General features: G+C 57.3%; 40 protein-coding genes and 1 rRNA gene. 6 read left to right on the top strand and 35 right to left on the bottom strand.

Going from position 1 to position 55656, the window contains the following annotated elements:
* The 5 genes from ABEV74_RS14960 to ABEV74_RS14940 all read right to left on the bottom strand — a co-directional run.
* Positions 1 to 209 (bottom strand): 16S ribosomal RNA (locus ABEV74_RS14960); the annotation flags it as partial.
* Positions 210 to 628: 419 nt separating this feature from the next.
* Entirely contained in the window at positions 629 to 2629 is a 2001-nt protein-coding gene (gene ligA, locus ABEV74_RS14955; protein WP_430147058.1) for an NAD-dependent DNA ligase LigA, read from the bottom strand.
* Positions 2630 to 2739: 110 nt separating this feature from the next.
* Positions 2740 to 5070 (bottom strand): DNA helicase PcrA, encoded by a 2331-nt coding sequence (pcrA, locus tag ABEV74_RS14950; protein ID WP_430147051.1) that lies wholly within the window; start codon positions 5068 to 5070, stop codon positions 2740 to 2742.
* 268 nt (positions 5071 to 5338) lie between these two features.
* The gene (gene pcrB / locus ABEV74_RS14945; RefSeq protein WP_430147049.1) at positions 5339 to 6082 is read right to left on the bottom strand and encodes a heptaprenylglyceryl phosphate synthase; all 744 of its coding nucleotides are present in this window, start codon (positions 6080 to 6082) and stop codon (positions 5339 to 5341) included.
* Positions 6083 to 6097: 15 nt separating this feature from the next.
* Positions 6098 to 8662: a U32 family peptidase gene (locus ABEV74_RS14940; RefSeq protein WP_430147047.1), complete on the bottom strand. Its 2565-nt coding sequence runs from the start codon at positions 8660 to 8662 to the stop codon at positions 6098 to 6100.
* Between the two features lie 190 nt (positions 8663 to 8852).
* Between ABEV74_RS14940 and ABEV74_RS14935 the strand changes: the two genes are divergently transcribed.
* A complete protein-coding gene (locus tag ABEV74_RS14935; protein WP_062490425.1) occupies positions 8853 to 9821 on the top strand; it encodes a sugar phosphate isomerase/epimerase family protein in 969 nt (322 codons plus the stop codon).
* Positions 9822 to 9939: 118 nt separating this feature from the next.
* On the opposite strand, the gene ABEV74_RS14930 is transcribed toward ABEV74_RS14935, so the two are convergent.
* Positions 9940 to 10155 (bottom strand): hypothetical protein, encoded by a 216-nt coding sequence (locus ABEV74_RS14930; protein ID WP_062490423.1) that lies wholly within the window; start codon positions 10153 to 10155, stop codon positions 9940 to 9942.
* A 282-nt stretch (positions 10156 to 10437) separates the two neighbouring features.
* Between ABEV74_RS14930 and ABEV74_RS14925 the strand changes: the two genes are divergently transcribed.
* Positions 10438 to 12051, top strand: a complete 1614-nt coding sequence (locus tag ABEV74_RS14925; RefSeq protein ID WP_062490421.1) for a nitrite/sulfite reductase — start codon at positions 10438 to 10440, stop codon at positions 12049 to 12051.
* Between the two features lie 254 nt (positions 12052 to 12305).
* On the top strand, positions 12306 to 13814 hold the full coding sequence (locus ABEV74_RS14920; RefSeq protein ID WP_430147043.1) for a DUF3658 domain-containing protein: 1509 nt from the start codon (positions 12306 to 12308) through the stop codon (positions 13812 to 13814).
* 79 nt (positions 13815 to 13893) lie between these two features.
* Here ABEV74_RS14920 and uvrA read toward each other — a convergent pair whose 3' ends face one another.
* From uvrA to ftsE, 8 genes are all read right to left on the bottom strand, one after another.
* Positions 13894 to 16779 carry an excinuclease ABC subunit UvrA gene (gene uvrA, locus ABEV74_RS14915; RefSeq protein ID WP_430147040.1) on the bottom strand — a complete coding sequence of 962 codons (2886 nt, stop codon included), beginning with the start codon at positions 16777 to 16779 and terminating at the stop codon, positions 13894 to 13896.
* A 193-nt stretch (positions 16780 to 16972) separates the two neighbouring features.
* Positions 16973 to 18955: an excinuclease ABC subunit UvrB gene (uvrB, locus tag ABEV74_RS14910; protein WP_145977314.1), complete on the bottom strand. Its 1983-nt coding sequence runs from the start codon at positions 18953 to 18955 to the stop codon at positions 16973 to 16975.
* 231 nt (positions 18956 to 19186) lie between these two features.
* Positions 19187 to 21379, bottom strand: a complete 2193-nt coding sequence (locus ABEV74_RS14905; RefSeq protein WP_430147037.1) for an alpha-galactosidase — start codon at positions 21377 to 21379, stop codon at positions 19187 to 19189.
* A gap of 270 nt (positions 21380 to 21649) precedes the next feature.
* Positions 21650 to 22933 carry a PDZ domain-containing protein gene (locus tag ABEV74_RS14900; protein ID WP_430147034.1) on the bottom strand — a complete coding sequence of 428 codons (1284 nt, stop codon included), beginning with the start codon at positions 22931 to 22933 and terminating at the stop codon, positions 21650 to 21652.
* A gap of 181 nt (positions 22934 to 23114) precedes the next feature.
* Positions 23115 to 24578 (bottom strand): S41 family peptidase, encoded by a 1464-nt coding sequence (locus tag ABEV74_RS14895; protein ID WP_213530544.1) that lies wholly within the window; start codon positions 24576 to 24578, stop codon positions 23115 to 23117.
* Positions 24579 to 24695: 117 nt separating this feature from the next.
* Positions 24696 to 25952 (bottom strand): murein hydrolase activator EnvC family protein, encoded by a 1257-nt coding sequence (locus ABEV74_RS14890; RefSeq protein WP_430147031.1) that lies wholly within the window; start codon positions 25950 to 25952, stop codon positions 24696 to 24698.
* Between the two features lie 11 nt (positions 25953 to 25963).
* Positions 25964 to 26881: a permease-like cell division protein FtsX gene (gene ftsX, locus ABEV74_RS14885; protein ID WP_430147028.1), complete on the bottom strand. Its 918-nt coding sequence runs from the start codon at positions 26879 to 26881 to the stop codon at positions 25964 to 25966.
* Positions 26871 to 27557: a cell division ATP-binding protein FtsE gene (gene ftsE / locus ABEV74_RS14880; RefSeq protein ID WP_213530542.1), complete on the bottom strand. Its 687-nt coding sequence runs from the start codon at positions 27555 to 27557 to the stop codon at positions 26871 to 26873. Before ftsE ends, ftsX begins: the two co-directional genes overlap by 11 nt.
* A gap of 319 nt (positions 27558 to 27876) precedes the next feature.
* Between ftsE and ABEV74_RS14875 the strand changes: the two genes are divergently transcribed.
* A complete protein-coding gene (locus tag ABEV74_RS14875; RefSeq protein WP_430147025.1) occupies positions 27877 to 28392 on the top strand; it encodes a hypothetical protein in 516 nt (171 codons plus the stop codon).
* A 234-nt stretch (positions 28393 to 28626) separates the two neighbouring features.
* Here ABEV74_RS14875 and argH read toward each other — a convergent pair whose 3' ends face one another.
* The 15 genes from argH to ABEV74_RS14800 all read right to left on the bottom strand — a co-directional run bounded on the left by argH (position 28627) and on the right by ABEV74_RS14800 (position 48101).
* Positions 28627 to 30042, bottom strand: a complete 1416-nt coding sequence (argH, locus tag ABEV74_RS14870) for an argininosuccinate lyase (protein WP_430147022.1) — start codon at positions 30040 to 30042, stop codon at positions 28627 to 28629.
* Positions 30043 to 30193: 151 nt separating this feature from the next.
* Positions 30194 to 31432, bottom strand: coding sequence for an argininosuccinate synthase (locus ABEV74_RS14865; RefSeq protein ID WP_062490401.1), 1239 nt, complete (start codon positions 31430 to 31432; stop codon positions 30194 to 30196).
* Positions 31433 to 31451: 19 nt separating this feature from the next.
* Entirely contained in the window at positions 31452 to 32408 is a 957-nt protein-coding gene (gene argF, locus ABEV74_RS14860; protein WP_062490394.1) for an ornithine carbamoyltransferase, read from the bottom strand.
* A gap of 60 nt (positions 32409 to 32468) precedes the next feature.
* Complete coding sequence (gene argD, locus ABEV74_RS14855) at positions 32469 to 33647, bottom strand: acetylornithine transaminase (RefSeq protein WP_213530538.1); 1179 nt, start codon at positions 33645 to 33647, stop codon at positions 32469 to 32471.
* Between the two features lie 20 nt (positions 33648 to 33667).
* Entirely contained in the window at positions 33668 to 34462 is a 795-nt protein-coding gene (gene argB / locus ABEV74_RS14850) for an acetylglutamate kinase (RefSeq protein ID WP_430147018.1), read from the bottom strand.
* Between the two features lie 33 nt (positions 34463 to 34495).
* A complete protein-coding gene (gene argJ / locus ABEV74_RS14845) occupies positions 34496 to 35731 on the bottom strand; it encodes a bifunctional glutamate N-acetyltransferase/amino-acid acetyltransferase ArgJ (protein ID WP_062490383.1) in 1236 nt (411 codons plus the stop codon).
* Positions 35732 to 35821: 90 nt separating this feature from the next.
* Positions 35822 to 36871, bottom strand: coding sequence for an N-acetyl-gamma-glutamyl-phosphate reductase (gene argC / locus ABEV74_RS14840; protein WP_430147015.1), 1050 nt, complete (start codon positions 36869 to 36871; stop codon positions 35822 to 35824).
* A 228-nt stretch (positions 36872 to 37099) separates the two neighbouring features.
* Positions 37100 to 38207 (bottom strand): peptide chain release factor 2 gene (gene prfB, locus ABEV74_RS14835; protein WP_145977134.1). Its coding sequence is split into 2 segments (ribosomal slippage): positions 37100 to 38134 and positions 38136 to 38207, totalling 1107 coding nucleotides; the frame shifts between segments, so codons are not numbered across the junction.
* Positions 38208 to 38254: 47 nt separating this feature from the next.
* Complete coding sequence (gene secA / locus ABEV74_RS14830; RefSeq protein WP_213530532.1) at positions 38255 to 40759, bottom strand: preprotein translocase subunit SecA; 2505 nt, start codon at positions 40757 to 40759, stop codon at positions 38255 to 38257.
* A 202-nt stretch (positions 40760 to 40961) separates the two neighbouring features.
* Positions 40962 to 41516, bottom strand: a complete 555-nt coding sequence (hpf, locus tag ABEV74_RS14825) for a ribosome hibernation-promoting factor, HPF/YfiA family (protein ID WP_062490372.1) — start codon at positions 41514 to 41516, stop codon at positions 40962 to 40964.
* Between the two features lie 712 nt (positions 41517 to 42228).
* Positions 42229 to 43386, bottom strand: coding sequence for an MFS transporter (locus tag ABEV74_RS14820; RefSeq protein WP_430147011.1), 1158 nt, complete (start codon positions 43384 to 43386; stop codon positions 42229 to 42231).
* A gap of 51 nt (positions 43387 to 43437) precedes the next feature.
* The gene (locus ABEV74_RS14815; protein WP_430147009.1) at positions 43438 to 44634 is read right to left on the bottom strand and encodes a GNAT family N-acetyltransferase; all 1197 of its coding nucleotides are present in this window, start codon (positions 44632 to 44634) and stop codon (positions 43438 to 43440) included.
* A gap of 67 nt (positions 44635 to 44701) precedes the next feature.
* On the bottom strand, positions 44702 to 45655 hold the full coding sequence (locus ABEV74_RS14810) for a carbohydrate ABC transporter permease (protein WP_430147007.1): 954 nt from the start codon (positions 45653 to 45655) through the stop codon (positions 44702 to 44704).
* Between the two features lie 15 nt (positions 45656 to 45670).
* Positions 45671 to 46597, bottom strand: a complete 927-nt coding sequence (locus ABEV74_RS14805) for a carbohydrate ABC transporter permease (protein WP_430147004.1) — start codon at positions 46595 to 46597, stop codon at positions 45671 to 45673.
* A 130-nt stretch (positions 46598 to 46727) separates the two neighbouring features.
* Positions 46728 to 48101 (bottom strand): extracellular solute-binding protein, encoded by a 1374-nt coding sequence (locus ABEV74_RS14800; protein WP_430147001.1) that lies wholly within the window; start codon positions 48099 to 48101, stop codon positions 46728 to 46730.
* A gap of 233 nt (positions 48102 to 48334) precedes the next feature.
* On the opposite strand from ABEV74_RS14800, the gene ABEV74_RS14795 reads away from it, so the two are divergent.
* Positions 48335 to 49063 (top strand): GntR family transcriptional regulator, encoded by a 729-nt coding sequence (locus ABEV74_RS14795; protein ID WP_430146998.1) that lies wholly within the window; start codon positions 48335 to 48337, stop codon positions 49061 to 49063.
* A gap of 20 nt (positions 49064 to 49083) precedes the next feature.
* Here the strand turns inward: ABEV74_RS14795 and ABEV74_RS14790 are convergent, their stop codons facing one another.
* Genes ABEV74_RS14790 through ABEV74_RS14770 form a run of 5 tightly spaced genes read right to left on the bottom strand, consistent with a single transcriptional unit; the run spans position 49084 to position 54216 of the window.
* A complete protein-coding gene (locus ABEV74_RS14790; protein ID WP_430146995.1) occupies positions 49084 to 50055 on the bottom strand; it encodes an ROK family protein in 972 nt (323 codons plus the stop codon).
* Positions 50056 to 50086: 31 nt separating this feature from the next.
* On the bottom strand, positions 50087 to 51058 hold the full coding sequence (locus ABEV74_RS14785) for a Gfo/Idh/MocA family protein (RefSeq protein WP_430146992.1): 972 nt from the start codon (positions 51056 to 51058) through the stop codon (positions 50087 to 50089).
* A complete protein-coding gene (locus tag ABEV74_RS14780) occupies positions 51055 to 52062 on the bottom strand; it encodes a Gfo/Idh/MocA family protein (RefSeq protein WP_430146989.1) in 1008 nt (335 codons plus the stop codon). The genes ABEV74_RS14785 and ABEV74_RS14780 overlap by 4 nt, the downstream gene beginning before the upstream one ends.
* A gap of 17 nt (positions 52063 to 52079) precedes the next feature.
* Complete coding sequence (locus ABEV74_RS14775; protein ID WP_430146987.1) at positions 52080 to 52811, bottom strand: 6-phosphogluconolactonase; 732 nt, start codon at positions 52809 to 52811, stop codon at positions 52080 to 52082.
* 19 nt (positions 52812 to 52830) lie between these two features.
* Positions 52831 to 54216 carry a family 4 glycosyl hydrolase gene (locus ABEV74_RS14770; RefSeq protein ID WP_430146984.1) on the bottom strand — a complete coding sequence of 462 codons (1386 nt, stop codon included), beginning with the start codon at positions 54214 to 54216 and terminating at the stop codon, positions 52831 to 52833.
* A gap of 205 nt (positions 54217 to 54421) precedes the next feature.
* On the opposite strand from ABEV74_RS14770, the gene ABEV74_RS14765 reads away from it, so the two are divergent.
* Entirely contained in the window at positions 54422 to 55306 is an 885-nt protein-coding gene (locus ABEV74_RS14765; RefSeq protein WP_430146981.1) for a helix-turn-helix domain-containing protein, read from the top strand.
* A gap of 2 nt (positions 55307 to 55308) precedes the next feature.
* On the opposite strand, the gene ABEV74_RS14760 is transcribed toward ABEV74_RS14765, so the two are convergent.
* Complete coding sequence (locus ABEV74_RS14760) at positions 55309 to 55497, bottom strand: response regulator transcription factor (protein ID WP_430147054.1); 189 nt, start codon at positions 55495 to 55497, stop codon at positions 55309 to 55311.
* Positions 55498 to 55656 lie beyond the last annotated feature (159 nt).

Raw genomic sequence — 55656 nt, 5'->3', positions numbered from 1 at the left:
CCGGCCCCCTCATGCGAGAAGTCCGCCTATCCGGTATTAGCTCACGTTTCCGTCAGTTATCCCGGTCTTGCAGGCAGGTTGCCTACGTGTTACTCACCCGTCCGCCGCTAAGCTTCAGAGAAGCAAGCTTCTCCTCAGCTCCGCTCGACTTGCATGTATTAGGCACGCCGCCAGCGTTCGTCCTGAGCCAGGATCAAACTCTCCATAAAGGTAAAGTTGATTGTGCTCATTGTTGCTTAAAAATTCGTTATCCGAATTGACGTGTTCCATTTGTTCAGTTTTCAAAGAACTTGCTTGCTTATCGTGTCAGGCGTTCCCGCCGTGACAAGATTTAATTATATCAGCGTCTGCCCAACATGTCAACAAGTTTTTTTGTCCGTTTGGACAGAAGCTTGTCGTCCGCCGTCATTTGTGCAGCGGAAAAGCGACATGACTTAATTTATCATATCTCAACATAAAATACAACGTTATTTTTTGGCACGCCGCAGACGTTGCTGATATAGACGTTGCTGATATAGAAGAAGCGTCCCGGCTATACGACGTCATAAGACGATTCGCCGGAACGCTTCAAATTTCGATCATTCGCTATAAGACCCGACGCGCGCCCCAAGACGCGCGCATCCGTTTCTTACGACCGGACGCTGCCGCCCAGCATCCGCCTGAATTCCTCTTCGTCCTCAATGACCGGTATGCCCAACTCTCTGGCTTTGGCCAGCTTGCTGCCGGCCGCTTCTCCCGCGATGACATAATCGGTTTTTTTGGACACGCTGCCTGTCACTTTGGCCCCGCTCGCCTCCAATAGCCGGGTCGCTTCATCGCGCGTCAGCGTCGGCAGCGTCCCGGTCAAGACGACGGTTTTGCCGTTAAACACGCTGTTGCTTTGCACTTCCGGAGCCTGTTCCGCCTCAGCCTTGACGCCCAGCTCGCGCATTCGGGCGATGCTTTGCTTGACAACCGGATCGGCGAAAAAGCCGACGATACTTTCGGCGACAACCGCGCCAATGTCGGGCAATCCGACAAGCTCTTCCGCCGTGGCGTTCATGACCGCATCAAGATCGCCATAATGATCGGCCAGCATTTTCGTCGTCGCTTTGCCGGTATTCGGGATGCCGAGCGCGAACAAGAATGCGGCCAGATCGCGATCTTTCGATTTTTCGATCGCCTCCAGCAAATTCCGCGCCTTCTTGTCGCCGAAACGTTCCAGCTTAATCAGATCGTCATAATCCAGCTCATACAAGTCGGCCGGATCTTTGACGCCGCAATGATCATAAAGCTGCTCCGCCGTCATGACGCTGAACGTTTCGATATCCATCGCGTCGCGCGAAGCGAAATGAACGATGCGGCCGATCGTCTGCGGACGGCATCCGAGCCGGTTGTTGCAAAACAAATGGGCTCCCCGCTGCTCCAGTTCCGTTCCGCAAGCCGGACAATGCGTCGGGTAGACGATTTCCGCCCCCTCCTCATCGTCCGCCTTGCCGAGAATTTCCGGAATGACATCGTTCGAGCGCCGGATAAATACGCGCGTGCCGAGCGCATACTTTAAATTTTTCCGTTCGATATCGCCGATATTGTTCAATGTACAGTTCTGAACCGTAACGCCGGCCAGCTCGACCGGCTCGACCCGGGCCACAGGCGTTATTTTCCCGGTGCGCCCCACTTCCCACGATACGGACTCCAGCACGGTCGTCGATTCTTCCGCTTCAAATTTGTAAGCGATAGCCCAGCGCGGAAATTTGTCCGTATATCCGAGAACTTGTCGGGTGCGCATATCCGTCAGCTTCACAACGGCACCGTCGATCAAATAATCGAACTCCCCGCGCATCGACGCAATGCGATGGAGCTCCTGCCGCACATCCTCGATATTGTCGAAATACGAAATATGAGGATTGACTTTCAAACGGTTTTGCCGCAAAAATTCGATCATTTCCTGATGCGTGTCGAACGAAACGCCTTCGGCGTAGCCTACATTATAGAAGAACGCGCTGAGCTTCCGTTCCGCGGTTACTTTCGGATTCAGGTTGCGGAGCGCGCCGGCGGCCGCGTTGCGCGCGTTCTTGAGCGGCTCCGCGGCCGTACGGTTGTACGCTTCCAGCACCGACAAATACATTAAGCCTTCGCCTTGAATTTCGACCACGCCCTGGGTGAACGGAATCGAAAGCGGAATCGAGCGGATGGTGCGAACCTGGGCCAATATTCCTTCTCCCACCGTACCGTTGCCGCGAGTCGCCGCCTGTACGAGTTTGCCGTTTTCATAGGTAAGGTTGATCGTCAAACCGTCAAACTTCAATTCGACGACATATTCCGGCGCCGGAAGCGGATTATCGGGATTTTTCTCGTTGTAATCCTGAATGCCCCGCAGCACCCGCTGGTTCCAAGCCAGCAAATCTTCGTCGTCCTGCGCTTTGTCAAGACTCCACAGACGGCTGCGGTGGCGGTAAGGCTCGAAGCCCGGCAGCAATTCGCCGCCGACGCGCAAAGTCGGCGAATCCGGCAGCACGACGCCGGTCGCCTCCTCCAGTGACTTCAGCTCGTCATAGAGGGCATCGTATTCTTTGTCGCTAATGACGGGCTGATCCAACGTATAATAATGGTAGTTGTGACGGTCGATCTCGGCCGCCAGTTCGCGCATCCGCTCCAGCTGCTTCGGCTCGCAAACCCGTTCCTTTTCCGGGCGAACGTCCACGGACGATCCCTTCCTTTCATCCATCCGATATCTTTCCATTAATATTTCGAGCCGCTTCAAACCTTCGTAATGGGGGCAAAAACGGCGAGCAGCCGCTTGATGCCTGTAGGCGCCGGGAAGGCGATTTGCAACTCCATGTCATTGCCAGTCCCTTTAACGGAAACGACGACGCCTTCCCCCCATTTGGGATGGGCGACCTTGTCTCCCGCGGCGAACTCGCGGTCCGCCCCGCCCGCCGCCATCGCGGCGTCTGCCGGCGAGCTTACGCGCACGCCCGGGCTTGAGGGACGAGATGACGGCGTTCCGGACGCGCCGGATAATGCGGACCGTCCGCCGAAGGCGTCCCGGAATCCAAGTCCCGTTCGTCCCGTATCGCCGAAGCCGTAACCCGTATAACCCCGACCGGCACCAAAGCCCTTGCGTCCGATACCCGACGAAACGACTTCTTTCAATCCGTCCGGCACTTCCTCCAAAAACCGCGACGGCGCGTTGGCACCTGTACGGCCAAACAGTGTCCGCATGCGGGCGCAGGTCAGATACAGCCGCTCTTCCGCCCGGGTAATGCCGACGTAGGCGAGCCGCCGCTCCTCCTCCAATTCCTCCGGGTCCATCAGCGCCCGGCTGTGCGGAAAGACGCCTTCCTCCATACCGATAATGAACACAATCGGAAACTCGAGCCCTTTGGCGCTGTGCATCGTCATCAGCACGACCGCATCCCCTGGCGCAGCGTCTTCCGCCCTGTCCATCGTATCGATATCGGCAATCAGCGCAAGATCGGTCAGAAACGCTACAAGCGATTTGTCCTCGTTGCGCTTCTCGAAGTCTTGCGTTACCGACAGAAACTCGTCGATATTTTCCAGCCTGGATTTGGATTCCAGCGTGTTTTCGCGCTGCAATTCGACGCGGTATTGCGTCATTTCCAGCATCTGCTCCGTCAGTTCGGTCACCGAGAGATAGTCTGTCATTCGCGCCAGACGATCGATCATGTCGCGGAATTCAAGGAGCGAGGCGCGAGCCCGGCCGCTGATATCCAGACCGTCCAGATCGGACAGCACCTTAAATATGGACACACCGCGGCGCGCCGCTTCTTCTTCCAGTTTGCCCACGGTTGTATCGCCAATCCCCCGCTTGGGCACATTAATGATCCGCGTCAGGCTGATATCGTCGTCCGGGTTGGACACCAGCCGCAAATAAGCGAGCAAATCTTTAATTTCCTTGCGGTCGTAGAACCTGATGCCGCCTACGATTTGATACGGAATATCCGACTTGATCAGAATTTCCTCGATGACCCGCGACTGCGCGTTGGTCCGGTACAGAATCGCATGATCGGAATACCGCTTGCCCTGCTCTTTGTTTTTGCGGATTTCCTCGACGACGAAGTAGCCTTCCTCGTGCTCCGAATCGGCCTGATACACTTGAATCGCGTCGCCGTCGCCGCGATCGGTCCACAGCTTCTTCTCCTTGCGGCTTGTATTCCGCTGGATGACGGCGTTCGCCGCATTCAAAATATTCGCCGTGGAACGATAGTTTTGCTCCAGCATAATCGTCTTCGCTTCGGGATAATCTTCTTCAAAGTTCAAAATGTTCGTAATATCCGCGCCGCGCCACCGGTAAATCGACTGGTCGCTGTCGCCGACGACGCAAATGTTATGATGATTATCCGCCAGCATGCGACAGAGCATATACTGCGCCCGGTTCGTATCCTGATACTCGTCGACGTGAATGTACCGGAATTTTTTCTGGTAAAAATCCAGCACCTCGGGAACGTCCTTGAACAATTGGATCGTCATCATGATCAGGTCGTCGAAATCGAGCGAATTGTTGCTTTTCAACTTTTTCTGATACGCTTCATATACTTTGGCCGCGATATCCTGGTAGTAATCGCCCGCCTTCTGCGCGAACCGCTCGGGGGTCTGCAGCTCGTTTTTCGCCCCGCTGATAACCGCTTGAATCCCTCGAGGCTCGAATTTTTTCGTGTCGATGTTCAACTCTTTCATACAATTGCGGATGACCGACAACTGATCCGTGGAATCCAGAATGGAAAAATTGGACGTATACCCGATCCGGTCAATATCTTTCCGCAATATACGTACGCACATGGAGTGGAACGTCGATACCCAAATATCCTGCCCCGTCGGTCCGACCAGCGCGGCAACCCGCTCCTGCATTTCCCGCGCGGCTTTATTCGTAAACGTAATGGCCAGAATGCTCCAGGGAGCCACGCGGCGCTTCTCGATCAAATAGGCAATCCGATGCGTCAGCACCCGCGTTTTGCCGCTGCCCGCTCCCGCCATAATCAGCAGCGGGCCTTCCGTCGTCTGCACCGCTTCCCGCTGCTGTGGATTCAGCTTCCGAACCGCTTCGTCGATGCTCGTCGCATTCCACATGTCCGTACTCCTTTGTTCGCATTTGTTCGCCTTTCCTCCAGTGTAGACAACGGACTTTGAAGTGTCAATTTCGAGACGGGAAACAGGCCACCACCATCCATTGTCCCTTGCCGACCTGTGTGCTTTTGTGCAAAAAAACAAAGAAGACCGTCATGCCAGATCATGAATACAGAACGATGACGGTACAAGAATACGAGAAAATTATTGAGTTATTTTTATCTGTACGAAACCATTATAAATTTAAACAACTCAATATAATCAAAGAAATCTACAATTCATTATTTGCATATTTTAAATCATCATTATCGGACGATCGTTGCGGCCCGCCAACGGACCGGACGGCTTCGACCGTGGACAAGGCTCTGTTTAAATCTTCATAAATCACATTGCCTACGACGACCGTATGCGCCGAGCGCGCGGCCAATGCCGCCTTCGCCGCGTCATCGATTCCCCCGCCGTAAAACAGCCGCGAGACCGTAACGGTTCGCGTCGCTTTCCCGACAAGATCCATATCGCCGTAACGGCCGCTGTATTCCAAATAGATCACCGGGAGCCGCATCAGCCGATCGGCCAGACGGACGCAGGCCAGGACGTCGGCGGCATCGGTCAGCGGACGGGCGCCGCTCACCTTGGCGGCAGTAGCGTCGGGATTCAATATAATGTAACCCGAGGCCGCCGTCCGTTCCCAAGGGATAAGCTCGCCGTAGTCGCGTATTGCCTGCAGCTGGCGGCCGCACAGCCACTCGACGGTTGCCGCGTTCAGCACCATCGGAATGAAATAGCCGTCGAAGCCGGGGACGGCCGAATCTGCTGACGTCAGCTCCAGTATGCATTCCACATCGTGGCGCCGGATGCGAGCGAGCAGCTCCGCCGTATTGGCGAAGGTGACGCCGCTCGATCCTCCGACGATGATCGCGTCCGTGCCTGACCGGCATATCGCCCGCAGCGCCCCGTCGGATATCGTTTTGTCCGGATCGAGCTTGAAAACATGTCTCCACTTCTCCACCCGCATCGTTCAACCTCCGCCCTATTTCACCAGTTGGCCTCGCGTAACGCCGAGCTGGTTGATCGCCTTCAGGGTGCGCCATACTTGCGTCCCGGTAATGCGGCCGGCGAGCGCCTCCTGATACAGCCCCATCACTTCCAGCACTTTGTCCGCCGATTCCTCCAGAAATTCGACACGGAACGACGATACGCCGAGTTCGACAAAATGCTGCAAATATTCCGCTCCCGATTGCTCGATCGCATTATAGACCGTATTCCGGCATCCTTCGTCAACCCGCACCGGATGACTCATGCCGATTCGGTCTCTTAGCGACGCGCGGTGTGATTCGCACGGACGTCCGCAATTGGTATAATCGGTGCCTTCGCTCAAAAACGTGCAGTATACGCAATGCTCCGTATGATACATCGGCAGATGCTGATGAATGACAATTTCCAGCAGCGAGGTGTCCGCCCGTTCCAGCAGATCGATCATCTGCTGGATGTTCAGATCGTAGGACGGCGTAATCCGCTCAAGGCCAGCCTCGGCGAGCAGCCGGACCGTCTTGTGGTTGGCCGCATTCAGCGAGAAGTCGCCGATCAGCTGCGGGAACGGCTGTCCGCTGCCTGCCCGCTCGGTCCGGGCCTTCGCGTAATAATACAACGCGCCGGTGTTGCGCACGAGCACCGCGTCCGGCTGCAGCCGCAAAATGTTGGCATGGTAGCCGTTCTCCCCCGGCATATGAATCCGCGGCGTCGCCAGCGCGATCGGCTTGCCTGCGCGCCGGGCCGTCTCGATGGCGGCGGGAAATTGCTTGATGAACTCGAAATCGGCATAGATCATCGCCGCATCGGTCCTAACCGCCGCCTCCACCTGCTCCAGGCTGCGGCAGAGCGCCGTCAGCCTGACCTTGCCGCCGGGCGCCCCCGCAGCCGCGCCCGCCCCGTTCGCGCCGGCGCGGCGCTGCCCGCGCGCAGTCCGCGGATCGCGCGCGTCGGCGAACGGATCCGCCTCGCGCTTGATATAGACGGGCGGCTTCTCCCGCTCGCCCGTCAGCTTCTCCGCCGCTTCCCGGCGCATCCGGTTCAGCTCGCGGATCGGCAGCATCGGCCCGTCACGCAAATCGAGCTCGAGCTCTTCTAGCTGAAACAGCGTTCCGCCGAGCCGTCCGAACTGCTCCTTCAAGAGCTCTTCGTCGATCGGCCGCTTCGCGGCCTTCTCCATCTCCAGCTCGGATACGACCTCCACCGTCGTGCCTTTCTGGATATCGGTCCACCATGTGCGGAGCGGCTGCCCCGGTTCACCTTGCGCTTTGACGCGCAGCGGAAAGACGCGGTACGGCTTGTCCGTTTCGAACGTCGCCCGCAGCCGCCGGTCAAGCGCCGGATCGCTCGTCTTCCAGATGCGGTCGCCCGGGCGGACCCGCTGCAGATCGACGTCTCGCCGGCCGGGCACGATTTCCAGCACCATGCCCTCCTGCGCCTCGCCCTCGACGCGCACCCCGTTATGCCGCACATCGTATACGCGGCCGCCCTCCTCTTTCTTCGTCGGGTCGCCCGCATCGAAGACGATGCCGTCGCCGCGCTTGAGCGGCGCTTCGATGCGGCAGACGACAGCGTCGCGCAGCACCCGCTCGACACGGCCGAGATAGACGCCCCGGCTTTTCGGAAACGTTCCGTCGACGAGCTGCTTATTGTTCGTCCCTTTCAGGAAGCCGTGCGTAAAGCCGCGCGAGAAACTCTGCTCGAGCTCGCGGATCTCTTCCTTCGAAGGAGCGGAACGGTCGCCGGCGAAATAACGGTCGATCGCCGCCCGGTATTTGCCGACGACATTGGCGACATACTCCGGACTTTTAAGCCGCCCTTCGATCTTGAACGACGTCACCCCCGCCTCGATCAGCTCCGGCACGATGTCGATGGCCGCCAGATCTTTCGGCGACAACAAATAAGCTACGTCGCCCATCGGCTTCGGTTCGCCGTCGACGATCAGATCGTAAGGCAGCCGGCAAGCCTGGGCGCATTCGCCGCGGTTGGCCGACCGTCCGCCCCACATTTCCGACGTGAGGCATTGTCCGGAATACGAGACGCAAAGCGCCCCGTGGACGAACACTTCCATCGGAAGCTTGGCCTGCTCGCCGATGGTGCGGATATGCTTCAGATTGTTCTCCCGCCCGAGCACGACGCGCTCCAAACCGAACGGCTTCGTAAATTCGACCGCCTCCGGCGACGTAATCGTCATCTGCGTCGAGCCGTGGATCGGAAAATCCGGCGAAATTTCCCGAATCAGCTTCACAAGCCCCAGATCCTGCACAATGACCGCGTCCACACCGGCATCAATGCAGGCGTCGATCAGCGCTTTGGCCGATTCCAGCTCGTCCTCGAACACGAGGATATTGAAGGTCAGGTAGCCTTTGACGCCGTAACGGCGCAGGAACGCCATAATTTCCGGCAGCTCTTCGGTGCGGAAATTGTCGGCGCGCGCCCGCGCGTTAAACCTCTCCACCCCGAAATAGACGGCGTCGGCTCCGTTCGCCACCGCCGCCCGCATACACTCCCAGTCTCCTGCCGGAGCGAGCAACTCGATATCTTGTCTCGTTATATTCAAACCCATTTCAGAAGCATCCTCCAGATCGTAAATGCGCTACGTTCAGTTTACCAGACCGCCGGACAATTCTCCATTGTCCAGTTTATATGCGATCTTGCTCCGATTGGCCGGTTGCTCTTCTTTCGCCCCGACCGCCATGCTATAATAAAGCTGATTGTTCGTTTTTCTAAAAACGTTTGGGAGGTATCGCCAGACTATGAAACTTGGTGTATTTACCGTACTATTCGCGCAGAAGCCGTTCGAAGAAGCGCTGGATTACATCGTGTCCAAAGGTGTGGAAGCCGTCGAGATCGGCACCGGCGGTTATCCGGGCGACGCCCATTGCAAACCGGACGAGCTTCTGGCCGACGCCGGAAAATTGAAAGCGTTCAAACAAGCGGTCGAATCCCGCGGTCTGATCATCAGCGCGCTGAGCTGCCATGCCAACCCGCTGCATCCGCAAAAAGCGATATCGAGCGAACATGACGCCGCGCTGCGCAAAACGATCGAGTTGGCCAACAGGCTGGAAGTGCCTGTCGTCAACACGTTCTCCGGCTGTCCGGGCGACCATGAAGATGCCAAATATCCGAACTGGCCGGTCGCGCCTTGGCCGAACGACTTCCAGGAAATTTTGAAATGGCAGTGGGAGGCGAAAGTCATCCCGTACTGGTCCGACATCGCCAAGCTGGCCGAACAGAACGGCGTCAAAATCGGTCTCGAGCTGCATGGCGGCTTCTCCGTCCACAGTCCGGCCACGCTGCTCCGGCTGCGCGAAGCGACCAGCAGCGCGATCGGCGCCAACCTCGACCCGAGCCATATGTGGTGGCAAGGCATCGATCCGGTGCAAGCGGTGCACATTCTCGGCCGCGAAGGTGCGATTCACCATTTCCACGCCAAAGATACGACGATCGATCCGATCAACGTCAACCGCCACGGCGTAACGGACATGCAATCTTATACCCAAATGCTGGACCGCGCATGGCAATTCCGGACCGTCGGCTTCGGCCACGATCTCAAAACGTGGGCGGACATTATAAGCGCGCTGCGTCTCGTCGGCTACGATTATGTCGTCAGCATCGAGCACGAGGACGGGCTCATGTCGGTCGATGAAGGCTTCACGAAAGCCGTTCAAAATCTCCAGCAAGTGCTCATCAAGGAACCGCTCGGAGAAATGTGGTGGGTATAACGCCGACTCCGGCGTCCCGATAAACGAAGAACGCCCCGCAAGGCCGGCAAGCGGCCGCATGCGGGGCGTTCTTCGTTCAGCCCGGCCGCTTGCTGGTCAAGCGGCACTATCCGTTATGTTATTTTCCTGCCCAAACCTCGAAAATCATAACATAGTCGGTGAAGAGAAATACGGCCAACGCCACAATCGTAAAGGCGATCGCAAACAAATTTTTCTTCGGACGGGCCATGAGAAGGCGGACCAAGCCGATCATGATCAGCACCGTGAAAATCAACATGAAAATGTCAAAACCGTTAAAAACCGATGCGCTTGCGTTTTCTGCAGCGAGAAGCACGGGATGACCCCCTCCTTTTCACAGTTATCCTATATTACACTATGTTACCTTCCGCGTCGAGCCGCCGCAAGAGCGAATGGTCATCCGTAACAAGTTTGTCACGATTTCATTGTTCCTTATAACCTATCCATATCGAAAATATAACAAATTCTTATACCTGAGATGAGCATGATCCGTTGTCGAGCTTTATAAAATATGATACGATCAATTCATATATTCTTACCTGTTTCGTCGGAATTAAACTTCACCCGAAATGACAATCGGCAAGGGGGCAGCATCGATATGGCATATGAAGCGGTCTGGATGAAAGACCCTTCCAAATTGAACAAGTTTGAGTTTGTCAAGCATCAAAAAGACGGTCTCGATGTCATTCGTACTATTATTGAAGAATACGCCAAAAAAGGCTACGAATCGATCGACCCGGACGATATGAACCGGTTCAAATGGGCCGGCGTGTACGAACAGAAGCCGAAAGACGGTCATTTCATGATGCGGATCCGGATCAACTCCGGCATCATGACGAGCGCACAGGCGCGCGCGCTTGCTTCCATCGGACGCGACTACGGGCGCGGCTTGATGGACGTCACCACGCGTCAGGCGATCCAGTTCCATTGGCTGCGCGTGGAGAATTTGCCCGACATTTTCAACCGTCTCGAAGCAGTCGGACTATACAGCTACGAAGCATGCGGCGACTGCCCGCGCACGATCGTCGGCAATCCGCTCGCCGGCATCGACAAGGACGAACTGATGGATACGACGCAGCTGGTGAACGAAGTCAACGATTTTTTCCTGTTGAATCGTGACTTTTCCAATTTGCCCCGCAAATATAAAATGTCCATCTCATCCAGTATTTATAACAACGCGCAAGCCGAAATCAACGACCTGGCTTTCGTGCCTGCGGTCAAAGTGATCGACGGCAAGGAAGTGATCGGCTTCCACGCCCTGGTCGGCGGCGGCTTGTCGGCAAAGCCGCATTTGGCCCAGGAGCTCGACATTTTCATCCGTCCGGAGGAAGTATTGAAGGTCGCGATCGGCGTCACGACGATTTTCCGCGACTACGGCTACCGCGAGAAGCGGCACCATGCCCGCCTCAAGTTCCTCGTAGCCGATTGGGGACCGGAGAAATTCAAGGAAAAGCTTCTGGAGCTTATCGGCGACATGCCTTCCAAAGGCGAAAACAAAATTGTCGGCTGGAAAGCCGCCTACTTCGACGGCGTGCACAAGCAGAAGCAGGAAGGGCTCAACTATATCGGTCTGAACGTTCCGGTCGGCCGCACGAATACCGACGAGTTCGAGCAGTTGGCCGATATTGCCGACAAATATGGCGACGGATTGATCCGTACGACGGTGTCGCAAAACATTATTTTGGCCGGCATTCCCGACGACAAGGTCGATGAAGTGCTGAAGCAGCCTGTGCTGCAGCGGCTGTCGCCGTTTCCGAAACATTTTATGAGCCGGACCGTTTCCTGCACGGGCAACGAATTTTGCAATCTGGCCGTCGTCGAGACCAAAGAGCGTGCGCGCCGCGTCGCCGAATATCTCGATGAGCATGTCGAGCTCGACGAGAAAATTCGCATTCATATGGTCGGCTGCCCGAACGCTTGCGGCCAGAAGCATATTGCCGATATCGGCCTTCAAGGTGCGCTCGTCAAGACGCCGGAAGGAATGGTCGACGCTTTCGATATCGCCGTCGGCGGCACGCTCGGTCCGAATGCCAAGTTTAATACGCCGCTCAAGGGCCGCGTCAAAGGCGACGACCTGCCGGAAGTGCTCGCGAAGCTGATCCTGTTTTACAAGGAAGGCCGCAAAAACGGCGAATCGTTCCACGATTACGTCCAGCGGGTCGGCGTACAGGCGTTCCAGGAGAAGCTCACGGAAATTTTGGCCGCGTCCTGATCGCGCGAAAAGAGGAGGGGAACCGGAAATCCCCCTCCTCTTTTTTTGGTTTCAGGTACGAAATTGGCCAGATCGCGCTCGAAACGGGGCGGTTCTCAAATTCGACCGCCCGGCATTCTCCGTTCGACCGTCAGAAATCGAAATGGCGGCCAATCATTACAGAGTTAAAATGATTCGACGGGCGTGTGTGTTTATTTCCCCGAGATGGTAAACTGATGACGGGAGAGATACCATAGTCGGGAGGAAATCGGGCATTGGATCAGGAAACGATACTGGAACAAGCAAGAGATTACGCGAAAAGCGAACTGGAACGCGACCACAGCGGCCACGACTGGTGGCATGTCGTACGGGTGGCGCGAACGGCCCGCATGCTCGCCGAGGCGGAACACGCCGACGTATATATTTGCGAGCTGGCGGCGCTGCTCCATGACGTCGCCGACGTCAAGCTGGCAGGAAGCAAGGAAGCCGGGTTGCGCAAAATCGGGGACTGGATGCGGCAAGCGGGCGTGGAAGAGGACCACCGTGCCCATGTGATTGAAATTGCGTCAACGATGTCCTTCGGAGGCGGCCATGGTCAGCCGATGCGCACGCTGGAGGGACAGGTCGTACAGGATGCCGATCGGCTCGATGCTATCGGCGCAATCGGCATCGCGCGCGCCTTCGCCTATGCAGGCAACAAAGGGCAGCCGATTTACGATCCGGCGCTCCGTCCCCGGGCTTCGATGACGGAAACGGAATACCGGAACGGACCGAGCACGGCGATTAATCATTTTAATGAAAAGCTGCTCCGGCTGAAGGAGCGGTTGAATACGGAAACGGCCCGTTTGCTTGCAGAGGAAAGACACCGGTTCCTCGAATACTTTCTGCGCGAGTTCGACCGCGAATGGGCGGCCGGCAATGCGGATTACCTGAAAGAAACGCTGTTTCCGGCCGAATATGCCGGACGCATCCATATCGCCTTCGGCGATTCGGCGGGAGGGTCGCTGCGAATAGCGCTGCGGGGAATGCCGGGAGAGAAGGCGGTCACGCTGAACGACGATCTGATGGTCGGGCCGTTGCATAACGAAGACGAGCCGGAGGGCTTGGCCAAACGGCTCTCCTGGTGGCGGACATGCACGAGCGAGGAAGGGCGCAGAGAGACGATGGAGTATGCGCTGCGGGCGGCGCTGGACTGGAAGCAGTGGCCGAAGCGCCTGCGCGCCCGTCATGTCGTCGTCTGGGCCGGAGAGTCGGCCTCCGAGCAGATCGGGCTGCGCCGCCTGGCTGCCGCGCTCGCGGACGATACGGAGATATCCGTTATCGATACGACGGCGCTGGCCAACAAGCGGTACAAGAAGACGGCATTCGAGAACGAAGATGCGATCTACCGCAGCACTGGCGAGCTGGGACCGGACAAGCTCGCCCTGTTGCTCCCGGAAGCGCGGCTGCTGACGCCCCGTGAACGGGAGGCTTATGCCGACGAATGGCGGCAGCTAGTCGCCGATGGCGGCATTTTGCGGGTGATGGACAAGGGACGGCCGCTAAGCGTTGACGGGAGCTATTTCGATGCCGATATTATGGAAGCTGTTAGCAATTTGACGGGGGCAGAGGGGCGACTGGTCAAATGTGCGAGGATTGTCGGCGAAGTAATCGGTTCCGCGAACCAGTACGTCGGCGACAGCTACATCGAATACCGTGTACGGGAACTTATCAAGGAAGGCAAACTTGTCTATACCGGCAGCCTGAATGCGATGCGCTACTACAGCGTCGGTTTGGGGGAATAACGACCTAACGGCCTAACGACCGAACGAAAAAAACATCCCATTCCGCCAAGTAGGCGGTTTGGGATGTTTTTCGTACTGCCTATTTCGCCGCTCCGGCCGCGACTCCTTCTTCGGCCTTGAGCCGTTCGACGGTTCGTTTCCGGTCCCGTTCCAAAATCGGAGCCAGATACCGGCCGGTATACGACTGATCGGACTTGATCACCTCTTCCGGCGTGCCGGTGGCGACGATCGTCCCGCCGCCGCTGCCGCCTTCCGGACCGAGATCGATAATATAGTCGGCCGTCTTGATCACATCGAGATTATGCTCGATGACCAGAACCGATTCGCCGGAATCGACGAGACGGTGGAGCACCTTCAGCAAACGGTCGATATCGTCGACATGCAGCCCGGTTGTCGGCTCGTCCAAAATGTACACCGTCTTGCCGGTGCTGCGGCGGTACAGCTCGGCCGCCAGCTTCACCCGCTGCGCCTCGCCCCCGGACAGCGTCGTCGCCGGCTGGCCGAGATTCATGTAGCCGAGACCGACGTCAAGCAGCGTCTGCAGCTTGCGGTGGATGCGCGGAATGTTCCGGAAAAATTCGCAAGCGTCCTCTATCGTCATCGCCAGTACGTCGGCAATGCTTTTGCCTTTATATTTGACCTCCAGCGTTTCGCGGTTGTACCGTTTGCCTTTGCAAACTTCGCAAGGGACGTACACGTCGGGCAGGAAATGCATCTCGATCTTGATGATGCCGTCGCCGCGGCACGCTTCGCAGCGTCCGCCCTTGACATTGAAGCTGAACCGTCCCTTCTTGTACCCCCGCACCTTTGCCTCGTTCGTCGCGGCGAAGACGTCCCGGATATCATCGAATACACCGGTATACGTCGCCGGATTGGAACGCGGCGTGCGGCCGATCGGCGACTGATCGATATCGATGACTTTCTCGATATGCTCCAGTCCGCGCATCTCCTTATGCGCGCCGGGACGCACTTTCGCCTTGTTCAAATCGCGGGCAAGCGTCTTGTAGACGATCTCGTTGACGAGCGTCGATTTGCCGGAGCCGGATACGCCGGTCACGACCGTGAAGACGCCGAGCGGAATTTTGACATTCAAATTTTTCAGGTTGTTCTCTTTCGCTCCCCGCACTTCCAGCCATTTGTCGCCGATCGGCCGCCGTTCCAGCGGGACGGCTATAAACCGGCGTCCGCTCAAATATTGTCCGGTCAACGAATGCTCATGAGCCATAACTTCGGCAGGGGTGCCTTGTGCGACGACCTGACCGCCATGTATGCCCGCGCCGGGACCGATATCGATAATGTAATCGGCGGCCAGCATCGTATCTTCGTCATGCTCGACGACGATCAGCGTATTGCCCAGATCGCGCATATGTTCCAGCGTCGCAATAAGCCGGTCGTTGTCCCGCTGATGAAGGCCGATGCTCGGTTCGTCGAGAATATACAGCACGCCCATCAGGCTCGAGCCGATTTGCGTTGCCAGCCGGATCCGCTGCGCCTCCCCGCCTGACAACGTTCCCGCCGCTCTGCTCAAAGTCAAATATTCCAGTCCGACATTGACCAGGAAACCGAGCCGGCTGTTGATTTCTTTCAGAATGAGATGAGCGATTTGCCGTTCTTTGTCGTTCAGCTTGAGTTCCTGGAAAAACCGCTGCGCTTCCCCGATCGAAAGCGACGTCACATAGGCGATATTGTGTCCGCCGACCGTCACCGCCAGCGTTTCCTTGCGGAGCCGGTGCCCTTTGCAGCCGGAGCACGGCTTGGCGCTCATGTACGATTCGATATGCTCGCGCATCGCGTCCGAAGCGGTCTCGCGGTAGCGGCGCTCCAGATTGTTGACGATGCCCTCGAACGGAACGTAAGCTTCCTTCTGATGGCCGAAATCGTTCTCGTAACGGAACCGGACACGCTCGCCGCCGGTGCCGTACAGCAGTTTCTTCATCATATCCGGAGGCAGCTCGCGGACGGGCACGTCTTTCGGGATGCCGTAATGCGTGCATACGGCATCGAGAAATTGCGGGTAGTAATTGGACGTGCTGCCCGCCCATGCCTCGAACGCCCCCTGCTCGATCGATTTGTCGGGGTCCGGGACAAGCAGATCGGTGTCGACGATCATTTTGGCACCAAGACCGTCGCACTCGGGACAAGCGCCGTACGGGCTGTTGAACGAGAACATCCGCGGCGACAGCTCTTCGATGCTGAAGCCGCATTCGGGGCATGCAAGGTTTGAGCTGAACAGCAGCTCTTCCTGGCCCATCACATCGACAATGACGCGGCCGCCCGCCAGTTGGAGCGCCGTTTCCAGCGAATCGGCCAGACGCGTCGCGATATCCGGCTTGATGACGATACGGTCGACAACGACTTCGATGTTGTGCTTCTTGTTTTTCTCCAGCTCGATTTTCTCGCTCAGTTCCCGCAGTTCGCCGTTCACCCTTACCCGGACGAAGCCTTGCTTCTGAATGTCGGCAAACAGCTTGACATGCTCGCCCTTGCGGCCGGATACGAGCGGGGCCAAAATTTGCAGCCGGGTCCGCTCCGGATATTCCATGATCCGGTCCACCATCTGCTCGACGGTTTGCGACGTAATCTCAATGCCATGCTCCGGGCAATGGGGCTTCCCGATCCGGGCGAACAGCAGCCGCAAATAGTCGTATATTTCGGTTACCGTTCCGACCGTGGAGCGGGGATTGCGGCTTGTCGTCTTCTGATCGATCGATATGGCCGGAGAGAGTCCTTCGATCGAGTCGACGTCCGGCTTCTCCATCTGTCCGAGAAATTGCCGGGCATAGGCGGACAGCGACTCCACATACCGCCGCTGCCCTTCCGCATATATGGTGTCGAACGCAAGCGACGATTTGCCCGAACCGCTGAGGCCCGTCAGGACGACGAATTTATCGCGCGGGATGGTGACATCGATATTTTTCAGATTGTGGGCGCGTGCGCCCTTGATCACGATACGGTCATTGGCCAAGACGGTTTCTCCCTCCATTGTGCCGGAACGCGTTGCCGTTCCGGCGCTCCTTCTCGATCGGAACACGGGCTTGACCTACCGTCGCTGCCGATCGAGATGCTTATTTACCACTATTGACGATTGTTCCCGATTCTAGTCGCGCCCCTCCGGCTATTGGCCTGTCGCGCCGAGCGGGCGGGCGCCGGTCTGGCGCTTAGTCCAGCTCCGCCCGCAGTTCCAGCAGCGCGTCGCGAAGCTCGGCGGCCCGTTCGAACTGCAGCGATTTGGCCGCCTCCTTCATTTCCGCCTCCAGCCGCTGAATGAGCGACAGCTTCTCCTTCTTCGACATCTTCGAAACGCCGGATTCCGTCAAGTAATCGGATTTCTGCTCCGCAACCCGCGTCGCTTCGATGACGTCATGCACTTTTTTGCGGATCGTCTGCGGCGTAATGCCATGCTTCTCGTTGTAAGCGAGCTGGATCGAGCGCCGGCGCTCCGTCTCCTTGATCGCCTTGTCCATGGAGTCGGTGATCCTGTCGGCATACATGATGACCCGGCCTTCCGCATTTCGCGCAGCCCGGCCGATCGTTTGAATAAGCGAACGCTCGGCGCGCAAAAATCCTTCCTTGTCGGCGTCCAGTATGGCGACAAGCGACACTTCCGGCAAGTCGAGTCCTTCCCGCAGCAGGTTGATGCCGACCAGCACATGGAACGTTCCGAGCCGCAAATCCCGCAAAATCGCCATCCGCTCCAGCGTCTTGATGTCGGAATGTAAATAACGGACCTTGATGCCGACTTCCTTCAAATAATCGGTCAAGTCCTCGGCCATCTTCTTCGTCAGCGTCGTCACGAGAACCCGCTCGTCCTTGGCGATCCGGTCGCGGATTTCGCCGAGCAAATCGTCGATCTGTCCTTTGGTCGGACGAACTTCGATCACCGGGTCGACAAGGCCGGTAGGCCGTATAATTTGCTCGACCATCGTGGGGCAATGCTCCAGCTCGTAGGGACCCGGCGTAGCCGAAACATAGATGATCTGGGTAATCTTCTGCTCGAATTCCTCGAACCGGAGGGGGCGGTTGTCAAGCGCGGACGGCAGGCGGAAGCCGTGCTCGACGAGCACCTCTTTCCGCGCGCGGTCGCCGTTGTACATCGCCCGGATTTGCGGCAGCGTCACATGGGACTCGTCAATGACGAACAGCATGTCGTCCGGGAAGTAATCGAGCAGCGTGTAGGGAGTGGCGCCCCTTTCCCGGAACGTCAGCGGTCCCGAGTAGTTCTCGATCCCGGAGCAGAATCCCATCTCCTGCATCATTTCGATGTCGTACCGCGTCCGCTGCTCCAGACGCTGCGCCTCCAGCAGCTTGCCCTGCCCCCGGAGTTCCGCCAGACGTTCTTCCAGTTCCCGCTCGATATTGATCAGCGCCTTTTTCATCGTATCCTCGTGAGTGACGAAGTGGGATGCCGGGAAGATGGCGACATGATCGCGCTCGCCGATGATTTCGCCAGTCAGCACGTCGATTTCGGTAATCCGTTCGATTTCGTCGCCGAACAGCTCCACGCGAATAGCCCGTTCGTTGTTCGCAACGGGAAAAATTTCGATTATATCTCCACGCACCCGAAACGTGCCGCGCACGAAATTGATGTCGTTGCGCTGATATTGGATATCGACCAGCTTGTGCAGAATGGCGTCGCGCGGCTTCTCCATTCCGGTTCGCAGCGACAGGACGAGGTTCTTGTATTCCATCGGCGAACCGAGACCGTAGATGCACGATACGCTCGCCACGATAATGACGTCTCGCCGCTCGAACAGCGCACTCGTCGCCGAGTGTCGAAGCTTGTCGATCTCGTCGTTAATGCTCGAATCCTTCTCGATGTACGTGTCGGATGAAGGAATGTAAGCCTCCGGTTGATAATAGTCGTAATAGCTGACGAAATATTCAACCGCATTGTTCGGAAAAAACGCCTTGAATTCGCTGCACAGTTGGGCCGCCAGCGTCTTGTTGTGCGCAATGACGAGCGTCGGCCGGTTCAGCCGGGCGATCGTATTGGCGATCGTATACGTCTTGCCGGTTCCGGTCGCGCCGAGCAGCGTTTGGTGCTTCACGCCGTTTCGGACGCCCTCGACCAATTTGCGTATCGCTTCCGGCTGGTCGCCCTGCGGCTCGTAATCCGACACCAGCTCGAACTTCCTGGACATGAGCGTTACGTCGTTCACCGTTCTTCACCCCATCTTTCCGTATTTGCCGCAATATCATATCTAAAAGCTATGCTGCGTTAGATCGAGATTCCGTTCCAGTTGACGGAAAACCGTCCAAAATAAGAATATGTGTTCCTATTATACAGATAAACGTTCCTGCGTGCAATCGGTGGATGCTGGGTGAAACGGCGAAGCTGCCGCTTTCGCCAAGCGGCAGCTTCGTGCTTTCCTTTATTCCACAGCCTTAAGACGGTATATCTTGCTGCCGAAATCGCTGCGGAACAACGGCTTCGGCAATCCGGCGAACATCAGTTCATCGCCGCCATAAATTTGGTCCGTATCGACCAGCCGGTAGTTCCGGTCCGGGTCCAATCCTTTCAGCCTGAAACGTCCGAGCGGCGGATGCGCCTCATTCAATACGGTGACGAATACGACAAAAGCTTCGCGTTTGTCCTTCGATACCATCATCCATGCCGCATCGTTGCCTTCGAACGGGCTGAGCAGCCGGTAGAAATCGCCGAACTGGACGAGGTGCCGGATTTCCTTGTACAGCGCCACCTGGCGCGCCACCTCGATTTTCTCCTCTTCCGTAAACCGCGTCAGGTCCAGCTCGTAGCCGAAGTTGCCCGACATCGCCACATTTCCCCGGGTCGCAAGCGGCGTTACGCGCCCCACCTGATGGTTCGGCACCGCCGAAACATGCGCGCCCATCGAGCTGACCGGATAGACGATGCTCGTCCCGTACTGGATGCGCAGCCGCGCGATCGCGTCTGTATTGTCGCTTGTCCACGTCTGCGGCATATAGTACAGCATGCCCGGATCGAAACGGCCGCCGCCGCCGGAGCAGCTTTCGAACAGGATATGCGGGAACGCCGACGTAATCCGCTCCAGCACCTCATACAAACCGAGCATGTAGCGGTGCGCCGTCTCCCGCTGACGGTGCGGCGGTAGCAGGGCGGAGCCGATCTCCGTCATGTTCCGGTTCATATCCCATTTGACATACGTGATCGGCGCGCTCTCCAGAATGCCCCCGATCGTTTGAACCAGATAGTCCCGCACATCCTGACGGCTCAAATCCAGCACAAGCTGATTCCGGCCGGTTGTGCGATGCCGTCCCTCGACATGAAGACACCAATCCGGATGGGCCCTGTACAGCTCGCTTTCCGGCGAAATCATTTCCGGCTCGAACCAGAGGCCGAACTGCATGCCCAGCTCCTTTACCCGCCGGACAAGATCCTCGAGGCCGAGCGGCAGCTTCTTTCGGTCTACGAACCAGTCGCCGAGCGAAGTCGTATCGTCGTCGCGCTTGCCGAACCATCCGTCGTCGAGCACGAACAGCTCGATGCCGAGTTCCTTGCCCTGCCGGGCGATCGCTTCGATTTTGTCGGCGTCGAAATCGAAGTATGTCGCTTCCCAATTGTTCACGAGTATCGGACGCGCTTCGTCGCGGAACCGCCCTCTGCACAGGCGCGACCGGTACAAGTCGTGATAGATGCGCGACATGCCGCCGAGCCCTTCGGCGGAGTAAACGAGAACCGCTTCCGGCGTCTGGAAGCTCTCACCCGCATCCAAATGCCAGGAAAAATCGAACGGATTGATTCCCATGAACATGCGGGCCGTCCGGAACTGGTCGACTTCCACGCCGGCCAGAAAATTGCCGCTATATACGAAGCTGGCGCCGTACACGTCACCGTAATCCTCTGTCGCGCCTTCCGCGAGCAAGGCGATAAACGGATTTTGCATATGGCTGCTGGAGCCCCGTCTGCTCTCGATCGCCTGCAAACCGGGACGGAGACGGCTGCGGAACAAATCCCGCTCCCGCGCCCAGGAGCCGGACAGCTGCAGCAAATCGAACCGGTCGTGCGCAAAGTCGAGGCTCATGCTGAGCGCGCGGAGCAGCTTCAGCGGTTCGGTGCCGCCGTTCGTCAAGCGTACGGAGCGGGTGATGGCGTCCAGCTCTTCAAACACGCTGTAGCTGAGATCGACGGTCAGACCGGTTCGTTCGTCCCGCAGCGTCAACACCAGTGTCTGCACGGCATCGCCATCCTCCGCATAGGTGGCGGGCAGACCGGGGAGCTCGGGCTTTCCGTCGATGATGCGGTGCGTAACATAGCGCAAATCCGAGACGGTAGAGCCGTCCGGCAATTGAACCTGGAACGCGGGCATACGGAAGTCCGAGTTGCCGTACCCCGGATATTCGTGCGGCAGCGTATCGAACGACAACCGCCGATCGGCCGGATCGGGAGTCGGGCTGAACGACGCCCGTTCCTTCAGCTCGAGCAGCGCATCCAGATTGCGGCCGCGTACGCGCCTTCCCCAATACAAATGTGACGGATATTTCGAATGAACCAATAGAAATGCGTAGCTGGTGCGGCAGGTTTGCAAATGAAACAGCTGCTTGTCCATATCGTAAAAAATCGGCATCGCGTTCAATCGACCTCCTGCTTCAATGTTGCGGTAAAGCCGCATTCATTGTGACATATTCGTCTCGGAAATGGTATGGACACTTTTATGCAGGATATGGACAAATGTAGTCAAGGTTCGGCTCCATACCGGAGGGGAGAAGTTCATTCGTTAGCAAAAGGCAGAGGACCTCGTTCGTGCAAGGTCCCCTTGGAGAAACTTGGAGAAATTTGGATTCAAGGATGAATGAGCCCGTCCGCCGACAGTCTGCCACCCCCACAGCAGCAGCGGTTACGGCAGCGGCGGCGCGGCCGTCTCCCGCCGTTTCGCATCCCGGCGGCGGCGCAGCAGGCCGAGCGCGGAGACGGCTCCCGGCTCCACATAATAGCCGGCCTGGTCGTCCGGAGCCAAGATGACGCCCAATTGATGATGGTCGCCGGCATAGCGGGCGCGCTGCACAAACTTTTGCTGGCCGTCGCGGTTCAGCACTTCCAGCTTCGCGTAAGCCGATTGCAAATGGAGCGCCCGGTACAGATCGTCGCGCGTCCTGACGCTCATGCCGTTCACCTTCAGCAGCACTTCGCCCGACATCAGGCCCATCGCTTCCGCCGGCGTCCCCGGAACGACACCCAGTATGCGAAGACCTTCCGGCGGATGGACATACAGCGGCGCGGCCGTCGACTCCTCCAGCCGCCCGGCCCAAATGAGCGCTTCATGGAGCAAAAGCGCAAACAGCGCCGCAATCGGGACAAGCGGCGCCCATGCGATAGCGGCGGCTGCGACGGCTCCGAGCCCGATGCTGTATAGCAGCAGTCCCCTATAGATCCGTCCGGCTTTACGTTCCGGCAGCATGGTGCGGGTCAACTCGCTGAAACCGACCAAAGTCGGCAGCGCCAGCAGCGTCCAGCCGTACCCGCCGCCATCGCCGGCGAGCGGCATCCACGGCAGCTCTGCACCGGGTATGCCGGAGGCTGCCGGCACGAGCAGAAACAGCGGCACCGGCCAATAGCCCTGCAAAGCGTAAGCGCCTACCAGCTTACCCCGCTTCCCCAGCAGAAACAGCGGGGTCGACAGCCGGTCCCCCTGTACGCGCACCAACAGCGCTTCGGCCAAATGAAGCAGCGCCACGAGGAGCAGCAGGCCGGCGATATCCAATTGCGCCAATGAATCCGCCATCCGTCCGATCCAGCCGCCGCTGTCCGGCAGACCGAGCGCGACGACAGCAGGCTGCAGCAAGCCGAGCGCGCCGGCCGCATAGGCGAAGCACAGAAACCGCACGCGCAGCAGGGCGAGCAGCACCGATATTCCCCACAGCCACAGTACCGCATCGGGCGTAAGCCTGAAGCCGACAAATATGCCGACAACGGACAGGACCAGACCGATGATCCACCCCGCCGCAACGGCGCGAACGAGCTGACCTTGCCAATGAAGCAGCTTGACGCCAAACAACTGTCGCTCCTGGCGAATTTGCCGCAAATATTGCATGACAATCAATAATATCGCGATATAGTAAAAGGGTTGGAACAAGATGCCCAGCAACGCATCCCGGACGATTCGCAACCAATCCGTCTCCAATGAAGTCCCCCCTGTTCTTGAAATTGAGCCGCCTTCGCAGCCGCAAACACCGGAAGCGTCGCTTCTGACGGCACGCGATTTGAAAAAGGCTGACCCTGACAACCAGAGCCAGCCTTAACCCCTTTCGACGTCACAACATGTAAATCCTGCCTGATAAGGTCTTCGTAACGAACGGCCGCGGTTAACGCCCGATCCGTTCCGCGACAACCTCGACAGCCCGTTGCAGCTGCGTGTCGTAGCGCTCGTCCCGTATCCGCTCGATTACTTTCAATTCAAGCGCGGTCGCGGTCCGATCGTCGACTTGCCCGGTTGCCGGAAGGCCGGAATCCCGCTGGAACCGGATGACCGCCTCCTCCGTTTCATCGCTGAAATAGCCGTCCTTCCGTCCCGGCTCATAACCGGTCCCGTCAAGCATCACTTGCAAGCTCCTGACGTTCTGGCCGATCGCTTCCTTCTTCAAAACGGCGGAACGTGACAATCTCGGCACCGTATATATCGCCGGCGGCTTCGCTTCGACATCCGGCTTGATGCCTTTCTCGTGAATCCAGTTTCCCTTGGGAGTCAGCCACTTGGCGACCGTCATCTTGATCAGACTTCCGTCGCCGGTCACCTTGTCGTAGCTCACCTGAACCGTACCTTTGCCGAACGTCGTTTCGCCGACAATAACCGCGCCTCCGGCTTCGCCGAGCGCGCCTGCCAGCACTTCGGATGCGCTCGCGCTTCCTTTGTTCACCAGCACGGCTACCGGATACGGCTTGCCGCTTCCTTTCGACACCGTCATCTCCCGCTTGCCGCTCCGGTCTTCCACCATGACGATCGGCTTGCCTTCCGGCACGAACGGCTGCGCGACGGAAACGACGACCGGCAATACGCCGCCGGGATTGTTGCGCACGTCGATCACGAGCCCTTTCATTCCCCGGCTTTCCAGACTTTCCAGTTCTTCGGCGAAACGTTCGCCGGTATGGAGCGAAAACTGGCGGATCTCGATGACGCCAATGCCGTCCGGACGCAGCTTGGCGAAGACGGTCTCGACATCGATTTCATCCCGCACAAGCTCCAGCTCGATCGGCTGCGGCACCCCATCCCGCATAATTTGCAGCTTGGCTTTCGTTCCTTTCGGACCGCGGATTTTGGCAACAGCATCGCTAAGCTGCACGCCGGCAAGCTTCTCGCCGTTGACCGACACGATAACGTCCTTTGCCAATAGCCCCGCCTTCTCGGCCGGCGAGCCTTTAATCGCCGATACGATGACCACCTTGCCGTTCTCCATCGTCACTTCCGCACCGATTCCGGTAAAAGACCCAACGACTTCCTCGGAAAAATGCTTTGCCGTATCTTTCTCCATATATACGGAGTACGGATCGTCCAGCGCGCCCATCATCCCGTTGATCGCCCCGTCCACGAGCTTGTTCCGGTCGACGTCCCGGTAAAATTTGCTTTCGATCAGCGATACGACGGCATTAAGCTTATTCATTTCCTCGCCGCTCAATCCTGACTGCCCCGCTTGCACGGCCGGCGCCGTGCCGGATTGAAGCGCTGCGGACGGAATACCGTACAACCCTTCGGTTACCGTCAGCGTCACCAGCACCGATGCGACCATCGTCAGCAAGACGAACGCCGCGACGGTGCGTCCTTTGAACTGCACAAGCTTCACCACCTTCGATATGACCGGACTTGAGACTTTCCTAGTATATGACAAGCCGCAGCCATTTATTTGCAGGCGGTGCCGGACCGATTGTTCCGAGGCGCAGAAGGCGGCTCCTTACTGTAAATAGGGGGTGGGATTGACCGGCTCTTCATTGATCCGCACTTCAAAATGCAAATGCGGACCCGTCGCGGTGCCCGTCATGCCGACTTCGGCAATTTTCTGCCCGCGCTTGACCGAATCGCCCTGCTGAACTTCGATTCCGCCGTTGCGGATATGCGCATACAGCGTCCACATCCCGCCGCCGTGATCGATAATGACCGCGTTGCCGTAACCGCTCATCTTCTGGGCGACGATGACCGTCCCCGACTCGGCCGCATAAATGCTCGTCCCTTCGGGCGCCGCCAAATCGATCCCTGCATGGTGTTTGCGCTGGCCGGTAACCGGATGAATTCTGGTACCGAAATCCGAACTGAGCCGGTACCCTGAAGCAATCGGGACGGCGAGCGCCCCGCCCCCCAGCGACTTGACCGCAGCGGAGCCGGAATTTTGGGCCGCGCGCGCCGCTCTTGCCGCCGCTTCGCGCGCCCGACGCTCTTCCTCCTCGCGTCGGCGAATATCTTTCTTCTCTTTCTCCAGCTCCGACACCTGACGAGCCAGCTTGATCAACTGCTCCTCCTGCTCCTTGCTGAATTCGCTCAGGTTATCGATCTTTTGGCTGTAAGTGGCCAGCAGCACTTGACGCTGTTCCTCTTTATCCGCGAGCAACATCTGATAGTCTTTGAGCTTGCCGTATAAATTTTCGACATTGGCAAGCTGCACTTCCATTTCGGCTTTCTTCTGAACGATCAACTCCCGGTCTCTTTTATGTTCGTCCAGAATTTCCCGGTCTTGCGACAAAATCGACTTAAGCGCATCGAATCGGTCGACAAAATCGCTGAAGCTTGTCGAACTGAGCAGAACGTCCATATAGGACACGAAACCGTTCATATACATGAGGCGCATCCGGGATTGCAGCAGCTCGTCGCGCAGCTTCACCCGTTTTTCCGCTTCCTCGAGCTCTTGGCCCGTCTTATACAGTGCCGCCTCCGCTTCGATCAACTGGTCCTGGACGGCGCTCATCCGCGAATCGACCTTGTCGATCTCCAGCATCAGATTTTGCAGGCTGGCTTCCGTATCGTCCTTGCGGTGGATGAGCGTTTGCATGTACCCTTCCCATTTGTTCTTGCTGGTGGAAATCGCGTTCATATCGTTTCGGATCTTTTCCAGTTGCTTGTCGATCTTCTCGATCTGCGATGAAGCCTGGCTGTCCGCCGGCTGCAGCATGATGACCGCCAGTACGGCGACCGCCAGAAAGGCAAGCCTTCTTCTCACTCCATGACCACCTACACTTTCAGATACTTTCGCACCGACAAGGTGCTTCCCCAAATACCGAGCAGCGTGCCAAGACCGATGAGCAGCAAAGCGACCTTCCAGCCGGCATCCTCGAACGAGACAAGCTTGATCATCATCAGCCCCAGCTCCATCTGCGACGCCTGAACCAGCTTCGCATAGCCGCTCAGCAAAATAACCGTCGTCAGCACCGAACCGCAAATGCCGATCAGCGCTCCCTCGATAAAAAACGGCCAGCGAATAAACGAATTCGTCGCGCCGACCAGCTTCATAATGCCGATTTCCCGGCGTCTTGCGACGATCGTCATCTTGATCGTGTTGGAAATCAGAAACATGGCCGTTACGCCCAGCCCCAGCACGATGACAAGACCGATATTGCGGATCGCGTTCGTAATTTTGAACAGCGTCTCAACCGTCCCTTGTCCGTACCTGACGCTCATGATCGGTTGCGTGTTATCTTCCTTGTTGAGCGCTTCGATCTTCTCAGCCGCGTAGGCGATCGATTGGGGATCGAGCACCTCGACGGTGAACGAATCGGGGAGCGGATTGCTTTCCTCGTCGTAGCCTTCCAGCAGGTCGCTGTTCTCCTCGCCCAAATTTTTGCGCAGCAGCTCGAGACCTTCTTCCTTGGAGACGAATACGACATTTTTCATTTCGGGCAGCTTCCTGATTTTGTTCTCCAATTCGTCCTGCTTGGCCTGATCGACATCCAGCTGCAAAAATACGCGAATTTCTACCCGGCTTTCGATCTGATCGGCAAGACTGTTGACATTCATCGTCAAAAGCAGAAAAACCCCGAGGATGAACAGCGAAATGACGATCGAGCTCATCGAGGCAAACGACATCCACCCATTGCGGACGACATTTTTCGCCCCTTCCCGGAAATGGCGCAGAAGGGTCCTAAGTTTCATACCCGTACTCCCCTCTTACCTCATCCCGTGCGATGATGCCGTTTTCGATCGCAATGACGCGCTTGCGGGCCGAATTGACGATTTCCCGGTTATGGGTCGCCATGACGATCGTCGAACCGCGAAAGTTGATTTCCTCGAGCAAGCCCATAATTTCCCATGATGTGTCGGGGTCCAGATTGCCGGTCGGTTCGTCCGCCACGATGACGGTCGGATTGTTGACGATCGCGCGGGCGATCGCTACGCGCTGCTGCTCGCCCCCGGACAACTGAGCCGGCAAGCTGGCATGCTTGTCCTTCAAGCCGACAAGTTCAAGCACCTCCATCGTCCGTTTGCGCATAATGCGGCGCGGCGCTTCGATAACTTCCATCGCAAACGCGACATTCTCGTAAACGGTCAGCTTGGGCAGCAGGCGGAAATCCTGAAAAATGACGCCGATATTGCGGCGCACGTACGGAATTTTCCGAGGCTTGAGCTTTCCGATATTAAAGCCGTTGACGGATATTTGTCCTTTGGTCGGCACTTCCTCGCGGTAGATCAGCTTCATAAACGTGGATTTTCCGGCTCCCGACGGCCCGACGAGATATACGAATTCGTTGCGGTCTATACGAACGGATACGCCGCGAAGCGCGTGCGTACCATCGGGGTAAGTCTTCCAGATGTCCTGCATCTCAATCACAATATCACATCCTGTAAAATATCAGCATAATTGATTTCGACAGCAACAGATGAAATCCTCTTGCGATTAAAGGATTTTCACATATTTCGTTTCGTTCCGCGAAGGAACGCGCGCATTCGACGAATAAATCGCGCCCTTCGGACGACAGACGGTCGCGCTTGGCGGGGCTTGGGCCGTCTTGTGTCGAAACGCCGCGATTCCATTCCGCCTGTCAGCCCTTCTTCCGCCTGTCAGCCGGCCGTTTTTAAGCTTCTTCCCGGCAAGCCGGTCACATATATTGGTGAAAGACCGACGACGACTCTTGCGGGGTGATCGCTTGTTGAAGCAACTGCATATGCTGTGGATCGTTTTGTTTTCCCTGCTGCTGCTTGCCGCCGCCGGCTGGGGAGGACTCGCGCTGTACGCCGATCAGCCGGTGCTGCCGGCAAATACGACGGTGGGCGAGCTGAACATCGGCGGCATGCCGATCGACGACGCACTTGCGGCGCTGCATGCGCTTCAGAAGGCGGCGGAGGAGGAATGGCAGGGCGAAATCGCCGTTGAGGATGAAGAAGCGAAGCGTTGGACGATCAAGGAGCTCAAACTGGCCGCCGAGCTTGAGACGGTACGGACGGCGCTGCTGCGGCTCAGGGAAGGAAGCGTCTGGGAGCGCGCAAAATACCGTTACCGGTTTCCGCGCTCGTTCGAGCTGTCATTCAGTTTCCGGCGGGATTTGTTCGAGAAATCGTTTAAAGGCGAATGGGGATGGACGGCGAAAAGCGAGGAAACGGCGACGCCGGCAAAAGCCGGAGCCCAAACGCCCGAAAAAACCGAAGTCCCTTCGAAGGGCGAATAAACGAAAGAAAAAAGCCGCGCTCTCCCAACGCAAGTCGTTCGAAGAATGCGGCTTTTTCGAGCCGGGCGCCAGTCGCCTATAAGACGAATAATTGGCGGGTTATCCGCGATTCGTTCCCACTCATCGCTAGCGGGTTACCAGCGGCAGCGTTCCGGGGCGCTCATGGCAGCCCAATGCGACCGTTGCGCCAGGCGGACATGATGGCACAGTCATGTCGCCTATGCGGGCCAGATGTCAGCGGCTGTCACGGGTCCGTTCGGCGACCCAGGCGGCCGTCTGTTCAATCTCCTTCTCGGCGCGGCCGATCGCGTCGGCCACTTGCGTTCTGGCGGTTCCGCCATAGACGTTGCGGGCGTCGACGACCCGCTCCGGCTGCAGCACGCTGTAAATGCGGTCGTCGAACAGCTCGGAAAACTGCTTGAACTCGTCCAGCGTCAAGTCGAGCAAATATTTGTTGTGCTGAATGCAGTACAGCACCGTCTTGCCGATCACTTCGTGCGCCTGGCGGAACGGCATTCCTTTGCCGACGAGGAAGTCGGCGATGTCCGTCGCGTTCGAGAAGTCCTGATTGACGGCCTGGCGCATCCGCTCCTTGTTCACTTTCATCGTTTCGATCATCGGCGCGAACAGCTGCAGCGCCCCCTGCAGCGTGCGGACCGTATCGAACATGCCTTCCTTGTCTTCCTGCATATCCTTGTTGTAAGCGAGCGGCAGCGACTTGAGCACCGTCAACAGTCCCATCAGATGGCCGTATACGCGGCCCGTCTTGCCCCGCACCAGCTCCGGCACATCCGGATTTTTCTTCTGCGGCATAATGCTGCTGCCGGTACAGAAGGCGTCGTCGAGCTCGATAAACCGGAACTCCGTGCTCGACCAGAGCACCAGCTCCTCCGACAGTCGGGACAGATGCATCATAATGATCGACGCGGCGGACAGAAATTCAAGGATGAAATCGCGGTCGCTGACGGCGTCCAGACTGTTCTCGTATATCCGTTCGAAGCCGAGCTGCTGCGCCACGTAATGGCGATCGATCGGGAACGTCGTTCCCGCCAATGCGCCTGCGCCGAGCGGCAGCGTATTGATCCGCTTGTAGCTGTCCTGCAGGCGCTCGATGTCTCTGCCGAACATCGACACATATGCCATCAGATGATGCGCGAACAAAATCGGCTGCGCCCGCTGCAAATGCGTGTAACCGGGCACGATCGTATCCAGATTGCGCTTCGCCTGTCCGATCAGCGCCGACTGCAGCTTCTGCAGCAAATCGACGAATTCGACGACCCGCTTGCGCAAATAAAGATGCATATCCGTCGCCACCTGATCGTTCCGGCTGCGGCCGGTATGCAGCTTGCCGCCGACCGGGCCGATATCTTCGATCAGCGTCTTCTCGATATTCATATGGATGTCTTCGTCCGCCACGGAAAACTCGATCTCGCCGCGGCGGATTCGCTGGAGCGTCCGGTGCAGCCCTTCCTTGATCTTTTCGACGTCTTCCTGCGGCAGTATCCCCTGCTTGCCGAGCATGGAGACGTGCGCCAGACTCCCCTGTATATCCTCTTCGGCCAATTCCTTGTCGAACATAATGGAGGCCGTATATTCTTCCACCAGTTGGTCGGTTTTTTTCGTAAACCGGCCGCCCCACAGCTTGCTCACGTTTTCTTTCACTCCTTCATCCCCGCTGAACAGTCTGTCCGCCCTGTCCGCGACAAGGCGAAGGCGCACAAAGCATCGAACGGGAAAAATGGTCGCCTTGGCGCCAAGGAGCCCCGGCTCGGTTCGCCGGGGCCTGATTTCAGACGGTGAATTACCGATTCTTGCTTTGCTCGACTCCGGCCGACACTTTCAGCCGGAGCGCATGGAGCCGGATAAAGCCGGTCGCGTCGCCTTGATCGTAAGCCTTCGAAGGATCGGCCTCCATCGTGGCGATATCGGGATTGTACAGGCTGACCGGACTTTTGACGCCCGCGCCGATCACGTTGCCTTTATACAGCTTGAGGCGAACGACGCCCGTCACGTTCTTCTGGCTCTCGGTTACGAGCGCCTGCAGCGCCAGACGCTCCGGCGCAAACCAGAATCCGTTGTACACGAGTTGGCTGTATTTCGCAATCAGCGAGTCGCGCAAGTGCATGACCTCGCGATCCATCGTGAGCGACTCCATTTTGCGGTGAGCGACAAATAGAATGGTGCCGCCGGGCGTCTCGTATACGCCGCGGCTCTTCATGCCGACGAAGCGGTTCTCCACCATATCGACGCGGCCGATGCCGTGTTTGCCGCCCAGCTCGTTCAGCTTCTCCATGACGCCGAGCGGATGGAGCCGCTCGCCGTTGACCGCCACGCAGTTCCCTTTCTCGAACTCGAGTTCCACATACTCCGGCTGATCAGGCGCATCCTCCGGCGATACGCTCAAAATATACATGTCCTTGTTGGATTCGGCGCTGGCATCGAACCATGGGTCCTCCAGCAGGCCGCTCTCGAAGCTGATGTGCAGCAGATTGCGGTCCATCGAGTAGGGCTTCGCCGCGGTTGCCTGAACGGGAATGCCATGCTTCTCGGCATAAGCGATCATCTCCGCGCGTCCCGGGAATTGCTCGCGGAATGCCTCGATGCGCCACGGCGCGATAACGGCAATATCCGGCGCCAGAGCGGCGGCGGCCAATTCGAAACGCACCTGGTCGTTGCCTTTGCCGGTTGCGCCGTGCGCGATCGCCGTCGCTCCCTCGGCGCGGGCGATCTCCACCATCCGCTTCGCAATCAGCGGGCGGGCGATCGAGGTGCCGAGCAAATATTGCCCTTCATAGAGAGCTCCCGCCTGAAACATCGGAAAGATGAAGTCCCGTGCGAACTCTTCGCGCAGATCGTCGATATACACCTTGGAAGCGCCGGTCGCGAGCGCCTTCTCCTCAAGCCCTTCCAGTTCTTCCTTCTGTCCGATGTCAGCGGTAAACGCGATTATTTCCGCGTCGTACGTTTCCTTCAGCCATTTCAGAATGACCGACGTATCCAGACCGCCCGAATAGGCCAGCACAATTTTGTCTTTCGCCATAAGCTCTTTCTCCTCCGTCTTACATGATCGCGGCCATGATCGCCTTCTGCGCATGCAGCCGGTTCTCCGCCTGATCGAAAATAATGGAATTCGGCCCGTCGATAACGCTCTCGCTGACTTCCTCCCCGCGGTGCGCCGGCAAGCAGTGCATGAACAGATAATCTTTCTTCGCGTACCGGACAAGCTCGTCGTTTACCTGATAATTCGCAAAAGCGATCTCGCGTTCCTTCTGCTCCGCCTCGAAGCCCATGCTCGCCCATACGTCGGTATAGACGATATCCGCGTCGGCGATCGCCTCTTTCGGGTCGCGGCAGACATGGATATGGGCGCCGGTAGCGGCGGCGTTCTCCCGCGCTTGCTGGATGATGGATTCGTCCGGCTCGTAGCCTTCGGGCGTCGCCACCGACATATGCACGCCAAGCTTGGCCGCGCCCATCAGCAGCGAATGCACCATATTGTTGCCGTCGCCGATATAGGCCATTTTCAGCCCTTCCAGCCTTCCTTTATGCTCCAGAATCGTCTGGTAATCCGCCAGCGCCTGGCATGGATGCGACTGGTCGCTCAAGCCGTTGATGACCGGAATCGTCGCCGCGCGCGCCAGCTCGATCACCGTCCGGTGCGCATAGGTGCGGATCATGATGCCGTCCAGATAGCGCGACAGCGTCTGCGCCGTATCGCCGATCGTCTCGCCGCGGCCGATCTGCAGGTCGTTGCGGCTCAGGAACAGCGCCTGACCGCCCAACTGGTACATGCCGACCTCGAACGAAACACGGGTGCGGGTCGACGATTTCTCGAAAATCATGCCGAGCGTTTTGCCTTTCAGCAGATGATGGGGTTCGCCGGCCTTCTGTTTGCGCTTCAGTTCGATAGCCTTATCGATCAGATACCGTATCTCTTCCGGCCGGTAATCGGCCAAGGCCAGAAAATCGCGTCCTTTCAGGCTGGCCGCAATGTCATCCTTCACCAAATCTTGCATATTGCGCAATTCCCTCCTTCGGCTGGGGATTCTTCTCGTAATATTCTCCGAAAACACCTTTTATACTTGAGCCGTCCTGCCGGCAAAAAGGTTCGCCAGAATGCCGACCGCCTGATCGATCTCCTCGCGCGTTACGAGCAGGTTCGGCAGCAGACGCAACACATTCGGTCCCGCCGTGACAACGAGCAGCCCCTGTGTCTGCGCCTCCCTCACCAATTCGGCTACCGGCTGTACGCAGTCGATGCCGACAATCAGCCCCATGCCGCGGATCTCCTTCACAAGCGGATGACCGGCCAGTTTCTCCCGCAGCCGCTCCATCAGATAGCTTCCCATCTCCGCGGCGCGCTCCGGCACGCGCTCCTCCACCATCGTCTCCACCGTCGCCTTGACGGCGGCGGAGGCAAGCGGCGTGCCGCCGAACGTCGACGCGTGGCTGCCGGGCGGGAACGCTTCGCGCAGCTTCTCCTTGGCCAGCATGGCCCCGACCGGGAAGCCGCTGCCAAGACCTTTGGCCACGGTGAAAATATCCGGCTCGATCCCGTAGTGCTCATGCGCGAACAGCTTGCCGGTCCGTCCCATGCCGGTCTGCACCTCGTCGAGAATGAGCAGCAGACCGCGCTTGTCGCACAGCTCCCGCACAGCGCGCATAAACGCCGGATCGACAGGATGGATGCCGCCTTCGGCAAGCACCGGCTCCAGCATGACGGCGGCCGTCTTGTCGCTCACCGCCGCTTCCAGGCCGGCCATGTCGTGCAGCTCCACATACTTGAAACCGTCCGGCAGCGGCAGGAAGCCGTCCTTGACCTTGTCCTGCCCCGTCGCCGTCAACGTCGCCAAAGTACGGCCGTGGAACGATTGAACAAACGTCACGATTTCATAACGCCCGTTGCCCAGCACCTTCTGATGGTATCTTCTCGCCAGTTTGATGGCCGCCTCGTTTGCTTCCGCCCCCGAATTGCAGAAAAATACGGCATCGGCGCACGTATGGTCCGTCAGCGCCTTGGCCGCTTCCTCCTGCTTCGGAATGCGGAACAGGTTCGACACATGCCACAGCTGGTCCAACTGGTCGATCAGCGCCCGCTTGATCTTGTCCGGGGCGTGACCCAGGTTGGCGACCGCCAGGCCGCTCATGAAATCCAGATATTTGTTGCCTTGATCGTCCCATACCCAGCTTCCCTTTCCTTTGACAAGGGCGATCGGAAAGCGGGCGTATGTCGGAAACAGCGACTGTTCGCTCATATTCCGTTCCACCTTTCTCCTCAGACTTCAGTCTGCACGATGCGCGTACCGACGCCGCCTTCGAGAACCGCGCGGCGCAGAACGCCGGGGGCGCCGCCTTTGACGATGACGACTTCGCGCACCCGTCCCTGTATGCATTGAATGGCGGCGCGCACTTTCGGGATCATCCCGCCATAGATTTCACCGTTCTCGATCATCGCCTCGATATCCACCACGGTGACAGACGGCAGCACCCGCTGCTCGCCGTCCACCGTCTTCAGAATGCCGGGCACATCCGTGACGACTATCATCCGTTCCACGCCGAGATGCGAGGCGACGGCTCCCGCTGCGGTATCCGCATTGATATTGTAGCGCTGCCCGGCATCATCGATGCCGATCGGCGCGATGACCGGAATATAACCCATTGCCATGATCCCTTCGACAATGGCCGCGTTCACGTCCGTCACGTCGCCGACGAAGCCGATCTCCGCGCTGTTCGCAACCGGGCGGGCGCCGATCAGCTTGCCGTCCACGCCCGACAGGCCAAGCGCCCTGGCGCCGCTTTGCTGGATGCGGCGCACAATTTCCTTGTTGATGCGGCCGGCCAGCACCATCTCCACAACATCCAGCACGGCATCGCTCGTCTTGCGCAAACCGTTCACAAATTCCGTCTCGATGCCGAGCTTTGCCAACGTTTCCGATATGGCCGGGCCGCCTCCGTGCACGATAACCGGGCGGACGCCCGACTGCTGCAAGTCCCTTAGCTCCGCAAAGAATGAGTCCGGCAAGGCGGCCAACGTGCTGCCGCCGCATTTCATCACAAACCGTTGTTCCATCTGACCGTTTCCCCTTTTCTTCCCGCGCGCCGATCAGGTGCGGTAAGCGGCGTTAATGCGCACGTAATCGTACGTCAGATCGCAGCCCCAAGCGATCGCCTCGCCCGCGCCCATGTTCAGATTGACGGCGATGACGATCGTGTCGCCCTTCAAGTACGCGAGCGCCGCCTCCTCGTCGAACGGAATCGGACGCGACCGTTCGAGCGTAACAATATCGCCGATCCGAATATCGACCGCATCGGGGTCGATCGGCACGCCCGCGCGTCCCGCCGCCGCGATAATCCGGCCCCAGTTGGCGTCCGCACCGAATACGGCCGACTTGACAAGCGACGAGCCGACGATCGTCTTCGCGACGGCCCGCGCCGCGGCCTCGTCCGCCGCGCCGCTTACCCGCACCTCGATCAGCTTGGTCGCGCCTTCGCCGTCGCGGGCGATCGCCTTCGCCAACGTTTCGCAAATAAAACGGAACGCTGCGGCGAATTGCGCCCACTGCGGGTGGTCCTCCGTCAGCTCGCGGTTGCCCGCCAGGCCGCTGGCCATCGCTACAAGCATATCGTTCGTGCTCGTATCGCCGTCGACCGTAATCATGTTGAAGGTCCGATCCGTCGTCGTCCGCAGCAGGCGCTGCAGCGCTTCGGAACCGATCGCCGCATCCGTCGTGACGAAGCCGAGCATCGTCGCCATATTCGGATGAATCATGCCGGAGCCTTTGGCCGCGCCGGCCACATGGACGGTCCGGCCGTCGATTTCCAGCTTGACGCACCCTGTCTTCTCGACCAGGTCCGTCGTCAGTATCGCTTGTGAGAAGGCGTCCGCACCGGCACGGTCGGCCGACAGCGCAGCCGGAAGCTTCGCGATGCCGTCCAGCACGCGGTCCATCCGAAGCGGTTCCCCGATGACGCCGGTGGACGCCACCGCGATATCGCCGGCCGCCAGTCCCGCGGCTGCGGCGAACGAAGCTCGCATCTGGAACGCATCCTCTTCTCCCCGCTTGCCGGTACAAGCATTGGCATTGCCGCTATTGACAAGCACGGCGCGCAGGCGCCCGTCCCCGAGGCTGTCGCGCGTAACCTTGAGCGGCGCCGCCTGAACGAGATTCGTCGTATAGACGGCGGCCGCGGCCGCCGGCACTTCGCACACGATCGCGCCAAGATCGTGTCGGGTCGTCTTCTTCAATCCGCAGTGCAGTCCTCCGGCCCTGAATCCTTGCGGTGTTGTAATCGAACCGTCCGGCACGACGGTATACGGTGCAGCAGTCCCCTGTACCATCTGAATCGTTTCTCCTTCGCCATGAATATAGACGTGCCGCGCTCGGCCGGCAAACTTCCGGACCGCCGCCGCTTCGATCGGCCTTGTATCTTACGGATAGGCCGGAATAAAATTCAGGCCGAGCGTTTCGTCCCAGCCCATGGACAGGTTCAGGTTCTGAATGGCCTGGCCGGCCGCTCCCTTGACCAGATTGTCGATCACCGAAACGATCGTCACTCTGCCGGTCCGTTCGTCGACCGCGAACCCGATATCGCAATAATTCGAGCCCCATACTTCCTTCGTCGCCGGCAGGACGCCTTCCGGACGGACCCGGACGAAGCGCCGCCCCTCGTAATAACGGCGGTACAGCTCGATGAAATCTGCGGTCTTCAGCCCTTCCCGTACCGTCGCGTACATCGTGCTCATAATACCGCGAGTCATCGGCACAAGATGCGTCGTAAAGGTCGTCACGACCGGACGGCCGGCCGTATCGGACAGCACCTGCTCGATTTCCGGAATATGCTGATGCTTGTTCACTTTATAAGCTTTGAAGTTTTCGTTCAGTTCCGAATAATGAGTGCCGAGACTCGCGCCGCGCCCGGCTCCGGATACGCCCGACTTGGCATCGATAATAATTGTCGCCGGGTCGATATAGCCTTCAGCTACCGCAGGCAGCAGACCGAGCAGCGTCGCCGTCGGATAACAGCCCGGATTGGAAATGAGACGGGCTCCCCGCACCCTGTCTCCGTAAATTTCGGCCAGGCCGTATACCGCTTCGGCCAAATACCGCGCGTCGGCCGGTTCCTTCTTGTACCATTCGCGGTAAACCTCCGCCGAGCGAAGCCGGTAATCGCCGGACAAATCGATAACGTTCAAACCCTTCTTCAGCAGTTCCGGCGCCAGCTTTGCCGCTACGCCCGCCGGCGTAGCCGTAAACACGACGTCGGCCTTGGCCCGGATCGCCGCCGCGTCGACGCCGTCCAGCGTGTCGGCGCGAATGTCGGTTAAATGCGGATAGCCCTCCGCAATCGAGGAGCCGGCGCTGGACGACGATACGACCGACGTCACTTCGGCGTTCGGATGCGACGCCAACAGACGAATCAGCTCGACGCCTCCGTAGCCGGTCGAGCCGATAATCGCCACCTTCACCTTGGAACTCATGGGTCCGTCTCTCCTATCTTATATTCCTAACTATCTAATTGTACATGATCCGAATGACAGTGGAAATACCCGCCGGTTTTCGTATTATTATACACTCGCATTAATATAAATACAATGCTCGAATGTCTGGTAAATCAAAAAGAGTTCCACACCTGTCGATCGAATCGATCAAGTGTCGGAACTCTTTGTCCGGCCGTTTGTTCCGGTTGCCGCCGCATGGCGCGGCGCCTATTCCTTCCGGATCTGGCTGCGCAAGTAAGCGTCGATGAACAGGTCCAGATCGCCGTCCATCACCGCGCCGACGTTGCCCGTTTCCACGGAGGTCCGATGATCCTTCACCATGCTGTACGGATGGAACACATAAGAGCGGATCTGGCTTCCCCAGGCAATGTCCTGCTGCTCTCCGCGAATTTCCGCCAGCTCGCGCTGCTGTTCCTCGATCTTCCGCTCGTACAGCTTGGAACGCAGCATGTTCATGGCCCGTTCCCGGTTTTGAATCTGGGAACGCTCCGTCTGGCAGGCCACAACGATGCCCGTCGGAATATGCGTAATCCGGATCGCCGACTCCGTCTTGTTGACGTGCTGGCCGCCCGCGCCGCTGGAACGGTACGTATCGATTTTCAGGTCTTCGGGACGAATCTCGATCTCGATGCTGTCGTCGATTTCCGGCACGACGTCGCAGGATACGAACGAGGTATGACGGCGTCCGGAAGCATCGAACGGGGAAATCCGCACCAGCCGATGCACGCCCTTCTCGGCTTTCAGATAACCGTAGGCGTTGTACCCTTTAATCAGAAGGGAGACGCTCTTGATGCCGGCCTCGTCGCCCGGAAGATAGTCGAGCACTTCGACCTTGAAGCCCCGCTTCTCCGCCCAGCGCGTATACATTCGGTAGAGCATCTGGGCCCAGTCCTGGGATTCGGTGCCGCCCGCGCCGGGATGCAGCTCCAGGATGGCGTTGAGCTTGTCGTACGGCTGGTTGAGCAGCAGCTGCAGCTCGAATTCGCCGACCTTCCGGACAAGCTCCGCAACGCCTTGCGCAAGCTCCTCCTCCAGCGATTCGTCGCCTTCCTCTTCCGCCAGCTCCAGCATCGCCTGCAGGTCCTCCTGTTCGGCGACCAGCTTCTCGTATTGCTCGACGACGGACTTGATGCCGTTCAGCTCGGAAATCAGGCTCTGCGCCCGCTCGTTGTCGTCCCAAAAATCGGGCGCGGACATTTTTACTTCATAGTTCGCGATCATTTCACGCTTCAGATCTAAGTCAAAGAGACCCCCTGAGATCTTGGAGCCGCTTAGCCATTTCGCGCAAATCTTGCTTTACCGCAACGTCGATCATAGCTTTGCTTCACCTCAAATTTGTAGTTGCCCGGCTGACTTGCCGATTTACTTCCCGTGGCAAAATTTATATTTCTTGCCGCTGCCGCATGGGCACGGATCGTTGCGCCCGATACGCTCTTCGCGCTTCACCGGACGCTTCTGCTTCGGTTCGCTGCTGCCGCCGGATTCCGTCTGCCCCTTGGCGACCTCTTGACGCTCCAGATTGTGCTCGACATGGGCTTTCATGATATACTTCGCGACTTCTTCCTGGATATGCGCAATCATCTCCTGGAACATTTCGAAGCCTTCAATCTGGTACTCCCGCAGCGGATCGGTGCCGCCGTATGCGCGCAGATGAATGCCCTGACGCAGCTGGTCCATGGCGTCGATATGGTCCATCCATTTGCTGTCGACCGCCCGAAGCACGACAACCTTCTCGAATTCCCGCATCGTCTCCGGTCCGATCTCCTGCTCGCGGCGATCGTACAGCTCGACGACCTTGTCGTAGAGATAGTCGACGATCTCGTCCTTCTCTTTGCCCCACAGGTCGTCCTTCGTCAAGGTTCCCTCCTGGAGGAAGGTGGCATGGGCGTAATCGACGATGGCCTGCAAATCCCACTCTTCGGGAATATCCTCTGCCGTATGCGCTTCGACGATCCGTTCGATAACCGGCTTGATCATCTCCAGCACGATCTCGCGAATGTTGTCCGAACCGAGCACTTCGCGGCGCTGCTTGTAAATGATCTCCCGCTGCTGGTTCATGACGTCGTCATATTGCAGGACGATTTTCCGCGTATCGAAGTTGCTGCCCTCTACACGCTTCTGCGCCGATTCGATCGCCCGGGTAATGAGCTTGCTCTCGATCGGCTCGTCTTCGCTGAAACCGAGCCGATCCATCATCCCCATAATATTCTCGGAACCGAAGCGGCGCATCAGTTCGTCTTCCAGCGACAAATAAAATTGCGAGGAGCCGGGGTCGCCCTGACGTCCCGCCCGGCCGCGCAGCTGGTTGTCGATCCGGCGGCTCTCATGCCGTTCCGTCCCGATAATATGCAAGCCGCCAAGCTCGGCTACGCCTTCTCCGAGCAAAATATCCGTACCGCGGCCGGCCATATTCGTCGCAATCGTGACGGCGCCGGGTTGTCCGGCCCGCGAAATGATTTCCGCTTCTTCGGCATGATACTTCGCGTTCAGCACTTTGTGGGGAATACCGCGCCGCTTCAGCATTTCCGAGAGCTTCTCGGAGTTCTCGATCGAGACGGTGCCGACCAGAACGGGCTGATTGTTCTGATGGCGCCGGACGATTTCCTCCACCACCGCCTTGAACTTGCCCTGCTCCGTCTTATAGACAACATCCGGCAAGTCCTGGCGGATCATCTGGCGGTTCGTCGGAATTTGCACGACATCCAGCCCGTAAATTTTCTTGAACTCTTCTTCCTCGGTTTTGGCCGTACCGGTCATCCCCGCCAGCTTGCGGTACATCCGGAAGTAGTTCTGGAAGGTAATCGTCGCCAGCGTCATGCTTTCGTTCTGGACTTTGAGACCTTCCTTCGCCTCGATCGCCTGATGGAGACCGTCGCTGTAACGGCGGCCGGACATGAGGCGGCCGGTAAATTCGTCGACGATGACGACTTCGTCGTTCTGCACGACATAATCGACGTCGCGTTTCATAATGGCATGCGCCTTCAGCGCCTGCTGGATATGATGGTTTAACAGGACGTGAGCGTGGTCGAACAGATTGTCGATACCGAACGCCCGCTCCGCTTTCTCCACGCCGGCTTCCGTCAGCACCGCATTGCGCAGCTTGACATCGATCGTATAGTCTTCTTCCGGCTTCAGACGGCTCACGAACCGGTCTGCCGCATAATACAGCTCCGTCGACTTGGCGGCTTGTCCGGAAATGATGAGCGGCGTCCGCGCTTCGTCGATGAGAATGGAATCCACTTCGTCAATGATGGCGTAATAAAGCGGCCGCTGGACCATTTGCTCCTTGTAAAGCACCATGTTGTCGCGGAGGTAATCGAAACCGAATTCATTGTTCGTACCGTACGTAATATCGCATGCGTATGCCCGCTGCTTCTCCTCGTGCGAAAGCCCGTGCAGGTTGCAGCCGACCGTCAGTCCGAGAAACTCGTACAGCTTGCCCATCTGCTGGCTGTCGCGCTGGGCAAGGTAGTCGTTAACCGTTACGACGTGGACGCCTTTGCCGAGCAGCGCATTCAGATAGACGGGGAGCGTCGCCACCAGAGTCTTGCCCTCGCCGGTTTTCATTTCGGCAATTTTGCCGTCGTGAAGAACCATCCCGCCGATCAGCTGCACGTCAAAATGGCGCATGCCCAGTGCGCGCTTCGACCCTTCGCGCACGGTCGCGAATGCTTCGGGGAGCAATTCGTCAAGCGTTTCGCCTTTTTCGATACGGGATTTGAACTCCTCGGTTTTCGCCCGCAGCGCGTCGTCGGAAAGCGCCGCGAACGTCGGCTCCATCGCGTTGATCTTCTCCACGGTCTTCATGAGCCGTTTGACCTCGCGCTCGTTGGCATCGCCGAATATCTTCTTTACAAGTCCGAGCATGGTCTTCCCCTTTCGTCAAACACGTTTAGTTTAAATTGTAACAGTTTGCTATCTTTGCCGCAACGAGAGGCGGCTGTTTTCCAGTATAAGACGGGAGACGGCCGCGAAAGGTTGCCGGCCTGCGAAACAAGTAAAGCCCCTTCTCCGAAAGGGAGAAAGGGCGCAATCTCTATTCGCGGGTACATCAGGTTAAAGTTAAGTATCAGCCTTGTTCGATCAATCCGTATGTGCCATCGTTTCGCTTATAGACGACATTGACTTCCTGCGTATCGATGTTGGAAAACACGAAGAAATTATGTCCGACCAAATTCATCTGAAGTATCGCTTCTTCGACGTCCATCGGTTTGAGCGTGAACCGCTTGGTCCGGACAACCTTGAGATCGTCCTCCTCCTCCTCGTCTACAACTCGGACAGCCGAACCTTCCTCCCGGAAAGACGTCCGGATGCTGCCTCCGTCCTGACGAAGTTTGCGGTTCAATTTCGTTTTATGCTTGCGGATCTGGCGTTCCAGTTTGTCCACCACGAGGTCGACCGAAGCATACATATCGTCGGATTTTTCTTCCGCTCTGAGCATAAGGCCCGGCAGCGGAATCGTCACTTCGACGGCGTGCTTGTTTCGGGTGACCGACATCGTGACGGTCGTTTCGGAGGTAATCGGTGCTTCAAAATACTTTTCCAGGCGGCTGAGCTTCTTCTCGACGTGTTCGCGCAATGCGTCCGTCACTTGAAGGTTTTGACCTCGAACAATGTATTTCATGGGGCACTCCTCCTTTACTTAACCTTATTATATCATATGCGAAAGCCCGATTCAAAAACATCGGCATATAATATGTGAATTTTCTGATAATTATATTTCGGGCCTTGTATGGTCTGAAACCTGACAACCCTCCGATCGGTATGTATCGTATGGCCGTACCTTTACAACGGAGGAGTGTGATTCATCCCATGAGATCGATAAAGCTTGTCTTCGGACTTCTGCTTGCCAGTGTCTGGCTGGCCGGCTGTTCCCTGTGGGAGAGCGTGGACCGTTACCCCGAAAGCCCAGCGACTTTTCACTTTCGCTAGATCCGGGACATTTGGTATCGATACGATGAACAATGCTGCAAAAGTGCAGCTTTTTCGGGCGTAGATGGTCAAAACGGGTCAAATTGCTGCGATAATGCAGTTTTTTCGATCCGTTCAAGCCAATCAAGCGGGGGATGCCAAAAATTTACTGTATTTTTGCAAAATTTTGCGCCATAGTCATCTATTCGGGGCCAAATTCCTGCACTTTTGCAGGCTTCTCGCCGAAGCAATCTGCCGGGAGACCGGGGCGTTGATGACGGGGCGCACCGACGGACGGGGACGATTTGACGGAAAGCGCGCGGACGGTTATTTACAGGCAATTTAGAAAGTGAATTTTATACTTTTCTGAAGTCGTAAAAAAATCCACAACCGCACGGGTTATAGCTCACGATCATTCTCCTTTTTTATGAGCTGATTTTCGTCATCCGCGCGGCTTTGTAACGCATATTTCCGGTTGCAGCATACAATATGGCCGCGGCGGCGCAGAGGACAAACAAAATGAGATACAAGAAAGGCGTCCCCATCCAGTCCACCAACGCGCCGCCGGCGGCATTGCCGATAATTCCCCCCAGACTTCCGGTTATGGCGGCATACACCAATTGAAAGGTCGCCTTGGTTCCATTCGAGGCGAAACGCTCAACGATTTCAACGGCAACGGCGGTCACGAAGGCATAGGCAAGACCATCCAGCAATTGCAAAGCCAGCGTCAGAAACACGTGATGGAACGAGAAAAGCAGCAGGCACCGGATCGCATAAGCCGCCGCTCCGATGCAGAGCACGGCATAGTTCCCGATTTTCCCGCTCAGCTTCGCGGCGAACCAAAACATGGGCACTTCCACCATGGCGGCAATGGCCGCAGCCGTGCCGACCCACGTTTTGTCAAAGCCCATTTCCACGAAATAGATCGGCAGAAACGTGCTGTTGCCGGCCATGGACATGACCACAAGCAGGGAAATGCCCGAGAATATCATGAACCGCCGGTTGCGGATCACTTCTCTGGCTTGCTCGAAAACGGTGATCCGCGGAACGGAAGCTTTGGTTTTCGGAAATTGAAACAAACAGAGAAAAACGAGCATGCTGACGGCCACAAAATAAAAAAACAGGTTTTCGTAACCGTGTTTCTCAAAAAGAAAACCGGTAAAAAAAGCGCCCAGCGAATAGCTCAGCGCCCCCCACAGCCGGATGTTGCCGAACGGATATCCTTTTCGGGAACCGATGTCGACCGCAATCGCATCGCTCAGCGGAGCGGCTGACGTATGAAACCACGCGAAGATCACGGACAGGGCCAGCATGGCCGTGAAGCTGTCCAAATAATAAAAGCCAAGCGAAAGGAGGGGGGCGGCGAGAACGGAAACCATCAAAACAACTCGGGGGTCTCTCATTCGGTCGTTCACGATCCCCATGAGCGGCTGGGAGATCAGGCTCACAAACGCCCAAATCGACATGATCAGCCCGATCTCCGTATTGCTGAGCCCTCTTTCGCTGAAATAAAGGCTGATATACGGATAAAAGCAAGATACGGCCAAATAAAACAAAAAGTAATAGGATGCGAGAGTTTTCAATGCGGATGTCTCCCGGGTTTCTATGATCGGCGCGGAACGCCGCCCGAAATGTTAGAAGTTGTCAACGGACCAAAATACAAAAGGACGTTCCGGAAACAGCGCGCGGACATACTCGCCGCCTTTCGCCTTCCGGTTCTCCCATGCATCCGCCCCTTTCAGCAGCAGCGTAAGCCATTCGTCATCCCGGAAGACGAATTCCGTTTGATAGGTGACCGAATCGGTCACCGTCAGCGCTTCGACCGTTCCCTCGCCCACGCGGACAAGCGCTTGTTCCCCGCCGACGGTAAAGAGCAGCGAGACGGGCAGTTGAATGCCTTCCTTCCCGCCGTTTTGCCCGATTCGGAGCGCGAGTTCGGAAGAAATTTTGGCGAGCGTCCCCGGAAAGTTGATTGATTTCCACATATGTCCCGTGGATGCGCCGATGCCGGCTCCGCTTCTCTGCAGATAGTCGTACAGCGCGCTGCCGGCAGGCAGCGCCGCCCGTACGGTTTCGGCGGCCTGTTCCTTCGCCGCCGCATCCGACAGCAAAGCCTCGGCCGCTTGTTCTTCTCCCGTCCTGTACCCGCAGTCCGCGACGTGCAGCACGGAGTCCTTCGTTGTCTTGTATCTCAAATACGCGACGATGTTTCCGTTGTTCTCCGCAACTAGAAAGTGGTCAGGCCGCACCGCTTTCCATTCCGTTTGTCCAAGCCAATACGCTTTCGTGCGCACCATCGGTCCGATGGTTCCGGCATTCGTTTCCTCGTAAATTTCCATGACTTGATCCAAGTCCCCGGCTTCAAAAGCGCGGATTCTGTATGCCCCCGCGATTTCGGTTCGTTTCAGCGCTGTTCGGGCTGCGGTTATCGTCGGGTGAGAAAGGGTATGCCAGCCGATTTTCTCATAGAACGGATTGATGCCGGTCATGAGCAGCGACAGATCGTAGCCCTGCGCTTTCATATATGCGCTCTGCAAACGCAGGATGCTTTGCGCGAGCCCGCGTTTCCGGAACTCCGGTCTCGTGGCGACGTTGCCGATTCCGCCTACCCGAAGCTCGGCCGTCCCCCACTTCATCCAAAATGGAAAAATTTGAGCAGCCGCAGCCATCGTTCCGTCCACCCATGCCAGCCATGTGGTGTCCAGCGAATAAGCGGCGTCATAAACGAGACGATCGCGAAAAAAAGCCCGGTCTTCGGGAAAAACGTCGGCCCATAGATCGCAAGCTTGCTCAAATTCATCCCGGTTCTTTGCCTGTCGTACCTCGATCATTTCCAATTTTTTTCGTCCCTTTCCGCTTATATAACCGTTAATACCACTCCGACGAAACGGCGTTCATCTATTCCTTCACTCCGCCGGCCGTGAGCCCGCCCACGATATAACGGTACAAGAAGAGTGAAATGACAACCGGAGGCAAGGATGCGACCAATCCGCCCGCCGTCATCAACCCCCAATTCAGGCTGTGCTTTCCGATAAAATCGCGTATGGCGACGGGCAGCGTTTTAGAAGCTTCAGTTTGCGTGAACACGCTGGCAAACAAATATTCGTCCCACGCCCCCAACATGGTGAAGATGGCGGTTGCGGCGATACCCGGCATCGACAGCGGAAGGATGACGCGGAACATGGAGCCAAGGCGTCCGTTCCCGTCCACAAAAGCGGCTTCCTCCAATTCTTTGGAGATCGTTTGGAAGTAGCCGGCCAGCAGCCAGACCGCAAAGGGAAGCGAAAATGACGTGTACGCGACGATCAAAGACGTGACGGAGTCGAGCAACGGAGGCGTCCGGAACTCCAGTCCCGTAAACGGAATGCTGAACGAAATTCCTTCCCGCATCATGATATACATCGGAATGACAATGCTGATCGAGGGCAGCAGCTGCATCGCCAAAATCGCAAACAGCATCGTGTTCCGAAACGGGAATCGGATCTTGGCCAGCGCATAGGCCGCAAAAATGCCGACGCCGACCGTGATCAGCGTCGTCCACAGTGCGGTGACGACACTGTTCTGAATTGCGCTGAGGAAGTCGGAAGCCGTCGGCCCCGTAAAAAGCTCCACATAGTTATCGAAAGTGGGGGAACGGGGAATCAGCCGGCGGCTTAAAAACTCGGTTTGCGGGCTGATTGACGTAAAGAACATATAGAGAAATGGAGCCAGCGTAAATATCGCCAAAAGGATGAGCCCGATCCACAAGTAAAACGGCGGGATCAGCTCGTGGCTGGCCGCCCGGAACAGCTTCGACTTCACGCTGGCTTTATGCCGGACCGGGACGGTTGTGACTGCCCTGTTGGTTTCCAAGTTCGTTCCCCTCCTTTAATGCGATTCTGCGTTTTTCTTGATCAGCCGGAAATATATGACAATCAGGATGAGAATCACCAGGGTCGAAATCCACGCCATCGCCGACGCTCTTCCCAGATAGAAGTACCGGAAAGCATAGTTATTGGTCAGGAATGTGACCGACGTAGTCGGATTGTTGGTAAAGACGGTCAGAATGTCATACACCCGGAAAGCGCCAAGGAAGCGAAGCACGACCGCAACCATCATCGCCGGCATCAGCTGGGGGAGGGTAATATGCCAGAGCTTCTTCCAAAATCCCGCGCCGTCGATGACGGACGCTTCATAAAGCGAAGAAGGAACGGATTGCAGCCCCGCCAGCAGCAGCAGCGTCATATACGGCGTCATTTTCCAGATGTCCGCGATGGCGGCAAACGTTACGATTTGGAAGGAGCTCGCCAGCCAAACCGGGTTTGCGTCCTTGCTGAGCAGGCCGAAATCCTGCAAAATAATGGTCATCGCGCCGTAACCCGGCTGATAGATCCAGTTCCACAACAGCCCGTTGACCAGCGTCAGCATGGCCCAGGGAATGATGATCATTCCCCGGAATAACGTCCGGCCGCGAAACGTTTGATTCAGAAGCAGGGCGCTGAAAAATCCGAGCACCAGCTCCGCTCCGACCGTGAATACGGTGAAATAGACCGTATTCCCCATGGCTTCCCAAAAGTCGCTTTGCTGAAAAATCTGGTTGTAATTTCGCAATCCGACAAACTCGATTGCGGAACCGTCCATCAGATTGTACTTATAAAAACTCCACACCCAAGCCTGGAAGATGGGATAGAGAAATGTGCGCGCCAAAATATAAATTGCAGGGAGCAGAAGCACAGCAGCCAAAAGCAAGTCCTTGCGGCCTCTGGGTGATATTCGCAGCTTCGAAGCGACTGTTCTTTTCTCGGTTTTTGCCATCGTACCGCCTCCGATCCGGTTCCAAATGAATTTTGCAGAAAGGCAAAGAAAAAGCGGCTAGAATGGCTAACCGCTTCTTCTTTTGTTTCAACCGCGATTCTTGCCGAAATCTAGGAGATCAATTGGCGGATTATTGCGCTTGCGCGATCGCTTCCGCGATTCCTTTCGCCGCGTCATCCAGCGCGGTTTGCGGATCTTTATTCAGCGTCAATGCTTTGAAGACTTCTCCGGTCAGGATGTCCGACCATTCCACGTAAGCCGGACCGTTGGGACGGTTCTCGCCGTATTTGAATTGTTCCATGATTTTCTCGATCGTGTTGGTCTTATCGGCCGCGATCACTTCCGGATCTTCATAGATTTCCTGAATCGACGGATACATGCCGCGCTCGGTAAGGTTCGGTTCCTGGAATGCGCGGGAACTCATCCACTTCAAGAATGCCAATGCAGCTTGTTTATGCTGGCTGGTCTTCATGATGCCGATTCCTTCGGAACCCGTTACCGCAACGGACACAATATCTCCTTCGCCCGGAAGCAGTCCTACATCCGTTTGATCGACGACTTGAGACTGGGACGGATCGTTCAAACTCGGGTACATGCCTTCCCAGTTGGACATCATCGCGATTTTTCCCGCCGCGAACGCTTCCTTCACTTCGTTCTCGCTCCACTGCAAGCTTGCGGGGTCGACGGTTTTGTCGGTCTGCAGAATATCGACCATGTACTGCAGCGCTTTAACCGCGCCTTCGCTGTTGACGTTCAACGTGCCGTCCTTATTGAAGAAATAGCCGCCGAAGGCGTACACCATACCCACGAAATCGCACATCAGGCTTTCCGCTTGCTTCCAGGACCAGCCGGAAGCGTAAACGCCGTTCTTGGTCAGCGCTTTGGACATTTCGCGGAATTCCGTCCACGTTTTCGGCGGCGCGTCGAAGCCCGCCTCGCTGAGCAGTTTTTTGTTCCAATAAAAGTGCTTGGTGCTTGAGAAATAAGGCATCGAAGAGAGCCGGCCGTTGTACATGACGGAATTCAGAGAGGACGGGGTAAAGTTGTCCAGATAATCGGCCGGCACGACATCGGTCAAATCTTCGACGATGTTTCCTTCCAGAAATTGTCCCGCCCAGATCGTATCCACTTCGACCAGGTCGATCTCGGAGGAATTGGAGAGAGCGGCCGTCGTAATTCTGGGATAGAGGGAGTTATAATCGGTGCCAATGACATTCAGCTTGATTCCGGTGTCTTCCGTGAATTTGCTCATGAGCTTGGCCGCGGTGCCGTCAGGGTCGGCCACGAGGATGGTGATTTCCTCGCCTTTCAGTCCGGGATCGTCGGTCTTGCTCCAATCCAGTCCGTTCAGGTCAAGCGTACTGCCGCCGCTGCTGCCGCTGCTGGACGGCGAAGGGCTTTCGCTTTCAGCCGCTTGCTTGGGAGCGGGACTGCAGGCAACGATCACAACAAGAAAAGCCAACGCAGCAACCAACACTTTAGCGAAACCGATTCCTTTACGCATCTTGCATCTTGCCCCTCCTTAGGAATGAAAACTCTGAAAATTTGTAATTATAAATCACCTAAAATATACAAGTTGTCATTATAAGTTGTCAATTATATTGTTAATTTTATGTTATGTCTATGTCACTTAAACTTAGTTTTCATGTCATTTGTATGCGGTTTATTTATGAATACTACTTTTTTGCGGCAAAATGAGCTATGCTGATAGCACAAAGGAACGGGAGGTTTCGCGACTTGACTTTGGCCAAAAGCTTGCCGCTCTATTCGCAAGTCAAAGAGAAGCTGCTGGAAGCGATCCGCACGGGAGTCTATGCCCCCGGGGACAAACTCCCTACCGAGCAAGAGCTTTGCGACCGGTATCAAGTCAGCCGCACGACGGTTCGCCTGGCCCTCCAGCAGTTGGAATTCGAAGGGCGGATCACCAAAATTCAAGGCAAAGGGACTTTTGTCCAAAAAGGGAAAATTCCCCATTACACGCTCGGACCCATCGTGAGTTTTTCCGACCAAATGCAAGCGCTCGGCAAGCAGTCGGAAAGCAGAATTCTGGAGGCCGCCGTCATCTCGTCCGATCAAGCGCTCGAAGAAATTTTGGGCATCCCGGAAAAGTCGCCCGTGACGAAGTTTGTCCGGCTTCGATTCGCCGATCATGAACCCGTATCTTACGAAGTTTGTTATATTCCCTGGCAAATTGCGCCGGGGCTTTCCGGGAAGAACTTGACCGGATCGCTGTTCAAGCTGCTGAAGGAAGAGTACAATTTGCAAGTCTATCGTTCCGTGGATCGGCTGGAACCGGTCATTATCGGCCATGACGTCGCGGAAATCCTGCAAGCTGAACCGGGATCGCCCGCATTTCAGATCAAAACCGTCTCTTATATCAAAGACGGTACGCCGGTGGAATACAGCATCGGCGTATTCCGGTCCGACTTGGCCAATTTTATTGTTGAAAGAAGGAACAACCTGTAACGGGAACTCGCACGATGCATCTACCCGGACTGCAAGGCCAAATATACGGCTCCCGCCGCTCCCGCTTCACCCCCCAGATGCGCCGGGACAATGACGACCGGATTGGGCGACAGCCGTTCCGATTGCGTCCGCAGCAGATCCAGAAGATAGGAGCCGGAATCCGCCACCCCGCCGCCGATGACAATCAAATCGGGATTTAACAAAGAAGCGGCGTTTGCAATCGCCATCGCCAAATGCCGGATCGGCTGACGCAAGATCTCCCTGGCCAACGCATCTCCTTCCTCCGCTGCCCGGAACACTTGATCCGCCCGTACATTCTCCGCCGTCGCCCCGTAACGGTCCTTCAGCAGCGTCGGGCCGTCGTGTGCCGACAGCGCCTGCCTGGCCCTGGCCGCAATGCCGGCGCCGCCCGCCAGGCGCTCCAGGCTGCCGTAAGCGCGGTAATCCTGCTCGAAATCGTCGGCGAAATCATCGTTCAACATGAAATAGCCGATTTCGCCGGCAGCATAATTGCCGCCGCGCACCATGGCGCCGTCCGACATGAATGCGCTTCCGATTCCGGTTCCGATCGCCATCATGAAGAAATCGCGGGTGCCTTGCGCCGCGCCCATCCACCATTCGCCGAACGCCGACAGCTTCACGTCGTTCTCGACGAACACCGGACATTCGAAGTGGCGGCGCAAGCCCGCCCGGACGTCGACTTTGCCCCAGCCGAGCACCGTGCAGTTATCGGCTGTGCCTTGGCGATAATCGACCACCCCGGGAAGGCCGATCCCGATCCCCGCAAGCGCCGTGCGATTCGCGCCGAGGCCCGCCAGACTCTCGTCCAGTTGCCCGGCCAGAAGCGCGAACAGCTCTTCCGGCGCCGGCATGGAAGGTGTCGGCAGCCTCCGTTTTTCGATGATGGCCCCCGTATCGTCGGCCAAAAACATCAGGATCTTGGTGCCCCCGATATCGAATCCCGCCGCATAACGCTTCTTCGTATCGCTCATGTCCGCCGCACCCCATCTGCCTCAAAGGCGGTTATCGGATCCGGACCGCAGCCTGCTGTCTGACCGATTCATAGCCGTACAGCGCCGTCTCCATGGCCCGCAGCCCGTCCAGCCCGCTGATGGACGGCTCTTTTCCCTCGCGTACGCTGTTTATGAAATCGCTCACGAGCAGCAAGTCGGTGTCCTCGCCCCAGCCCTCGTATTTGTACCCGTTGTCGTCCGAATACACGTGCAGACGCTGCGCCGTCGCGTCGACGGAGATCGTGCCGTCCGTCCCGATGAATTCCATCGTGACGTCTCCCCAGGTCGGGAACGTCTTGTTGCGCGACCAGCTGAAATCCAGCGTGGCGAATACGCCGTTGTCGAATTCCATGGAAATGATGCCGCAATCGTCGATCCCGTAATCCGAGAACCTGCTGTCCGCTTCGGCGTATACCTCGCGCACCTCCGCGTTCATGATCCAGCGCATGAGATCGACGACGTGAACGGTGTGATCGATCATGGCTCCGCCGCCTGAGAGTTCCTTCTGGACGAACCAGCCGCCGGGGTTCGTGCCCCGATTGGTGCCTTTGATCGCTACAATCCGTCCGATCTTCCCCTCGTCGATCAACTGCTTGGCGCGAACCACGGAGGCGTTGAATCGGACGGGAAACGCGATCTGCAGAATCACGCCGTTATCGCGGCAGATCCGGATCATTTCCTCCGCTTGCTCAACGGATGTAGAAATCGGCTTTTCGCAAAGGATATGCTTGCCGGCCCGGGCTGCCGCAACAACATGGCCGTGATGCTTGGCGTTTTCCGAAGTGACGATGACCGCGTCCACCGCTTGCAGCAGTTCCTGGGTGCTGCCGTAAAAAGCGGTGCCGTACCGCTCAGCCGCCCGCCTGCCGCGATCCGCGTTGTCGTCGGTAATGCCCGCGAAGGCGGCGCCCTCGATATGCGCGAGCGCATCTGCGTAGCCGTAAGCGTGCATGTGCGCGAAGCTGATGATTCCGACCTTCATCGCCGCACCTCCGTCCGATTGTTGTACACGGGCTGCCCCGTTCTCAAAGATTCCGCCGCCATCAGCGCGATATCCACCGCCGCCAAAGCGTCCTCCGCGGTAACAAGGGGCTCTCGCCCGGTCTCCATGCAATCGATGAAATGGCGAAGCTCCCGGTAATAGGGATTCCGGTGAAGCGGGCTTTCCGGAACCGATACGCCCTGCGCTCCCTGGCGGCCGCCGCGGGTATGGACGACCAGCGGTTTGTCTTTGCCGCTGTCGTAATCGATGATGCCGCTTCTTCCCGCGATTTCGAACCGCATGGTGAACGCTTCATGGGCCCAGGAGCCTTCCACATGAGCGATGACGCCGCTGCGGAAGCGGAGGGTCACCAGGGAGTAATCCATCCTGCTAAGCTCGCGCCCCCTCAGACCTTTGGCATATACACGCTCCACCTCGCCGAAGCACCAGCGCAGGAAATCGAAATCGTGAATGATCAGATCGAGCAGCGTTCCCCCGCTCTTGGACAGATCGGCATACCAGTCATTCCAGGCGTTCGGGAACGGACCGACCCGGGAGGTTCGCACGACGCCCGCCTCCCCGATCGCGCCCGCTTCCACCAGAGCCTTGGCCCGCTCATATTCCGGGAAGAAACGGAGGACGTGGCCCACGTAAAGGCGGACGCCGTGCTGCCGGCATGCTTCCATGATCGCCAGGGCGGACTCCCGGCTGCCGGCCAGCGGCTTTTCGCAAATAATATCCTTCTTGTCCGCCGCCGCTTTCAAACAATAGGTTTCATGCAAAAAAGTCGGAACGCACACATCCACCACATCGATCCGTTCGAGCGCCGCCGCCGCTTCCTCGTAACTGGCAAAGACTCGCGCGCCGAGCGGGCCCGCGACCGCTTCCGCCTGATCCCTGCGGATATCGACGATCCCCGCGACGCGCACATCCGGCATGGCGCCGTATGCAGCCGCATGGGTGCTCCCCATCGTGCCCGCCCCAATCAACAAAACATGACGCATAGCCCTGCTCCTCTCATTCAAGAATCCGCAATCTCCGAAGCCGCTTCTCGATCCAGGTACAGATAGCCGTTCGCGTGCAATTGCAGGATGCTCCCCGGAACGCGGTTCGTCGGTTCTCCCCGGACCACTTCTTTGACGATGGCCGCTTTTTTCACCCCGCTGGCAGCAAGCAGGACGGTTTCCGCTTCCAGCAGATGCTTCATGCCCAGGGTAATCCCCTTGTCCAATTTCGTCGGCTTCGCGAAATACTTCTGCCCGACAGACTTCGTCACGGCATCCAGCTCGACCACGCGGGAATACGAATCCAGATCCGCTCCCGGCTCGTTCAGCCCAATATGACCGTTCATGCCGAGCCCCACGTACATCAGGTCGATGCCGCCCTTTGCCGCAATGATCCCGTCCATTCTCTTGCATTCCAGCTCCAGGTCGTCCGCGCAGGCGTCAAAAAAGTGGATGTTGGCCTCGGGAATGGACAAAGGCGTGAAAAGCTTGTCGTACAGGAAACCTTGGCAGCTGCCGTCGTCAAATCGGTCAAGACCTGCCCATTCATCCAGACCGATGAAGCTGCACCGGCTGAAATCGACTTTTCCTTCCCGCGCCCATTCGACCAGGCGCCGGAATGTCCCGGCCGGGGTTTCCCCCGCGGGAAAACACAGGACCGCCTCGGGCTTCCGGTTCACGTAATCCGCGATGAACGCGGCCGTCTGCAGTGACATCTCTTCATAATTCTCGCATATTCGGATTTCCATGCTTCGCCTCCGGTCCGGCCTAAACGTCCTGCCAATGCAGCGGCGGCAAAATCTCTTTTTGCAGTTCGCACATTTCGTTGATCATGGCGACGGCATTGTTGTACGTCGACACGGTCGGGTCGAGCAAAACGGCCTGCAGGAGCTTGTTCCGCGACTGCTCCGTATACGCCTCGATGACCAGCTTATGGATCGCGCCCTGCACGCGGATCATTTCGGTGATGGCCTCGGGCAGCGCCTCCATCTGCAGCGGATGAATGCCGTTGCCGTCGGCATAAGCCGGAACCTCCACGACCATATCGTCGGGCAGCCCGGGAATTTTGCCCTGGTTGGGCATGTTGACCGTCAAATTGTCCTTCCTGACGCCGAACGCGATCGCCTCGATGATGGGAATAGCCTGCTCGTGGGACGGCTTCAAGTCGGCCTCTTCCAGGCTGAATCGCTTCCGCATCTCATTCGGGGCTTCCTCCGGGGCAAACAGCTGCTTTTCCTCCAGATGGGAGATGGAATAGACGAAATCCGGAATTTTGCCGCTCTTCCACGGGTCCTCGGTCCGCGGATCGTAAAAGTACTGCAGGCGCGTTCCCGCCAGAAATTCCTCGCTCCAGCGGATATACTCGCCGATGTGATTCGTGCCGGGATACGGGTACAAACCGTACGTTCTCAGCATGATCCTGGACAGGGCGATCTCGTCCCACATGGCGAGCCACGGAATCTTTCTTTCGTTTTCTTTAAGCAGCGGATACAGATCCTCGCCGGTTTTCCTGCTCTTGATGCTTTGAAACCAGGCAAAATGGTTCAATCCGCATGCAACCGTTTCCAGATCTTCTTCCGGCATTTGCAATATTTTGGAGAGCTGCTCGCGTCCCATGCCGATACCGTGGCACAAGCCTACGCATTTGATCTTCGTCAGCTTGGAGATCGCCTCGATGATCTTCGCTTCCGGATTGGTAAAGTTGATCAGCCAGGCATCGGGGCAAATCCGCTCCATCGCCTGCGCGATTTCGAGCATGGGAGGCAGGTTGCGAAGCGTGTGGAACATCCCGCCGGGTCCCCCGTTTTCCCCGTATATTTGCTTGAAGCCATACTTGCGCGGGACGTGAAAATCTTGCGACCAGTAGTAGTACCGGTTTTTCTCGATGGCCGTGATGACGAAATCGGCTTCTCGCAGGGACGCCTCCAGGTCGGTGGTGGAGGAAATCGACGGCGTTCTGCCGAGTTTCTTCGCCACATCCCTCGCATAGGTCTCACTGACCTTTAAAGCGTTCTTGGAAATGTCCATCAGGCAGATGTCCAGTTCCGCGCTGTTCAACCGGTCGCTCAGCAGAATATCGCGAATGGTGCCCGGGGCGAACGATACGCTGCCCGCTCCGATGACGGTGATTTTCAACCGCTTCGATGCGTTCATGTCCAGCCTCCCTTAGTTGAAAATTTTGAATTGCCCTGATGCGACTGACGACGATGAACAAATGTGATTTCTCTTTCAAGATAGCACTGCAGCGGGCTTCGCGGCTACGTTGAAACGATGCATATTTCGATTTAAAAATTGTATTTTTTCTACACGCTTCTCTGCGCTATAATAGTCTCAAAAACTTGGCGGGAGGCGGGGCCGGGTGGCTTTTGAAGATACGATCGATCAAATTCCGGTGCAGCGAGCGGACTTTCATCTTTCGGCCGACAATCCGATCGTCGTATTCGACGATACGTACCTGGACAGCCGTTCTTTCCTTTTCGACATGCACTACGATCTGGAAATCGGGATCGTATACTCGGGTAAGATGGTCCGCAAATATCAGTCCCACGAAGTCGAGCTCGGTCCGGGAGAAGTCTGGCTGTGCGGCTTCTGGGAGCCCCACGGCTTTCGGCTCAGCGAAGTTCCCTGCGAAGTGTTCTCCTTTGTGTTTTCCCCCGAAATTTTGGTAAATGCCTTGCAGCCGGAATTCAACTGGTTCGAACTGTTCAGCCTGCCGCCCGAGAAAAGGCTTCAGATTCCGGAGGAACGACGTGGGGATATTTTGCAAATCTGCGACAAGCTGAGGGTCATCCGGAACAGCAAAACGGAAATCGACATGCTTTGGAAAAAGCTTTGGATCCTGGAGATCCTGCTGTATCTTTCCCAAGAACGTCCGGACACGGCATCCCTTAAAAAATCGACCGAAACCCGGGCGTATCACGGAATTCAACCGAGCTTGCGGTTGGTGCTCCAATCAAAAAAGCTCGTCTCCACCCAGGACGCCGCCAAGGCGTGCCTGATGAGCACGAGCCAGTTTTCCAGATTGTTTCATAATTTGATGGGCATTTCCTTCTCCAAATTCGCTCTGCGCCACCGGGTGAAGGAAGCGGCAAGGCAACTGATCGCCACCGACGATACGATCAAGGAGATTGCCGCGGAATGGGGCTTTACGGATACAAGCCATTTCCACAACTGCTTCGTCAGCCATTTCTCCGTGTCTCCGAAGGAATACCGCAAGCTGCACAAACCGGGCAAACACGGCTAAATCTATTCCAACCACCCTTTGGTTTGGGCGATCCGAACGGCGTCCAATTTGTTTTTCGCTTCGAGCTTGTCCATGATCTCCGACATGTAGTTGCGGACCGTCCCGTGGCTCAGGAACAGCTTTTCTCCTATTTCTTTCATCGTGAGTCCTTGAGACGCATGCCGCAACACTTCCTTCTCCCGGGGAGTCAGCGGGTTCTGTTCTTCCCCGCGCCGTTGGGTCCAAGAAGCGCCGTTACACGCCCGCCCGGCACCGTCAGGCTGAGGTGGAGGATGTCATCTCGTCGGCATGACAAATGTCATATGAAAACGGGTAAGAAAAACCATCACGGAGAAATTCGTTCCCTGACG

Source organism: Paenibacillus cisolokensis (assembly GCF_050481165.1).
Lineage (GTDB): Bacteria > Bacillota > Bacilli > Paenibacillales > Paenibacillaceae > Paenibacillus_AH > Paenibacillus_AH cisolokensis.
Note: the sequence above shows the minus strand (reverse complement) of the source record. Positions and strands in the feature narration are given on the sequence as shown.

Coding starts and splice junctions, on each gene's coding strand:
- ligA (WP_430147058.1), bottom strand. CDS start 2,629: ATGCGCGAACTGGCGGCCGAGATCGACCGTCACAACTACCATTATTAT.
- pcrA (WP_430147051.1), bottom strand. CDS start 5,070: ATGTGGAATGCGACGAGCATCGACGAAGCGGTTCGGAAGCTGAATCCA.
- pcrB (WP_430147049.1), bottom strand. CDS start 6,082: ATGCGGGTGGAGAAGTGGAGACATGTTTTCAAGCTCGATCCGGACAAA.
- ABEV74_RS14940 (WP_430147047.1), bottom strand. CDS start 8,662: ATGGGTTTGAATATAACGAGACAAGATATCGAGTTGCTCGCTCCGGCA.
- ABEV74_RS14935 (WP_062490425.1), top strand. CDS start 8,853: ATGAAACTTGGTGTATTTACCGTACTATTCGCGCAGAAGCCGTTCGAA.
- ABEV74_RS14925 (WP_062490421.1), top strand. CDS start 10,438: ATGGCATATGAAGCGGTCTGGATGAAAGACCCTTCCAAATTGAACAAG.
- uvrB (WP_145977314.1), bottom strand. CDS start 18,955: ATGTCCAGGAAGTTCGAGCTGGTGTCGGATTACGAGCCGCAGGGCGAC.
- ABEV74_RS14905 (WP_430147037.1), bottom strand. CDS start 21,379: ATGCCGATTTTTTACGATATGGACAAGCAGCTGTTTCATTTGCAAACC.
- ftsX (WP_430147028.1), bottom strand. CDS start 26,881: ATGAAACTTAGGACCCTTCTGCGCCATTTCCGGGAAGGGGCGAAAAAT.
- ABEV74_RS14865 (WP_062490401.1), bottom strand. CDS start 31,432: ATGGCGAAAGACAAAATTGTGCTGGCCTATTCGGGCGGTCTGGATACG.
- argF (WP_062490394.1), bottom strand. CDS start 32,408: ATGCAAGATTTGGTGAAGGATGACATTGCGGCCAGCCTGAAAGGACGC.
- argD (WP_213530538.1), bottom strand. CDS start 33,647: ATGAGCGAACAGTCGCTGTTTCCGACATACGCCCGCTTTCCGATCGCC.
- argB (WP_430147018.1), bottom strand. CDS start 34,462: ATGGAACAACGGTTTGTGATGAAATGCGGCGGCAGCACGTTGGCCGCC.
- argJ (WP_062490383.1), bottom strand. CDS start 35,731: ATGGTACAGGGGACTGCTGCACCGTATACCGTCGTGCCGGACGGTTCG.
- argC (WP_430147015.1), bottom strand. CDS start 36,871: ATGAGTTCCAAGGTGAAGGTGGCGATTATCGGCTCGACCGGCTACGGA.
- secA (WP_213530532.1), bottom strand. CDS start 40,759: ATGCTCGGACTTGTAAAGAAGATATTCGGCGATGCCAACGAGCGCGAG.
- hpf (WP_062490372.1), bottom strand. CDS start 41,516: ATGAAATACATTGTTCGAGGTCAAAACCTTCAAGTGACGGACGCATTG.
- ABEV74_RS14815 (WP_430147009.1), bottom strand. CDS start 44,634: ATGATCGAGGTACGACAGGCAAAGAACCGGGATGAATTTGAGCAAGCT.
- ABEV74_RS14805 (WP_430147004.1), bottom strand. CDS start 46,597: ATGGCAAAAACCGAGAAAAGAACAGTCGCTTCGAAGCTGCGAATATCA.
- ABEV74_RS14800 (WP_430147001.1), bottom strand. CDS start 48,101: ATGCGTAAAGGAATCGGTTTCGCTAAAGTGTTGGTTGCTGCGTTGGCT.
- ABEV74_RS14790 (WP_430146995.1), bottom strand. CDS start 50,055: ATGAGCGATACGAAGAAGCGTTATGCGGCGGGATTCGATATCGGGGGC.
- ABEV74_RS14785 (WP_430146992.1), bottom strand. CDS start 51,058: ATGAAGGTCGGAATCATCAGCTTCGCGCACATGCACGCTTACGGCTAC.
- ABEV74_RS14780 (WP_430146989.1), bottom strand. CDS start 52,062: ATGCGTCATGTTTTGTTGATTGGGGCGGGCACGATGGGGAGCACCCAT.
- ABEV74_RS14775 (WP_430146987.1), bottom strand. CDS start 52,811: ATGGAAATCCGAATATGCGAGAATTATGAAGAGATGTCACTGCAGACG.
- ABEV74_RS14770 (WP_430146984.1), bottom strand. CDS start 54,216: ATGAACGCATCGAAGCGGTTGAAAATCACCGTCATCGGAGCGGGCAGC.